Here is a 56,460-nt window from a genome sequence, read left to right on the forward strand (position 1 = left end):
CCTCATCGTCCTCGCCTTCAACTTCATCGGCGACGGCCTGAGGGACGTCTTCGAGGTCCGCCTCCGGCGGCGTTGACAGGAGTTTTCCGTACCATGGGGCACCCCACCAGCGGGCCGCTGCTGCGGCTGCGCGACCTCAGCACCGACATCGCGCTGCGGCGCGGCACCGTGCACGCGCTCGATCGCGTCAACCTCGAGGTCGGCCAGGGCGAGACGCTCGGCATCGTGGGCGAGTCGGGCAGCGGCAAGACCATGACCGTGCTGTCGATCATGGGGCTGCTGCCCACCGGCGGCTCGGTCGTCGGCGGCGAGATCCTCTTCGACGGCCGCGACCTGCGCACGATGCAGCCGGCCGAGCTGCGCCGGGTGCGCGGCGTGGAGATGGGCATGGTCTTCCAGGACCCGCTCACCTCGCTCAACCCCACCATGCACATCGGCGCGCAGGTGGCCGAGCCGCTGCGCGTGCACCAGAAGGTCGGCAAGGCCGAGGCGCGCGAGCGGGCGATCGAGATCCTGCGCCGGGTCGGCATGCCGCGCCCTGACAAGATCGTCGATGACTATCCGCACCAGCTCTCCGGCGGCATGCGCCAGCGCGTGGTCATCGCCATGGCGCTCATCCGCTCCCCGCGCCTGCTCATCGCCGACGAGCCCACCACGGCCCTGGACGTCACCACCCAGCGCCAGATCCTCGAGCTCATCGACGACCTGCGCGAGGAGTTCAAGATGGCGGTCATCCTGGTCACCCACGACCTCGGGGTGATCGCCGGCCGCGCCGACCGGGTCGCCGTCATGTACGCGGGCCGCGTCGTGGAGACCGCCACCACCGCCGAGCTGTTCCGCGCGCCCAAGCACCGCTACACCGAGGCGCTCATGCGGGCACTGCCGGAGTCTGCCGCCGACGGCGGCGGCCGCCTCTACAGCATCCCCGGCCTGCCGCCCGACCTGTCACGCCCGCTGACCGGCTGCCGGTTCGCGCCGCGCTGCCGCTTCGCCACCGACGAGTGCCGCACCGGCGACATCGAGCTGGTCCCGGCCGGCGACGGGCACGCCTTCGCCTGCCTGCATCCGGTCACCGAGCCGGTCGTGCTCGCCCCGCCCACCGGGCGCGAGCAGTCCGCCGCCTCCGCCGCCGAGCCGATCCTCAGCGTGCGCGACCTGGTCAAGGAGTACGAGGCGGGCGGCGCGGGGCTGCGCAGGGCCAAGGGCAGGGTCAGCGCCGTGGCCGGGGTGTCGTTCGACGTCGTGCCCGGCGAGACGCTCGGCATCGTGGGCGAGTCCGGCTGCGGCAAGTCCACCGTCGGCCGCCTCGTCGCCGGGCTCGAACCGGCCACCAGCGGCAGGATCGTGGTGGACGGCACCGACATCGCCACCCTCGACCGGCGCGCCCGCCACCGCATGCACCGCCAGGTGCAGCTGATGTTCCAGGACAGCTACGCGGCGATGAACCCGCGCATGCGCATCGACGCGATACTCACCGAGCCGCTGGAGATTCAGGGGGTGGGCGACGCCGCCTCGCGGCGGGCCCGGGTGAGCGAGCTGCTCGACCAGGTCGGGCTGCCGCGGCGGGCGCTGGAGCGCTACCCGCACGAGTTCTCCGGCGGCCAGCTCCAGCGCATCGGGCTGGCCAGGTCGCTGGCGCTCAACCCGCGGCTCATCGTGGCCGACGAGCCGGTCAGCGCGCTGGATGTGTCGGTGCAGGCGCAGGTGCTCAACCTCATGCGGGACCTGCAGGGCGAGCTGGGCCTGTCGTACGTGTTCATCAGCCACGACCTGTCGGTCGTCGACTACATGGCCGACAGGATCGGCGTGATGTACCTCGGCAAGATGGTGGAGATCGGCCCCGCGCACCAGGTCGTGCGCGCGCCGCGCCACCCGTACACGCAGGCGCTGCTCGACGCCGTGCCGTCGCCGGACCCCGATCACGTGCCGAGCCCCGACACCACCATCAAGGGCGAGCTGCCGAGCGCGCTCAACCCGCCGACCGGCTGCCGCTTCCGCACCCGCTGCCCGCTGGCGCAGGACATCTGCGCGACCGAGCCGCCGCTGCAAGGCGGGAAGCACCAGGTCGCCTGCCACTTCCCGCTGCGCGGGGAACCGGGCCAGGCCGAAGCGGCCGCTCCCCTGCGGGTGTAACGGGAGCAACCGGCTCAAAGCCGCGCTGTAGCGGATGTGACGGGAGCAACCGGTTCAAGCGCCGCGCTGTAGCGAGTGTGACGGGAGCGACCGTTTCAGGCAGCTCTTCAGCGGGTGTGACGGGAGCAACCGGCTCAGGCAGCTCTTCAGCGGGCTCAATACGAGTAACCGGTTCAGGCCGCGCTTTTGCCGGCGTAGCCGGATCAGGCGGAGCCGCCCCGGTTCCCCGCGGAGCCGGGGCGCGCTTCCGCGGGCCTAACCGCCCGAGGGGCCGGCCACGCCCTTGCGGGCGTGGTGGGGCCAGGGCCGGGAGGCGGAGCGCTCGACGTCGCCGTTGAAGCGCCGCAGATAGGCGGCGAAGGCGGCGACGTCGTCGTCCGGCCAGCCGGCCAGCACCTCGCGCAGCCCGTCGAGGTTCCTGGCCTGCTCGCCGTCCAGGAATCGCTCGCCCGCGGGGGTGAGGCGGAACTTGCGGGCGATGCCGCCGTCGGGGTCGGCGATGCGCTCCGCGAGCCCTTCGCGCAGCAGGGCCGCGGTGTGCCGGTTGAGCGTGGAGACGTCGAGGCCGAGCGCCGTGCTGAGCTGCCCGATGGACATCGGGCCTTCCCTCCGGATCCGGCTGAGCAGGACGTACGCGCTGCGGTCGAGGTGGCGGTGCCGGCCGAGCCGCATGGTCTCGTACTCGACGGCGGCCAGGGAGTCCGTGGGCTCGTCCATGCCAGTCCTTCTCCCAACCATGGGTGCGGGTCAGCATATCTTCCACAGAAATGTGCAGCACCCACAATGTGTGCATTTAACACGTTATGTGTATGGTGCACATCGCTTTCAAGATCGACGTGACGTGAACACCATCGGGGGGAACCGCGTGGAAGAAGAGCCCAGCCAACCCGCCGCCCGCGACGGCCGCCACGGCATCGTCACCGTGATGGCCGTCGCCGGCATCGTCGCCTCACTCACCCAGACCCTCGTCGTCCCGCTCATCGGCCGCCTGCCGGAGATGCTGAACGCGAGCGCGTCCGACACCTCCTGGGTGATCACCGTGACCCTGCTGGCCGGCGCCGTCACCACCCCGGTCATGGGACGGCTCGGCGACCTGTACGGCAAGCGCCGCATGATGCTCGTCTGCGCCGTGCCGCTGGTCCTCGGCTGTGTCACCTGCGCGCTGGCCGGCTCGCTCGCCCCCATGATCGCCGGACGCGGCCTGCAGGGCATGGGCATGGGCCTGATCCCGCTCGGCATCAGCGCCCTGCGCGAGGTCCTGCCGCCCGACCGGCTCGGCTCGGCCATCGCGCTCATGAGCTCCTCCCTGGGCATCGGCGGCGCGCTCGGCCTGCCGCTCGCCGCCGCCGTCGCCGAGTACGCGAGCTGGCGCGTGCTCTTCTGGGCCACGGCCGCGCTCGGGCTGCTGGTGGCCGCGCTCATCCGGCTGCTGGTGCCGTACATACCGGCCTCGGCGCACGGCCGCGTGGACGTCGCCGGCGCGCTCGGCCTCGGCGCCGGGCTGATCTGCCTGCTCCTCGGCATCTCCAAGGGCGCCGACTGGGGCTTCGGCAGCGCGCCCACACTCGGGCTGCTGGCCGCCGCCGCGCTGCTGCTGCCGCTGTGGGGCTGGTGGGAGCTGCGCACCCGCGACCCGCTGGTGGACCTGCGCGTCACCGCCCGCCCGCAGGTGCTGGTGACGAACGTCGCCTCGATCGTGGTCGGCTTCGCCATGTACGCCCAGTCGCTGATCGTCATCCAGATCCTGCAGCTTCCCGCCGCCACCGGCTACGGCCTGGGCCAGTCGATGCTGGCCGCCGGTCTGTGGATGGCGCCCTCCGGCCTCATGATGATGATCGTCTCACCGGTCGGCGCCCGCCTGTCGGCCGCGCGCGGCCCCAAGGTCACGCTCATCACCGGCAGCCTCGTCATGGCGCTCGGCTACGGCCTGTCGGTGGTCCTGCTCGGCTCCACCTGGGGGCTGCTCGTCATCAGCTGCGTGTGCAGCATCGGCGTCGGCTTCGCGTACGGCTCGATGCCCGCACTCATCATGGGCGCGGTGCCGCGCTCCGAGACCGGCGCGGCCAACAGCTTCAACACGCTGATGCGCTCCATCGGCACCACCGTCTCGGCCGCCGTGGTCGGGGTCGTGCTCTCGCACCTCACCATCGACTTCGGCGGGCATCCGCTGCCGTCGCAGGACGGCTTCCACACCGGCATGCTCATCGGCTGCGGCGCGGCCCTCGCCGCCGCGCTCATCACGATGGCGCTGCCGGGGCGCGGCGGCCCGCCCCGCCGCGTGATCGTCGCCACCGACCCCGCGCCCGCCACCGAGTCCTGACACCGGGCCGGGCGCGCCCCGGTCCCGCGCCACTCGGCCCGGCACGGCTCACTCCGGCCCGGCCGACTTCGGCCCGGCTCACTCGGGCAGCGTGAAGACGAAGCGGTGCTCGCCGGTCGCCACCCTGGCCGACAGCCGCACCCGGTGCACGGTCTCCGGCTCGCCGTCGTGACCGCGCACCTCCAGCTCGTCGGCCTCCGCCCGCCACCCGTCCGGCACCTGGAGCGTGACCGGGCCCCACGCGACGCTGCCCTCGCCGAGCACCGGACGGCGGCGCGAGACGAACAGCTCGGCCACCAGCGCGTCCGGCGTGGTGAAGCCGAAGGCGTCGGTCAGCTCCAGCCCGCCGGGCCGCCACCGGAACGTGCGGGTCAGCCGCTCCAGGCAGGGCACCTCGTACGCGGCGGTGAGGTCCAGCGCGAACGTCACCGCGTCACCGGAGGCGGCGTGCTCGATCACCTCGGCGCGCCGCTCCCGCCCCGGCACCTGTCCCTGCCCCTCGACCAGCGGCACCGAGTGCCACTCCGCCGACGCCTGCGGCACCAGGTAGCGGCCCTCGCGGAAGTAGTCGCGGGTGTACTCGGGCGCGCCCAGGTCGTCCAGCAGCGTCTCGCCGCGCACGTGCAGCACGAACGTGCCGACGTCGAGGTGGTTGTGCGGCTCGTCGTTGTGCCCGCCTTTGGCCGCGAACGCCGACCGGCCCGCCCTGGCCACCACGATCCCCGCGTCCGGCAGGTACGAGTGCGGCTCCGGCTCGGCGGGCGGCTCCTCCCGGGTCCACCACAACGTGCGCGACAGGTGCGCCCACCGGTAGCAGGCGTCGTCGTGGAACGACGGCTCGCCCCGCCGCACCGGCAGCGGCACGCCGAGCCGCTCCGACAGCCGCGACAGCAGCCCCGCCGGGTACGCGCCGCGCGCCTGCGCGTCGGCGAACGCCGGCCTGGTGCCGTCGCCGAGGTCCACCCGGGCCGGGTAGGCGGCCATCTCCCGTACGTGCGGATCGTCGAGCAGGTCCTCGCCGGTGTGCTCGCGCAGCGCTTCGGCGAAGTAGACGAAGTACCCGAAGCCGTACGCCCAGTAGTCCGGGCCCTCCAGGCAGGCGCCGTCGGCCCCCGTACCGGACAAGAACGCCTTCATCGCGCCCTTCAGCCGCGTCACCACGTGACCGGCGTCCAGCGCGAGCGCCGCCGCGCCCGCCGCGCCCGCGCACACCGCCGACCAGTTGTGCCGGGCCGACTCCCACCACATCGTCCGCTCGGCGAGCGGCGCGAAGACCCGCCGCTCCACCTCCTCGCGCACCCGGTCGCGCACCCGCGCGTCCACGTGCCCGCCCAGCAGGCGCACGCCCTCCGCCAGCGTCTGCGCCGTCTCGGCGGCGAACAGGTCCACGAACGCGTTGGGGTCGCCGCCCTCCGGCTCGTGCGCGGGCAGCACCCACGAGCGCTCGTCGCACACCGACCACAGCAGGTCGTCCAGCGCCGGGTCGGGACGATCGTCCAGGTGGGCGGCCAGCAGCAGCGCGGCGAGCCGGCGGCGCCGCTCGAAGTAGGCGCCCTCGTACGCCAGCCGGTCGCCGGTGTCGGCGAAGCGGCGCCACAGCGAGAAGGTCAGCTCGGGAGCCGGGGTCGCGCGCGCCCGTTCGGCCTCCTCGTGAATCTCGCGGACCAGACGGGTCAACGTGTCGGCAGGCATGCGGTCGATGCGCTCCTTCCAGCAGGGCGTCCCGCGATTCTCCCAGAACCCCGCACACCGCTCATCGCCGGGCACCCCGCCCGACCGGCGGAAAATCTCCTCGCGGCGAGCCCACCGCCCCGGCTAGATTCAGCAACGTGTCGCAACCCCTCGAGGTCGCGTGCGACGAGTCCGGCGCGGAGGGCGAGAAACTCGTCGGCGGCAACAGCAGCGTCTTCGCGCACGCCAGCGTGCTCATGGACCGCGACACGGCCGCCGCCTGCGTCGCCGAGCTGCGCGAACGGGCGCCCACCCCCGCCACCGAATACCGCGCCGGCCACGTCCTGCGTGACAAGCACCGCGCCGCCCTGCTCTGGCTGCTCGGCCCCGGCGGCCCGGTGCTCGGCCACGTGCGCGTCTTCCTCACCGACAAGACCTTCTACATCGTCGGCAAGGTCGCCGGCCTGCTGCAGGACGACCACACCCCGCGCATCGGCCTCGACCCGCGCGCCAGAGCCGCCGCCGTCACCCTCTACCGCGAGGGCCCCCGCGCCTTCGGCCCCGGCCTGTGGGCCGCCTTCCTCGACTCCTTCAACTATCTGCTGCGCGCCAAGAACGGCCACGGCATCACCATCTCGGTCGCCGACGCGTACCTGCTGGTCGAGGAGATGCGCGCGGCCGGCGGCCCCGCGGGCGAGGTCATGCGCGCGCTGTGGCGGGCCCGCGACCGGGTCGAGGAGTTCAGGGAACGCCTGCTCGCCGACCCCTACGTCTTCCCCGCGCTCGACCCGCTCATCCCCGCCATCGCCGCGGCCGTCACCTCCTGGGGCGATGGCCGCGGCCCCGTCGTCGTCGTGCACGACCGCCAGACCACGCTGACCGACGAGCGGATCGATCAGATGCGGCGGATCCTCGGCGGCCGCATGGCCGGGCTGCGCCTCATCAACTCCGAGCTGGACGAGCGCCTGCAGGTCGCCGACGTGCTGGCGGGCGTCGCCCGCAGGGCCGCGGCCCACGAGCTCGACGGCCGCCCCGACCGCGAGCTGACCGAGCTGCTGCGCCCTTACGTCGACCCCGCCTCCATCTGGGCCGGCGAGCACGGCCCGTTCGCCTGACCCGCGCGAACGCCCAGGTCAAAGGGCGGTCAACACTCCCACCCCCACACGATCGCCACCAAACGTGACGTTAGAGTGACGTAGTGTGAACGAGACTAAGCATGTGGAAATATCGTGGCCCAGCCTCGGCATCACCGTGGCCGCCGAACTCGACCAGCGCAACCCCTCGCTCGCCCAGGCCCTGTGGGACGCGCTGCCCTACCGCAGCCTCCAAGGACACGCCCTGGTCGCCGGGTACCACCTGTACCACGTCGCCCCGGTCCACGCCCTGCTGCACACCGCCGCCGAGTACAAGGTGGACCGCCGTACGGTGCCCGACGGCACCCTGTTCTGCTCGCGCCTGCAGCACCTCGGCATCAAGTACGGCGAGCTCACCGAGCCCATGACCGCCACCCCGATCGGCCAGGTCGTCGAAGAGGACCTCGACGCCCTCGTCCACGCCGGCCGCGAGGTGTGGAGGTCCGTCTACACCACCAAGGAACCCGTCATCGCCGAAGTCCGCCGCGCCGGCGAGAGCGGCGGCCACGTCCTGCCCCGCCTGCCCGTCGGCGACCCCGAGCTCAACCAGCTCGCCAAGGAAGTGCACGCCGAGACCGAACGCATCTGGCTCGACCCGCCCAGAGAGCTGCTCGACCTGCACGAAGGCCGCATCCCGTCCGGCGCGGGCAGCTACGAGACCGTCCTGACGACGCTGCTGTTCGTCAACGGCGAGACCCGCCCGCTCGGCTACAGCTGCTACGGCGGCCTCGTCCGCGCCGCGCTCGACGGCATGCCCATGCCGTGGCTGCGCCAGATGACCCGCCAGCTCGCCCACACGCCCGCCGAGTTCCTCGGCTACTGCGGCCTCGACCGCCTGTGGGACTTCACCCAGCGCCTGCTGGACGGCCTCGAACGCCTCGACAGCCACGAGGACTACATCGCGATCATGGCCCACATGGCCCTGTACTGCAACTGCCTCGGCGGCTGGAACCTGCACCTGTTCCCGTGGGAGGCCGGCGACCACCTGCGCAGACTGCAGGTGCCGGCATGAGCGCCGGATCGCGGGCGGTGGTGATCGGCGGCGGCGTCATCGGCCTGTCGGCCGCCTACCACCTCGCCGAGGCCGGCGTCGAGGTCACTCTGCTGGAGCGCGGCGCGCTCGGCTCCGGCGCCTCCCGCGCCACCGCCGACGTCGTACGCTCCTACTTCGCCGGCAACCCGGTCAGCTCCGCGCTCGCCGTCCGCAGCCTCGCCGCCTACCACGCCTTCCCGGAACGGCCCGGCATCGAGCTGCCGCTGCGCCAGGTCGGCTACCTGGTGCTGTTCACCCAGCCCGAGCAGGTCGCCGCCTTCGAAGCCGACCTGCCCGCCCAGCAGGCCGCCGGCGTGAACGTCGGCCTCATCAGCGCCGACGAGGCACGGCAGCGCAACCCGCTCATCGGGGACCTGCCGCTGCAGGCCGCCGCCTACTCGCCCGACGCCTTCATCTCCGACACCACGGCCATCGTCAACGCCTACGCCGTGGCCGCGGAGAAGGCGGGCGCCACGCTGCGCACCGGCTGCCCGGTCACCGCCATCGACATCGAGGCGGGCCGCGTCCAGACCGCAGAAGGCGAGATCTCCGCCGACGCCGTCGTCTGCGCCGCGGGCGCCTGGTCGGCCGCGCTCGTCCGCTGCGCCGGCGTGGACCTGCCGCTCACCGAGCCCATCGAGCAGGAGCTGCTCACCACCGACCCGCTCCCGCCCGGCACGCCCGACATCCCGGTCACCCTGCACGCCGCCAGCGGCCTGCTCGTCCGCGTGCGCGAGGGCCGGCTGCTCATCGGCATGGGCTATCCGGGATCCGACCGCGAGTCCTGGCGCCGCGACGTCGCCGCCCGGCTCGCCGAGACGTACCCGAGCCTGGCCGGGCTGGCCCTGCACACCGCCGTCACCGGGCTGCGCGACGCCAGCCCCGACAAGACCGCCTTCATCGGCCACCAGCCGGGCCCGCCGGCCTTCCTGTACGCCACCGGCTTCTCCGGCCACGGCCTGTGCAACGCGCCCGCCGCCGGAGAGCTGGTCCGCGACCTCTACCTCGGCCGAGACCCCGGTATGGACGTCACCGCGCTCGCGGTGAGCCCACGACGAACGGGATGACCATGACCGACGACCGTTTCATCCTCGACCCGGCCACCCGCGACATCCACGGCGACAACGAGCGCCTGCGCGCCGCGGGACCGCTCGTGCCCGTCACCGCCGAAGGCGTGCCGGTCTGGGCCGCCACCCGGTACGCCACCGTCATGACCGTCCTCACGCACCCGGACATGTCGCGCGAGCTGCGCCACTGGTCCGGCCGCGACGCGCTGAAGCCCGGCACCGCCATCGACCGCATCGTCACCGACACCTCGATGCTCAACGCCGAAGGCGAGCGCCACCGCCGGCTGCGCATGCCGCTCACCGCCGCGTTCTCGCAGCGCCGGCTGAACGCCCTGCGCCCGCGCATCGAGGAGCTCACCGGCCGGCTCATCGACCACCTCGCCGAGCAGCCACCCGACGAGCCGGTCGACCTGCGGGCCGAGTTCGCCTACCCGCTGCCGCGCGAGGTCATCTCCGAGCTGATCGGCATCCCGCCCGAGCACCAGGACGAGCTGCACCGGCTCACCGACGCCGTCGCCCAGGTCGGCGACCTGGAAGACTCGCCCGGCCTGCGCAAGGAGCTGCGCGAACTGCTCGACCAGATCATCGACGAGCGCCGCGGCACACCGGGAGAGGACCTCATCACCGACCTGTTCCGGCTGCACGAGAAGGACGGCGGGCGGCTGTCGGAGGACGAGCTGTTCGCCACCATCGAGCTGCTGTTCATCGCCGGGCACGTCACCACCGTCAACCTCATCACCAACGCCATCGGCGCCCTGCTCACCCGGCCCGGCCAGCTCGATCTGCTGCGGTCGGGGCAGTGCCCGTACAGCGCCGCCGTCGAGGAGACGCTGCGCTGGGACTCGCCCATCGCGTACTTCCCGATGCGCTACGCCGTCCAAGACGTCGAGATCGACGGCGTACGGCTGCGCGCGGGGGAGCCCGTACTGGCCTGCTTCGCCTCCACCGGACGCGACCCCGACCAGTTCGGACCCGACGCCGGCACCTTCGACATCACCCGGCCGCCGGCCCAGCACCTCGCCTTCGGGCACGGGCCGCACTTCTGCCTCGGCGCGCCGCTGGCCAGGCTCGAAGGCGAGATCGCGCTGCGCGCGCTGTTCTCCGCCTTCCCCGGCATGCGGCTCGCCAGGCCCGTCGAGGAGCTGCCGCCGCTGGACACGCTGCTCGGCAACAGCACCCGCGCCATGCCGGTCCTGCTCGGCCCGCGCGCGACCTGACCCGGCACCACCCGGCACCATCCATCAAGGGCCGCCTCGCGCGGCCCGCCCCCGGGTACGCACGCCGCCCCCGCGCGTTCTACGCTCCATGAACGATGATTGGAGCCAACGCCGTGCCACGACCCGACCTGCCACCGGCCACCGCACCCATGCGCCTGGCCACCACCATCCGCCCCTACGACTGGGGCTCGGTCACCGCCCTGCCGCGCCTGTTCGGCACGGAGCCGACCGGCGAACCGCAGGCCGAACTCTGGATGGGCGCGCACCCCGGCGCCCCCTCGACCGTCGGCGACGTCCCGCTGGGCGAGCTGATCGCCCATGACCCCGCCGCCACGCTCGGCGACCCGGTCGCCGCCCGCTTCGGCGGCGAGCTGCCCTACCTGCTCAAGGTCCTGGCCATTGAGCGCCCGCTCTCCCTCCAGGTCCACCCCACCACCGAGCAGGCGCAGGCCGGCTTCGCCGCCGAGAACGCGCGCGGGATCCCGCTCGACGACCGCACCCGCACGTACAAGGACGCCTCGCACAAGCCCGAGATGGTGTGCGCGCTCACCCCCTTCCACGGCCTGTGCGGCTTCCGCGACCCCGCCGCGACGGCCGCCCTGCTCGACCGGCTCGGTGTGGCCGGGCTGCGTCCCTGGATCGACGCGCTCACCGGCGGCGAGCCCGGCCAGGCGCTGCGCGAGGTGTTCGCGGCCATGCTGGACGACGCCGCCGGCCCGCTGCGCGCCGAGGTCGAGCGCGCCCTGCTGAAGGTCTCCCCCGACGCCGAAGACGAGCTGGCCCCCTACGCCGGCATCGCCAGGGACTACCCCGGCGACCCGGGCATCGCGGCCGCGCTCCTGCTCAACCACGTCGACCTCGCCCCCGGCCAGGCCCTCTACCTCGGCGCCGGCGTCCCCCACGCCTACCTCGGCGGCATCGGCGTGGAGATCATGGCCAACTCCGACAACGTGCTGCGCTGCGGCCTGACCTCCAAGCACGTGGACGTGCCCGAGCTGATGCGCGTCGTGGACTTCGCGCCGACGGCTCCGCACCTGGTCGAGCCGGCGCAGGACGCGCCCGGCGCGTACGCCTACCGGCCGCCGGCCCCCGAGTTCGCGCTCACCCGCCACGAGCTGACCGGCGAGTCCGGCCATGAGCTGCCCGGTGGGGTGCCGCAGATCGTGCTGTGCGTGGAGGGCGAGGCGCGGCTCGGCGACGAGCTGGTGCTGCGGCCGGGTGAGTCGGCGTTCGTGCCGGCCGCCGTCCCCTCGGTGACGCTGTCGGGCAAGGGGACGGCGTACCGCGCCGAGCCCGGCGCCTTTACAAAGTAGATCGCAAGCGGCGGAGCTTCAGCACGTTGTCCCTGCGGGTGCCCTGCTCACCGCCGTGGCCGGTGTGAGGGCGGTCGAACTCCTCCTCGGTGAGGATCTCCCACTCGCCCTCGGCCGGCTCCAGCGACTCGTACACCTCGCGTGTGGTCGGGAAGTGCACGTCAGGCAGCGGGTTCTCCGCGCAGCTCGGCCAGCCGGCGTGCCCGGCCACCAGCAGCACCCCGCCGGGGGCGACGGCCGCGGCGGCGGCGCGCAGGATCTTCTCGCGCGGCAGGTCCTGCGGCGAGTGCAGGTAGCAGGCGGTGACCAGGTCGTACGTCCCTTCGGGGAACGACTGGCCGAGGTCGTGCTGCTGCCAGTCGATCCTGCCCGCCACCCCGGCGCGTTCGGCGAGCTCGGCCGCCCGGCGCAGCGCGACCCCCGACACGTCGGCCGCGGTGACCCGCCAGCCGCGCCCGGCCAGCCACACCGCGTCGCCGCCCTCGCCGCTGCCCAGGTCGAGCGCCCGTCCGGGCGGCAGGTCGCGCACCTCGCGGACGAGCACCGCGTTCGGCTCGCCGCTCCAGAGGCGCTCCTTCTCCGAGTAGCGGGCGTCCCACAGCTCCTCGGGGGTGAGCGCCGCCTCCGCGACGCCCGGGGCGGCCCTGCGGGCGGCGACGAGGGCGCGGGTCTCCTCCTCGATGAGGTCGGCGTTGATCGCGGCCCCGGCCTTCACGCCCGCCGCCGCCGACCCGATGACCTGCTCGGTGGGGCTGGTGATGTTCCCCGCCGCCCACACGCCCGGCACCGAGGTCTTCCCCGTCGGATCGACCGGCACGTACGTGCCGACCACGTGGCCGCCCATCTCCATCTCGGCCGTCTCCAGCCCGAGCCGGGCGAGAGCCCCGACGTTCGCGGTCACCCTGGTGGCCACGGTGAGCGCCTGGCGACGGTATTCGCGGCCGCCGGCCATCCTGACGCCGCCGAGCCGCCCGTCCTCGATCATCAGCTCGGCCACCTCACCCTCGACCACGGTGACACCGCGCGCGTCGAGCCGCTCGCGCTGCTCGCCGGTCGGCTCGGGCATGGTGTGCGTGAAGAGCATCACGTCGGCGCTCCACTGCCGCCACAGCAGCGCCTGGTGCACGGCGAGCGGGCTCGTGCCGAGCACGCCGATGGCCTGGTCGCGCACCTCCCAGCCGTGGCAGTACGGGCAGTGCAGCACGTCCTTGCCCCACCGCTCGGCCAGGCCGGGCAGCGGCGGCAGCTCGTCGGTCGATCCGGTGGCGACCAGCAGCCTGGCCGCCTCCACGGCACCGCCGTCGTCCAGCGTGAGGCGGAAACGCCCGTCCGCGAGCCGCTCGGCGGCCGTGACGGTGCCGGTCGCGAACCGCCCGCCGTATCCGGCCACCTCCTCGCGACCGGCCGCCACCAGGTCGCGCGGCGGCGTGCCCTCGCGCCCGAGGTAGACGTGCACGCCCTCGGCGGGGGCGTTGCGCGGCCGCCCCGCATCGATCACCAGCACGCTGCGGCGGGCCCGGCTCAGCGCCAGCGCCCCGCTCAGTCCCGCGGCCCCGCCGCCGATCACCACCACGTCGTATGTCGTCGCGTTCATGTCGCGCCTTTCTTTTGTCCCGATGCGCGCAACTGTGCGGCCCCCACAGGCGAGTTGGCAAAATTCTTTGCCGAAATGGCAAGCTGGGTGCATGGAACTCGACGAGGTGCTCCAGTCAGTAGGCCCCCGGCTGAGGGCGCTGCGCCAGGAACGCGGCTTCACCCTGGCCCAGCTCGGCAAGAGCACCGGCATCTCGGTCAGCACGCTGTCGCGGCTGGAGTCCGGCGGCCGCAAGCCCACGCTCGAGCTGCTGCTGCTCCTCGCCAGGGCCTACCAGGTGCAGCTCGACGAGCTCATCGACGCGCCCGTGACCGGCGATCCGCGCGTCCACATGCGGCCGATCAAGCGCCACGGCATGACGTACATCCCGCTCAGCCGCCGCGCGGGCGGGCTGCAGGCGTACAAGCAGATCATCCCGCCCCGCTACCCGGGCTATGAGCCCGAGCAGCAGGTGCACGAGGGCTATGAATGGCTGTACGTGCTGTCGGGGCGGCTGCGGCTGCTGCTCGGGCGGCACGACACGACGCTGCTGCCCGGGGAGGCGGCCGAGTTCGACACGCGGACGCCGCACGCGTTCACCAACCCCGGCGACGAGCCGTCCGAGGTGCTGGCGCTGTTCGGGCCGCAGGGCGAGCGCATGCACGTACGGGCGCGTCCCGCCCGCCGCCAGGACTGACCGCCCGGCTCATCCCCTTCTCTCCCCCTTCAGCCTGCGCAGCAGGGGCGATGTCCACGCGGAGTCCCGGCGGCGGGGCGGGGAAGGATTTAAAGTCCGTGCAGGGGGTGCTCGATGAGGCTGGTGATCGACGGGGTGACGCGACTCGTACGGCGCTACCGGCTGGACGGCAACCCGCTGCGCCGGCGTACCGACCGGTGGGAGAGCGCGGGACTGGCGGTGGCGATGCTGCTGATCCTGCTCGCCCTGTGGCCGGCGACGGCGGCGGCCCGTCAGGCGTACGAGGGCGCGCAGGCCGCGGGCGCCGACCGCCGGCAGGTGCGGGCGACGCTGCTGGCCGACACGCCGGTGACCGCGCTGTCGTTCGGCGAGGTGGGCGGCGGCGGGATGGTGGCCGCCGGCTGGACCGCGCCGTCCGGCCGCCGCCACACCGGCAAGGTGTCCGTGCTCTCCCCTGCCAAGGCCGGCTCGCAGCTCACGATCTGGATCGACGGCGCCGGCCGACCGGCCCCGCCGCCGCCCAGCGAGGCCGAGCTGCGCATCACGGCGGCGGCGACGGCCCTGATGATCCTCGGCGTGGCCGCCTGCCTCGTGCTGTGCACGTTCGCGATCTTCCGCCACGCCCTCGACCGCGTACGGCTGCGCGAGTGGGCGGTCGCCTGGTCGCTGGCCGACGATCACTGGCGCCACCGCCCCTCCTGACCGTTATGATCACCGTTTCATGAGCGCACCGCCCACGCTGTCCACCACGCTGATCCCCGCCGCCCGGGTGCTGCTGCGCCCGGCGCGGGAGGCCGACCGGGCGGGCATCGTCGAGATCATGACCGATCCGGAGGTCCGCACCTACCTCGGCGGCCCCCGTCCCCGCGCGAAGGTGGAGTCGTTCCTCGACGCCCACGGCGTGGCCGCCGCCACCGGGCCGGGGAGCTACGTCGTCGCCGACCCGGAGACCGACCGCTTCCTCGGCACCCTCACCCTCGACCGCCGCGACCCGGAGCGCCCGGGACACGTGACCGAGGCGGGGTGGGAGCTGGAGCTGAGCTACGTGCTGCGCCGCTTCGTCTGGGGCGCCGGGCCGGCCTGCGAGGCTGCGACGGCGGCGCTGCGCGCCGCGGCGGCCGAGCTGCCGGACCGGCCGGTGCTGGTGGTGACGCAGACGGCGAACGAGCGGTCGCTGCGGCTGGCGTCCCGGCTCGGGTTCGAAACGGCCGGGACGTTCGAGGAGTTCGGCGCCCAGCAGACGCTCGCCGTCGCGGCGCTGGGCGAGTGGGCCTGAGTCAGTTCAGCGCCGAGTGCCAGCGGCTGTAGGTGAAGTAGATGATCAGGCCGATGACGAACCAGACGGCGAAGCGGAGCCAGGTGAGCGGGTCCAGGAACGTGATCAGCCAGATCGAGAAGAGCACCCCGATGGCCGGCACGACGGGCATGCCGGGCATGTGGAAGGTGCGCGGCAGATCGGGCTGCCGGTAGCGCAGCACGATCACCGCCGCGCACACCACCACGAACGCCAGCAGGATCCCGATGTTGGTCAGCTCGGCCGCCTCCCTGATGGGCAGGAACCCGGCGATCACCGCCGAGGCGGCGCCGACGATCCAGGTGACGCGGGTGGGCACCCGCCGCACCGGGTGCAGCTTGGCGAACCAGGCGGGCAGCAGCCCGTCGCGGCTCATCGCGAACCAGACGCGGGTGACGCCGAGCATGAACGTGAACATGACGGTGAGGATGCCGACGATCGCGCCGGCCGCGATGAGCGAGGCGAGCCCGGACAGCCCGACCGAGGCGAACGCCGAGGAGAAGCCGCTCTCCGGGTCGATCTCCCGGTAGTTCTGCATGCCGGTGAGCACCAGGGTGGCCAGCACGTACAGCACCATCGCGATGATCAGCGAGTAGATGATCGCCTTGGGCATGTGGCGCTGGGCGTCGCGCGACTCCTCGGCGGCGGTGCTCATGGCGTCGTAGCCGAAGACCGCGAAGAACACCGTGGCCGCGCCGGTGATGGCGCCGCTGATGCCGAACGGGAAGAACGGCGTGTAGTTGGCGGTGTTGATGTGGAAGAACCCGACGACGATGACGAGCAGCACGACCGCGACCTTGACCCCCACCACGAACGTCTCGAACCTGGCGGCGGCGCGGATGCCGAGGTTCAGCAGGAACGCGATGAGCAGGCACAGCAGTGCCGCGAACAGGTCGACGACGTGCCCCTCGCCTGTGCCCGGCGCGCCGAGCATCCAGGGCGGCAGGGTCATGCCGAGGTTCTGCACGAGGAAGCCGAAGTAGCCGGAGATGCCGATGCCGACGACCGCGACGATGGCGGTGTACTCCAGCAGCAGGTCCCACCCGATGAACCACCCGACGATCTCGCCGAGCACCGCGTAACCGTAGGTGTAGGCGGAGCCGGCCTTCGGGATGAGGCCGGCGAACTCGGCGTACGAGAGCGCGGCGGCGGCGCTGGCCACGCCCGCGATGAGGAACGACACCAGCACGGCGGGCCCGGCCGTCTCGTGGGCGACGGCCCCGGCCAGGGCGAAGATGCCGGCCCCGATGATGCCGCCGACGCCGATGGCGGTGAGCTGCCACAGGCCGAGCGTCCTGGCCAGCTCCCCCTCGTGCTCGGTGGCGATCTGCTCAACCGGCTTGCGCCGGAACACGCTAGCGGAATCGACCATGACACCCCCCAAGGCCGTCGTCGGCTCCGTGGAGGCGACCTTCCCTTCTGGCGGCTCCCTAACCTGCGGCGCGCCGCCTGAGCACGTTCTTCTGGATCTTTCCTGTCGAGGTCTTGGGCAGATCGCCGAAGTAGACGGCCTTCGGCGCCTTGTAGTGGGCGAGGCGGGCGCGTACGTACGCGATCAGCTCGGCCTCGATCAGTGCGGCCTCGATCAGCTCGGCCTCGCCGGCGCTCGCTCCCGGCGCGAGCGTGACGTAGGCCACGGGCACCTCGCCCCAGTGGTCGTCGGGGCGGGCGACGACGGCGGCCTCCTGCACGGCGGGGTGCGCGGTCAGGACGTTCTCCACCTCGACGGAGGCGATGTTCTCGCCGCCGGAGATGATGACGTCCTTGGCGCGGTCGACGAGCCGCACGTAGCCGTCGGGGTGCACCACGCCCAGGTCCCCGGTACGGAACCAGCCGTCGGGCGCGGCCTTCTCCGTGGCGGCGGGGTCGCGGTGGTAGCCGAGCATGACGTCGTTGCCGCGTACCGCGATCTCGCCCACCGTGGCGCCGTCGGCGGGCACGTCGCCGCCGTCCTCGGCCACGACGCGCAGGGGCTGGGCGATGACGTTGCCGACGCCCTGGCGGGCGGCGAGCGCGGCGTACTCGTCGGCGTCCAGGCCCTTCCACTCGGGCTGCGGCTGGCAGATCACGGCGGGCCCGTACGTCTCGGTGAGCCCGTACAGGTGGATGACGTCGATCCCGGCCCTGAGCGCGCGGCGCAGCAGAGCGGGGCTCGGCGGCGCGCCGCCCACGCAGGCCAGCGGGCGCGGGTCGAGCTCCTCGTCGGGTGCGTCGGGATGGGCGAGCAGCGAGGTGAGCACGGTCGGCGCACCGCACAGATGGGTGACGCGGTGGGCGCGCACCAGCCGCCACGCCTCGCCCGGATCGACCTTGGGCAGGCACACGTGCCGGGCCCCGGCCAGCGTGACCGCCCAGGGGAAGCACCAGCCGTGGCAGTGGAACATCGGCAGCGTCCACAGGTAGCTGCTCGCCGCCTCCAGCCTGGTGTGCAGGGCCATGGCGAGGGCCTGGAGGTAGGCGCCGCGGTGGTGGTAGACGACGCCTTTGGGGCGTCCCGTGGTGCCGCTGGTGTAGTTGATCGACAGCGGGGACCGCTCGTCGGCGACGGGCACGTGGAGCGGCTGTGAGCCCGCGACCAGGCTCTCGTACGCGGTGCCCGAGACCAGGCGGGGCGCCGCCGTGCTCTGCCCGGCGGCCGCCTTGGCCAGGCCGGCCAGCTCGTCGTCGTGCAGCAGCAGCGACACTTCGGCGTGGTCGAGGATGTAGGCGAGCTCGCCGGCGGACAGGCGGATGTTCAGCGGCACCATGACGGCGCCCGCGGCGGGGACGCCGAACGTGGACTCCAGCAGCAGGTGGCCGTTGAGCGCCAGCACCGCGACCCGGTCGCCCGGGCCGATGCCGGACTCGGCCAGCCCGCCGGCCAGCCGCTGCACGCGCTGCCACAGTTCGGCGTAGGTCAGCTCCAGGTCGCCGTCCACGACGGCCAGGCGGTGGCCGAAGACGGCGGCGGAGCGCTGGAGGAAGCTCGTGGGGGTCAGGGGCTCGTACGACAGAACGGACATCCGGCCCTCCTGCGCCGTGGTTTCGGGACGCACGATGATCGTCGCACGGTCTTCGCCGCGAGAGTAGGCCGGGGCAGGTGCGCCCGCGCCGGGTCGCTAACATCCGTGCCCGGACGACGACGATGAAAGGCGCACACGTGAGCGAGCACCCCCTGTGGCCGGCGGGCGGCGAGGCCACCATCACCGCGTTCCCCGTACGCGCGCGGCGGCCGGCGCCGGCCGTCGTGGTGTTCCCCGGCGGCGGCTACCACCACCTGGCCGACCATGAGGGCGCCCCGGTGGCCCGGTGGCTGAACGGGCTCGGCGTGGCCGCGTACGTGCTGCGCTACCGCCTCGCCCCGCACCGCCATCCGCTGCCGCTGCTCGACGCCGCCAGGGCGGTGCGGTGGGTGCGTCACCACGCGGGCGCGCACGGCGTGGACCCGGCGCGGGTGGGGGTGCTCGGCTTCTCGGCGGGCGGCCATCTGGCGGGGCTGCTGGCCACCGAACCGGGCCCGGCGCTGCCGGAGGGCCCGCGTGACGAGATCGACCGGGCCGACCCGCGGCCGGGCCTGGCCGTGCTCTGCTATCCGGTGGCGGAGCTGGACGGCCACCGCGGCTCGGCCGAGAACCTGCTCGGCCCCGGCGCGCCCGCGTCGCTGCGCGCCGAGCTGTCGCTGACCTCCCGGGTGTCGGCCGATACGCCGCCCATGTTCCTGTGGCACACGGCCGACGACGAGTCCGTGCCGGTGCCGGGCACGTACGCCCTGGCCGCCGAGCTGGCCCGTCACGGGGTCGCCCACGAGGTGCACGTCTATCCGAGCGGCAAGCACGGCATCGGCCTGGCCGAGGAGAACCCGGTGGCGGCCGACTGGACCGCCCGCTGCGCCGCGTTCCTGCGCGGCCAGGGGTGGTAGAACCGTCCCCGGGCTTCCCGTGAACGGGCTCGTCCAAGGGTGGCGAGCCCGTGACATCGATCTTCCCCGGTCGCCAGCATTCCTGTCTGCCCAGAGACTCCTACGCTGCGTATCAATATCACTACTTTGGGTGGCGTCCGCCCCTGCCGACCAGCCCGGAGGAAAGATGCCATCGGAGCCGACGGAGACGCGGCTGAGCCTCGACACGAGGGCCGCCCGAACCCTGGCCACCGCCACCAAGACCGTCCCGCAGATGCAGGCCATCAGCTCGCGCTGGCTGCTGCGCATGCTGCCCTGGGTGGACGTGCGCGGCGGTACGTACCGGGTGAACCGCCGGCTGTCGCATCGCATCGGGCGCGGCCGGGTGGCCGTGGCCCATGACGGGGCCGACGACGTGCGGATCGTGCCGGAGACGCTGACGGAGATCCCGGCACTGCGCGGCTTCGGCGACGCGGGCGTGCTGGCGGAGATCGCCTCGGCGTTCACCGTCCGCGAGGTGCAGCCGGGTGAGATCGTCGCCGAGGCGGGCCGCCCGGTGACGCAGACCTGCGTGATCGCCCACGGCCGGCTGGAACGCCTGGGCACCGGCCCGTACGGCGCCCGCCAGTTCCTCGGCATCATCGCCGGCGGCGACCAGTTCGGCGACGAGGCGCTGACCGAGGACGAGCCGCGCTGGCCGTGCACCTACCGCGCGGCGACGGCCTGCACGGTGCTGGTCGCCCCGCGCTGGGAGCTGCGCCGCATCGCCGACCGCTCCCCCGCGCTGCGCGACCACCTGGCCCGCTACCTGGAGATCCTACGCAGGCCCGCCAACCGCAGGGGTGAGGCGGCGGTGGAGATCGCGGCCGGCCACAGCGGCGAGCCTGCCATCTCGGGCACGTTCGTCGACTACGACCTGCACCCGCGCGAGTACGAGCTGAGCGTCGCCCAGACCATCCTGCGCGTGCACACCCGGGTGGCCGACCTGTACAACCATCCGATGAACCAGCTTGAGCAGCAGCTCCGCCTGACCATCCACGAGCTGCGCGAGCGCGAGGAGTGGGAGCTGCTCAACAACCGCGAGTTCGGGCTGCTCCACAACACCGACTACGACCAGCGCATCTACACCTGGTCGGGCCCGCCGACGCCGGACGACCTCGACGAGCTGATCAGCATGCGCCGCAAGACCAAGCTGCTGCTCGCCCATCCGAAGGCGATCGCGGCGTTCTTCCGCGAGTGCAACAAGCGGGGGCTGGTGGTGGGCAGCACCGACGTCAACGGTCACGAGGTGCCGGCCTGGCGGGGCATCCCCATCTTCCCCTGCGGCAAGATCCCCATCTCGAAGTCGCGTACGACGTCGATCCTGGCCCTGCGGACCGGCGAGGAGGACCAGGGCGTGGTGGGCCTCTACCAGACGGGCATCCCCGAGGAGTACGAGCCGGGGCTGAACGTGCGGTTCATGGGGATCGACGAGCGGGCCATCATCTCGTACCTGGTCAGCGCGTACTTCTCGGTGGCGATCCTGGTGCCGGACGCGGTCGGGATCTTGGAGGACGTCGACATCGCCGCGCCCCGCTCGTGACCCGCCGGGCCCCAAGAGATCCCCTGACCGACCGGACCCCGAGAGGACCCGCGGCCGGTCGGACCCCAGGAGAGCCCGCGACCGGTCCGGTCCCAAGAGGCCCCGTGACCGGCCCGACACCCGGAGATCCCCTGACCGGCCGAACCCAGCCCGAGGAAGAGGCGTGACATGCCGGAAATATCTCCCCACGACGCTGCGGTGGCGCGGCTGCTGGCCGGACCTGCCGGGCTGGGCGCGTCCTCGTCGAGCCCGCGGGCCGCGCTGCTGCCGCACCGGCGCGCGTACGAGGAGGGGGACGGTCACGAGCCCGCCGCTCCGCCGATCTCCGGCCCGCGCGGGTACGACCTGACGCCGCTGCCCTACCAGGAGCGCGAGTGGGGCACCGGGACGTACCCGCCGCTGTACTGCCCCGAGACCGTGCGCGTGGACGACGCGCTCGGCGCGGAGGTGGACCGGCGGCTGGTGGCGTGGGCCGGGCGCATCGGCCTGCACGAGGGGAGGATGGAGGAGTTCGCGGCCACCGGGTTCGGCCGGCTGGCCATGCTCGCGCACCCCGACACCGACGATCCCGACCGCCTGCTGGTCGCCGCCCAGATGAACGCCGCCTGGTGGGCCGCCGACGACTACTACGCCGACGAGACCGACCTCGGCGCCACCCCGACAGAGCTGCCGCCCCGGCTGGCGCTGGTGACGTCCGCGATGGACCCGCCGCCCGACGCGGGCCGCTACACCGAGCAGCTCGAGGCGGCGATCGCCGCCGATCCGGTGCTGGTGGCGCTGCGCTCGGCGCTCAGCCACGTCGCCCGCCACGCCACCGACTCCCAGATCATGCGGGTGCGCAACATCACGAGCCAGATGTACGTGAGCTGGGCCGCGTACGCCGCCTGGCGCTACCTGGAGGCTCCGCCGCCCGTCTGGCGCTACCTCGCCGCCCGCCAGCACGACAGCTTCTACACCTCGATGACCCTCATCGACCTGGTCGGCGGCTACCGGCTGCCCGCCGAGCTGTTCGGCGAGCCGCGCTTCCACACCGCGCTCATGCAGGCGGGCACCGCGAGCGTGCTCGTCAACGACCTGCACTCGGCGGCCAAGGAGGCGGCCGACGAGCTGCCCGACTCCAACGTCATCCTGCTCATGGCCGCCGAGGACGGCTGCTCGGCCCGCGAGGCCACCGAGCGTGCCGTTCACCTGCACAACCACTTCGTCCGCGGGTTCGAGCAGAGCCGGCAGGCGTTGTCCGCGATCCCCTCCCCCGAGCTCAAGCGGTTCCTGCGGGGCGCGCAGGCGTGGATGGCCGGGTGCCTCGAATGGCACGGCAGCTCCAGCCGCTACCAGTCCTGACCGCCCGTTCATGACCGGCTTGCCAGAGCCGCCGTGTCCCGTCCTTGTCCGCGCCGCCGTCCCGATCTCCAACACCGAGAAGGAGCCCGCTGATGACCATGACGCCGCCCGCCGCCCCCGTACTGACCAGCCGCTACCAGCAGTCGGTCGCCGACTATTGGAACACCGAGGAGAACCCGGTCAACCTGCGCCTCGGCGAGGTGGACGGCCTCTACCACCATCACTACGGGATCGGTGAGGTGGACTGGTCGGTGCTGGAGGGCCCGGCCGCGACCCGGGAGAGCCGGGTGGTCAAGGAGCTGCACCGGCTGGAGACCGCCCAGGCCGAGACGCTGATGGCGCACCTCGGGCCACCGCGCCCCGAGTATCGCGTGCTCGACGCCGGGTGCGGCAGGGGCGGCTCCAGCCTCCTCGCCCACCTGCGGTTCGGCTGCGAGGTGGACGGCGTATCGATCTCCGAATCGCAGGTGGCCTTCGCCAACCGGCAGGCCGAGGAGCGCGGCGTCGCCGACAGGGTGCGCTTCCACTTCCGCAACATGCTCGACACGGGCTTCCCGACCGGCGCCTTCCACGCCGCCTGGAACAACGAGAGCACCATGTACGTCGAACTGTCGCTGCTGTTCGCCGAGCACGCCAGGCTGCTGGCGCGCGGCGGCCGGTACGTCTGCATCACCGGCTGCTACAACGACGCCTACAGTCTGCCCTCCCGGGCCATCAGCCAGATCAACGCCCACTACATCTGCGACATCCATCCTCGCAGCACGTACTTCAAGGAGATGGCGGCCAACCGGCTCGTCCCGGTCAGCGTCATCGACCTCACCGCGGCCACCATCCCCTATTGGGAGCTGCGGGCCAGGACGCACCTGGCCACGGGGATCGAGAACGCGTTCCTGGAGGCGTACAAGAGCGGCAGCTTCCAGTACCTGCTGATCGCCGCGGACCGCGTGTGATCACTGCGGCTGATCACGACGGCCGGTCACGGCGACTGATCACGGTATCTGCTCTCGGGGCTGATCACGGTATCTGATCTCGGGGCCGATCACGGGGGCGTCGCACGTGCTGCGCGCCGCGCGCCACCGGCGCGCAGCACGTGCGTCCAGCACAGCAGCAGCGCCGCCACCACGCAGACGGCGGTGAACGACAGCGGCGACACGGGGCGTCCGCCGCCTCCAACCTCCTGAACCGGAACCGGGCCGACAAGCCGTCCCGAACGGCGAGCATCGCCACCACGGCCACGCCCACCAGCCCGGTGGCGGCGAGTACGGCCGGCGCTGCTTGCAGCACATGCTTGCGGCCTGCCACAGGGCCGCCGCCAGCACCACGACGGCCAGTCCCCCGAGCCCGATGGCGGCCTCGTACGCCTGCCACAGCAGCGCCAGCGGCTCACCTCCCACCGGACGCGACCTCGCCCCGGACCCGGCCTTACCGCCATCAGGCGCGGCCTCCCCGTCAGGCGCGGTCTTCCCTTCGGGCGCGCGGCCCCACCGCCGTACTCGGCCTCACCGCTGAGTGCGGCCTTGTCGCCGGGTGTGGCTCCACGCCGGGACGGCTTCACCTCCAAGTGCGGCCTGGCCACCGCTACAGAGCGGTCTTGAGGAACGTTTCGATCGTCTCGGCGAAGCGGGACGGATCGTCGCGCCAGGGGAAGTGCCCGGCAGCGGGCAGGACGGCCTGCTCGGCGCCCGGAAGCAGCGCGGCGAGCCGGGAGGCGGCAACAGGCGGCGTGTTGACGTCGACCTCGCCTGCCAGGACGAGCACGGGCATGCGCAGCGCAGCCATCGCCTTCCTGGTGGCGGGAGGGTCGTACGCGGAACTGAAAACGGCGGCGGCCTCGTCGTTGCGTGCGGCGGCCTGGGACGCCTGGTAGCGCCGGGTCTCGTGGTCCCAGCGGCCGTGGAAGAAGGGGTCGATGACGTCCCAGTCGGTGCCGGTGCCGGCGACGATGGCTTCGAACGCCGCGTACGCCTGCGGAAACCACGGCTCGGCGGCGCGCAGGCGGGCGACCTCGAGGCGTTCCTGGCCGGTGACCTCGATGCCGGCGACCAGAGGGCTGGGGGTGACGAGGACGAGGGCGGCGACGCGGGCGGGGTGGCGGGTGGCGTACATGAGGGCGAGGTTGGTGCCCGCCGAGTGGCCGAGCAGGGTCAGGCGGTCGAGCCCGAGGTGGGCGCGCAGGGCTTCGACGTCGTCCACGAGCCGGTCGCACCGGTACGTCTCGGGGTCGTCGGGCGTGGCCGAATCACCCGTGCCGCGCGGGTCGAGCTTGACGAGCCTCCGGTGCGCGGACAGGCCGCCGAGGTCTTCGAGGTAGCCGGAGTGCTGCATCGGCCCGCCCGGCAGGCAGATGAGCGGGCTGCCTGAGCCGGACTCGTGGTAGGCGAGGGTGGTGCCGTCGAAGGCGGAGAAAGCGGGCATGGCGGAGAGCCTGACAGCGCCACACCACCCAAGGCAATCCGATATCGCCCCTCCACGAGGCATCCGACTCCGCCTCGGCCAAGGCATGGACTCGTCCCCCGCTTCCCGCCCGCCGACCTCGGCTTCGGCCGGCTGGGATTGGAGGAGCGGCTGCCATTGCGTGCTGGACGAGCGCCGGGACGCAGCGCTGCCGGCGTTCGGTGCCGGCTTGGGTCCACGTCTGGAGGCCGCTCGACGCGCTGCTGGACGGTGAAAGGCCGCGCTACGTGCTGCGCCGCGACGGCTTGTCCGTACGGACGCGGCACGGTCTGGCTCCCCCGCCGCCCGATCATGAGCTGATCCGGGCGTGAACAAGCTTTTGCCGTGCGCTGGCACAGGCTAGGGCTCTATCGGCGGACGTACGGGAAGGTTCGAGGTCGGACCGGCTCAAAACCACCGCACCGGGAGATGATCGTGCCACCCAAAGGCAGTAAAGCGTCCAAGAAAGCGAGCAGCCAGCCGTGGCTGCACGTGGACGGCACCGAGATCCAGGAATTCGGCACAGTGCGGATGTGGCCGCTGGCCCTGTCCGAGGAGGCCCGCCACTACTCCTGCGGGCGGCTGAACCAGATCCTGGCCGACACGCAGATCCTGTACGCCCTGTACAAGAAGCATCACTGGCTGATGCGCGGCCCCACCTTCTACCAGCTGCACCTGCTGCTCGACAAGCACGCCAAGGAGCAGCTGGAGCTGATCGACGAGATCGCGGAGCGGGTGCAGACGCTGGGCGGCATCGCGGTCGGCGACCCGCGGCACGTCGCCGAGATCACCGTGGTCCCGCGTCCGCCGAACGGCGCCGAGGAGGTGCCGGCGATGCTCTCGCGCCTGGTCGAGGCGCACGAGACCATCCTGCTCGCGGCGCGGGACGCGGCTTCGCGCGCCGCCGAGCTGGGTGACGACGGCACCAACGACCTGCTGGTCTCCGAGGTGATCAGGACCGGCGAGATGCAGGTCTGGTTCCTGGTCGAGCACCTCGTGGACACGCCGCTGGTCGAGACGCCGAGCGAGGGGGAGACCCGGGTTCCGCGCAAGACGACGAGCCGTACGGGCAAGTGAGGCGGGCCCGGCTCATCGCGGTGAGCCGGGCAGGCTTCATCTGCGGAAGCGGCTCCTAGCCGCGGCCGTAGCGGTCCTCGGCGCGCCAGAAGTACCAGGAGCCGATGACGAGCGCGAGGACCGCCCAGGCCAGGCACGCGGCCCACACCATCGGCGGCGGCGTGTGGCTGCCGATGAGGATGTCGCGCATCCACTCGATGTACGAGGCCGCCGGGTTGAGGTACATCACGGTCGCCACCCATTCGGGCAGCCCGGCGCTGTTGACCACCTTGTCGTGGATGGCGAAGAACACGCCTGAGGCGTACAACCAGGTGCGCATGATGAACGGCAGGAGCTGGTTGAGGTCGCGCACCTGGGAGCCGAGCCGGGCGAGGATGAGTCCTGCCCCGATGTTGAACAGCGTCTGCAGCACCAGCACGACGGGGATCATCAGCCAGAACCAGTTGGGCGGCTCACCGGTGATCACCACGATGACCAGCAGCACGCTCATGGAGACGGCGAGCTGCTGCAGCTCCTGGATCGTGTACGCGAGGGGCAGCGAGGCGCGCGGGAAGTGCAGGGCGCGGATGAGCGACAGGTTCCCGGAGATCGACTTGGCGCCCGCGGTGGCCGTGCGCTGCGTGTAGGTGAAGACGAACATCCCGGTGAGCAGGAACGCCGGATAGTTCTCCACCCCGGCTCTGCCGCCCAGGATGAGACCGAACATCACGTAGTAGATGGCGGCGTTCAGCAGCGGGGTGATGACCTGCCAGAGCTGGCCGAGCGCTGAGCCCGAGTACTTCGAGACGTTACGTGATATGGCGTAGGTGAGGATGAAGTGCCGCCGCTGCCAGAGCTGGCGCAGGTAGACGGGGAACGGCGGCCGCGCGATGGCGGGGCGCAGGCCGTAGCGGCGGGCCAGCTCGGCCAGCGAGCCCGGCGCGGATTCTGCCGTCTCTTCCACGTGACTCATGAACACCTCGAAGCGTCGCGCTGGTCGTTCGCCTGTCGATCATCTCTCGCGTCGGGGCCGCCGGTCCCGTCTGAGTCCGGTGCGTCGCGGATTCGAGTGATTTCGACCGCCAGGTTAGACGTGACCGGCGGTCGGCTGTCTTCCCGGCCTCAGCCGCCCTGAGCTCAGGCGTCCAGCGCTCAGGGTGCCAGGGGTCAGGCGGTCAGGGATCAGGCAACCAAGGCTCAGGCGGCCAGAGCTCAGGCGGTCAGATAGGGGCGGAGTGCCTGGTCGATGGCCTCGGCCATCGCGGCGGGCAGCGGCCCGTCTCCGGTGAGCCCCCACAGGATGAGCGCGCCGTTGTAGGCCACGTGGACGGCCTTGGCGAGCGCGGCGGCGTCGGTGCCCGTGGCCAGCTCGCCGCCGGTGACGGCGGCGTCGAGCAGGGCGGCGATCTCGTCGCGTACGCGGCGGGCGTGCTCGGCGGCGTGTGCGCGGAACTCGGGGTCGGTGAGGTCGAGCTGCAAGAAGCCGAGGCTGCCCGCGAGGTCCTCCGGCGTGGCCACGCCTTCCGACAGGTGGATCAGCGCGGCGCGGAGCGCTTCCAGCGGCGAGCCGTGCTCCTGCCTGGCCTGTTCGAACGGACGCCCGGCCGTGTCGGCGGCGTGCGCGGCGAGCGCGAGCAGCAGTCCCCGCTTGGAGCCGAACCGCTGGACGAGCGTGGCGGGGGCGAGCCCGGCCTCGCTCGCGGCGGCGGCGAGCGTGAGGCCCTGGGGGCCGTGCCTGCCGAGCGCGCGGGCGGTGGCCTGGAGGATCGCCTCGTCGCTGGTCGTGCGGGGCCTGCCCATGGTGGTGCCTCCGGGGAAAACGCGTTACCGAATGTGCGTTCACTTACTATCGCACGTCCGGTACGGCCGGGTGCCGGGCCACCGCGTCAGGCCGATTCCCGGTCACCGCACCAGGCCGGCCCCGGTCACCGCGGCAGGGTCGCCCGGTCACTCCGGCAGGGTCACCCCGGTCACCGCGAACCGTTCGACCTCGGCGACGTGGCCGCCGGTCGAGGCGACGACGGTCAGCGTACGTCCGTGATCCGGCTTGAAGGACAGCGTGGCCGACCAGGGCGCCTTCTCGCCGCCCGCGGCCACGCAGCAGCGCTCGCCGAGCGGAGCGTCGGCGCCGGGGCGCAGGACGCGCAGCCTGATGCTCTCGTCCACGCCGGTGATGCGGCCGCCGACGGTCAGCGGCGACGTGACGGAGGCCCCGTACGCGGGCGTGGTGAGCGAGAGCGTGGTGTCGTCGGTGCCGACCACCTCCCAGGGTGCCTGGTCGCCGGAGCCGTACCGCATGAGGTGGACCACGGCCGCCACCATCGGCTCGGACCCCTCCCCCTTCAGCCCGACGTGGACGCGGGCGTGCTCGCCGTCCACGACCGTCTTGACGACCTGGTCGATCTCGGTGAAGCCGAGGAAGTCGCGGGAGAAGGCGATGGCGGTCTCGGCGGGGTCGAGGTGCCACGGCTGGTGCCCGTCCGCCTGGTAGGCGCGCTGCCAGGCGGCGACCTCGTCGGTACCGGAGAACGGCCACAGCGGCTGGTAGCGGCCGGCGATGAGCAGGCGGGTGGAGGCCGAGGCGCCGGACTTCTGCGGGGCCGGCGAGGGCTTGCCCGAGGTGGGCACGGGAACGGTGGCCGACGGCGCGGGTGTGCCCGAGGCGGGCACCGGCGCGGTGGCGGACGGCGTGGGCTCGCCGCCCGGGCCGACCCTGGCGGTGGCCTGCCCGCCGGAGGCGCCTGCGCAGCCCGCCGCGCCGAGGGTGATCGCGGCCAGCAGGGGCAGCACGCGCCGGGTGATCGCTTCCATGCGGTACCTCCTGCTCAAGGGCCGTCTGATGAGGTAGACGTACCCGGGGCGGTGGTGGTTCGCGTCCGCGGCCTGCGAAGGTCCCGCCAGGTGAGGTCCAAGGTCCATGGCTGAGGCGGGCCTGCGCGGGTAGCGTCCCGGCATGACCACCTTCGACCTGACCGGCCTGCGGGCCGTCGTCTTCGACACCGACGGCGTGGTCACCGACACCGCCCGGGTGCACGCGGCGGCGTGGAAGCACGTGTTCGACGGCTTCCTGCGCGGCCGCTCCGCGCCGTTCGACGTGCCCGGCGACTACCTGGCTTACGTGGACGGGCGGCCGCGGCTCGACGGCGTGCGCACGTTCCTGGCCTCGCGCGGCATCTCGCTGCCCGAGGGCGGGCCGGACGACGAGCCGGGCGCGCCGACCGTGCACGGGCTCGGCCGGGCCAAGGACGAGCTGTTCGTCAGCGAGATCGAACAGCATGGCGTGGCCGCGTTCCCCTCGACGGTCGAGCTGCTGCACGACCTGCGGCGGCGCGGCTGCCGCACCGCGGTGGTGTCGGCGAGCAGGCACTGCCGGGCGATGGTGGCGTCCGCGGGCGTGCTGCACCTGTTCGACGTGCTGGTGGACGGCACGGACGCGGCCAGGCTCGGCGCGCCGGGCAAGCCGGATCCGGCGCTGTTCCTGGAGGCCGCGCGGCGGCTCGGCCTGCCGCCCCTGGCGGTGGGCGTGGTCGAGGACGCGGTGCCGGGCGTCGAGGCGGCCCGCAGGGGCGGGTTCGGGCGGATCGTCGCGGTGGACAGGACGGGTACGCGGGCCGCCGCGCTGCTCGCCGCCGGGGCCGACGCGGTGGTGTCCGACCTGGCGGAGGCCGACGTCGCGGGGCGGGTGCCGGTGGGCCGGCGATGAGCGCCTGGACGCTGACGTACGAGGGGTTCGACCCCGAGAGCGAGGGGCTGCGCGAGGCGCTGTGCACGCTGGGCAACGGCCGCTTCGCCACGCGCGGCGCGACGCCCGACGGCGAGCCGCGCACGCCGGGCACGTATCTGGCGGGGTGTTACGACAGGATCGACTCGCTCGTGGCCGGGCACAGCGTCACCAACGAGGACATGGTCAACCTGCCCGACTGGCTGCCGCTGTGGTTCGCCACGCCCGGCGGCGACTGGTTCCGGCCGCAGACGGCCGATCTCCTGCTCTACCGGCACGAGCTGGACATGCGGCGCGGCGTGCTGCTGCGGGAGCTGCGCTGGCGCGACGATGACGGCCGCGTCACCCTCGTACGCCAGCGCCGCCTGGTGTCGATGGACGACCCGTACCTCGCGGCGCAGGAGAACACGTTCACCGCCGAGAACTGGTCGGGACCGCTGCGGGTGCGGGCCGCCCTGGAGGGACGGGTCGCCAACGAGGGCGTGGCCCGCTACCGCGACCTGCGCGGCGACCACCTGACCTGCCACGAGACCGGCTCTGAGGACCACCTCGCCTGGCTGACGGCCGTCACCCGCTCGTCGCGGATCACCGTGGCGCTGGCCGCCAGGATCGACGCCGAGACGGGCCCGCCGGCGCGGCCGGTGCTCGCGCGCGACCACATCGGCTCCGACCACGTCCTGGATCTGCCGGAGGGGCGGCCGGTCCGGCTGGTCAAGACCGTGGCGCTGACGTCGTCGCGCGACCACGCCTGCCACGACCCCCGCTCGTCGGCGCTGCGGCACGTGCGCAGGGCGCCGTTCTTCCCCGAGCTGCTGGCCCGCCACATGGCCGCGTGGCGGCGGCTGTGGAGCCGGGCCAAGGTCGACGTGGACGGCCCCGAACTGTCGCGGCTCGTCCACGTGAACATCTTCCACTTGCTGCAGACGCTCTCCCCGCACACCGCCGACCTCGACGCCGGGGTGCCCGCGCGCGGGCTGCACGGGGAGGCGTACCGGGGGCACGTGTTCTGGGACGAGCTGTTCGTGCAGCCCTGGCTCGGCCTGCGCCTCCCCGAGGTGTCCGAAGGGCTGCTGCGCTACCGGTGGCGGCGGCTGCCCGAGGCCAGGGACGCCGCCCGGCAGTCCGGGCTCGACGGCGCCATGTTCCCCTGGCAGAGCGGCAGCGACGGCCGCGAGGAGACCCAGACCCTGCACCTCAACCCCAGCTCGGGCCGCTGGCTGCCCGACCACTCGCGATTGCAGCGGCACGTCGGCCTGGCCGTCGCCTACAACGTGTGGCAGCACTACCTGGCCACCGGCTCGATGCCGCCCTGGTGCGCCGAGCTGCTGCTGGAGATCACCAGGTTCTTCGCCTCGCTCGCCACCGAGGTGGACGGCCGCTACGAGATCCGCGGCGTCATGGGGCCCGACGAGTACCACGAGTTCTGCCCGGGCGCCAAGCGGCCGGGACTGGACAACAACGCCTACACCAACGTGATGACCGCCTGGCTGATGCACCGCGCCCAGGAGACCACCGTCATCTGCCCCGACATCGTGCTGCGCCCCGGGGAGCTCGCCCGCTGGGAGGACGTCGGCGGCCGGCTGCGGGTCGACTTCCACGACGGCGTCATCAGCCAGTTCACCGGCTACGCCGGCCTCGACGAGCTGGACTGGAGCCGCTACCGGGGCGTGCGCCGGCTGGACCGGGCGCTGGAGGCCGAAGGCGACGACGTCAACCGCTACAAGGCGTCCAAACAGGCCGACACGCTGATGCTCTGCTACCTGCTGACCGCCGACGAGCTGACCGGGCTGCTCCAGCACCTCGGCTACCAGGTGGACGACGGCCTCATCCCCCGCACGATCGCGTACTACCTGAGGCGCACCAGCCACGGCTCCACGCTCAGCGCCGTCGTGCACGCCTGGGCGCTGGCCCGTCTCGACAGGGAACGGTCGTGGGAGTTCTTCATCGAGGCGCTGCAGAGCGACCTCAATGACGTCCAGGGCGGCACCACCGCGGAAGGCATCCACCTGGGCGCCATGGGCGGCACCCTCGACCTGCTGCAACGTTGCTACCTCGGGCTGGAGCCGCACCGCGACGGGCTGTACCTCGACCCGCTGCTGCCCGGCCGGCTCGGCCAGGTGTCCATGCCCGTCTGCTACCGGGGCCGGCGGCTGTTCATCGACGCCGACCACCACGAGGCACGCGTGAACGGGACCGCGTGCCGCACCTTCACGCTAGGAGACGCCATCATGTCCGGCACCGGCGACCTCGGACGACGCATCATCCACCACCGCGAACGCCTCGGCCTGACCCGCGAGCAGGTCGCCGAGCGCGCCGGCATGTCGCCGGGGTATCTCGAATACCTCGAAGAGCACGCCGACACGCCCGACGGCGGCGTGCTCTACCGGCTCGCCGACGCGCTGCAGACCACGGTGGACGAGCTGCTCGGCGGCGGGCAGGACCGGCCGCCCGGGCGCGGCCCCGCCACCGCGCACCCGACCCTGGAGACGCTGGACGAGGCCGAGTCGCTGCGGCTCATCGCGCCCGGCGGCATCGGGCGGGTCGCGTTCAACGGCTCGCACGGGCCGACCGTGCTGCCCGTCAACTACAAGCTGCACGACGGGGCCATCGTCTTCCGCACCGCCACGGGCGGGCCCATGGACCAGGACCTGCGTACGGGGCTCGAAGGCGTGGACATCGTCATCGCGTTCCAGATCGACCACATCGACGAGGCCGCCAGGGAGGGGTGGAGCGTGCTGATCCAGGGGCCGGCGCACCACATGCCGCCTGAGGACACGCCCGAGCTGGCCCGTACGGGCGTCACGCCGTGGGCGGGCGGCGACCGGCCGCTCTACATCCGCATCACGCCCCAGCACGTCACCGGCCGCCGCATCCACGGCATCTGACGCCGCGTCCCGCTCCCGAGGAAGATCAGGAGGTGGGGCGGCGGAGGGTGCCGATGACGGCGGTGGCGTCGAACTCTTCCGACGTGGCGACCCTGGCGAGCAGGCCCGCCGCCGACACCGCCGCGGCCGTGGCCGCCGCCTGGTCGCGGCTCGTCTCCACGAGCAGGCGCCCGCCGGGGGCCAGCCAGGAGGGGGCGCCGTCGATCACCCGGCGTACGACGTCCAGCCCGTCCGCGCCGCCGTCCAGGGCGGAGCGGGGCTCGTGCAGCCGGGCCTCAGGGGGCAGGAGGGCGAGGGATTCCGAGGGGACGTACGGCGGGCTGGCGATGAGGATGTCCACCCGGCCGCGCAGTGACGGGGGCAGGGGGTCGTACAGGTCGCCCTGGTAGACACACGCGCCGGGCAGGTTGCGGCGGGCGCAGCGCACGGCGGCGGGGTCGAGATCGGCCGCGTGCAGCTCCACCCGCCCGGCCGGCCCCTCCACCGTGCCCGCGAGGGCGGCGGTGATGGCGGCGCCCATCGCGCCGGTGCCGCAGCACATGTCGAGGATCACCGGCCTGCCCGGCACCTCGCGGGCCAGGGCGACGGCGCGTCCGATGAGGAACTCGGTACGGGGACGGGGGACGAACACGCCCGGCTCGACGTGGATGCGCAGCCCGCAGAACGACGCCCACCCGAGGACGTGTTCCAGGGGCTCGCCCGCGACCCGGCGTTCGAGCATGGCGGCGAGTGCCGCGCCGGTGGCGGCGGTGGAGACGAGCAGCGCGGCTTCGTCCTCGGCGAAGACGCATCCCGCGGCACGCAGCCTGGCGACGATGCGTTCGTTCGGGAGGGACGAGGAGGAGACTGGCATGGGAGCCTTTCGGGATGCCGTCGGGCGCTCCCGCGGTCACCTAGTCCCGGTGGGCCGCACGGTCGCTGGAAGGGAGCACCCGGCCTGACACGGCGGTGATGGGTCTCACCTCCCCGGGACGAACCCGGAGATCTAACGATCACGTCTGCGGACGTCACAGTACCAGAGCGCTTCTGGCCGCCCCGCGACCGGGCGCGGGGCGGCGAATCCGGGCCGGAGCAGAGCGCGGGACCGGGCAGGCGGTCAGGTCCGGGAGCGGGCAGGCGGTCAGGTCCGGGAGCGGGCAGGCGGTCAGGTCCGGGAGCGGGCAGGCGGTCAGGTGCGGGACCGGACAGGCGGTCAGGTGCGGCGGGCGAGGACGAGGTCGGTGGTGAAGGTCATGTCGAGGCCGTCGCCCACCAGCGCACCCATCTCCCCCAGTACCCGCTCCCGCACGTCCGGCGCGAGGATGCGGTACGCGGACAGGGTGCCGGCCAAGGTGACGAAGCGGGCGGTGTCGTAGCGCTCGGTCCAGGTGTAGCGGCGCCGGTCGAGGCCGGTGAAGCGGGGATCGGCGGCCAGCAGCCGATGGGCCTCCGCGGCGCGGTCGCCCTCGTCCTGGTGGAGGCTCTGGCTGGTGACGCCGTAGCGGTGGGCGAGCCGGACGAGGGCGGCGTGCAGCTCGGGGTCGGCGGGCACGTAGTGGCTCCAGAACAGCGCGAGCGCCCCGGAGGGGGCGAGCGCCGCGCAGGCGAGGTCCCAGCGCAGGTCGTGGTCCACCCAGTGCCAGGCCTGCGCGGAGTAGAGCAGGGCGAAGGGCCGATCCGGTACGTACTCCTCGAAGGTCCCGCTCACCACCCGCACGCCGGGGCACTTGGCGGTGAGCGCCGCCGCCATCCTCGGGTCGGGTTCGACGCAGGTCAGGTCGCTCACGCGGGCGGCGAAGCCGGCGGTGGCCTTGCCCGTCCCCGCGCCGACCTCCAGCACGGGTCCTGAGGGGGCGTAGTCCAGGACGTCGGTGACGAGCCGCTCGGGGTAGCCGGGCCTGGCGGCCTCGTACTGCTCGACGGCCTCGCCGAAGATCACGCTTCGCTTCCTGTCCACCGCCATGCGCTCCCCTTTCGTGGCCGGGCGATCGCCGATTCAATCACGCACGTACGAGACGATCATGACGGGGGCGCGGGAAAGGGATAAGGTCCGGTGACTGTGAGGAGTGAGCGCGACGAGCCGGTCGAGTACCGGCAACACCGGTTCCGTACGCCGCCGGGCGCGACCGAGGTGCTGCTGGTGCGGCACGGCGAGTCGGAGCCGGCCCGCCCCGACCGGCCGTTCCCCCTGGTCGACGGGCAGGGCGATCCCGCTCTGGCGCCGGAGGGCCGCGAGCAGGCCGAGCGGGTGGCGCTGCGGCTGGCCGCCGAGCCGATCGACGCGATCTACGTGAGCACGCTGCGCCGCACCTCCGAGACGGCCGCGCCGCTGGCCGCCCGCCTGGGCCTGACGCCGGTGGTGGAGCCGGAGCTGCGCGAGGTGCATCTGGGCGAGTGGGAGGGCGGGCTGCTGCGCCGCATGGTGGCCGAGGGCCATCCGCTGGCCCGCAGGATGTCGGCGGAGGAGCGCTGGGACGTGATCCCGGGCGCGGAGCCCGCGGCGGCCTTCTCGGCCCGGGTGCGCAAGGCGCTGGAGAAGCTGGCCGGCGCCCACCCCGACCAGCGCATCGTGGTGGTGACCCACGGCGGCGTGATCGCGGAGGCGCTGGCGGCGGCGAGCGGGTCGCGGCCGTTCGCGTTCCTGGGGGTGGACAACGCCTCGGTGTCGCACCTGGTGCTGACCGAGAAGCGGTGGATCCTGCGCAGGTTCAACGACACCGCGCACCTCGCCCCCACCTTCACCACCACCGCATCGCTGCCCACCTGAGAGGACCCGGGTGAAGAGACTGATCGCGCGGCTGTGGCGGAGCCTGCGCGGGTCGGTGCAGTGGCGGCTGCTCTACCTGACGCAGGACAAGTTCATGGTCGGGGTGACCGGGGTGGTGCGCGACCGCGAGGGCAGGGTGCTGCTGCTGCGGCACCGGTTCTGGGGGGAGAATCGCCCGTGGGGACTGCCCACGGGCGGCGCGAAGCGCGGGGAGACGTTCGAGGAGACGGTCGCGCGCGAGGTGCGCGAGGAGACCGGGCTCGAGGTGCGGGTGGGCGAGCTGGTGCAGCTCAGGAGCGGGTTCCGGCTCAGGATGGAGGTCGCGTACGCGGCCGTGTACGAAGGCGGCGGCACCCTGCGGCTGAACTCGATGGAGATCCTCGAGGCCCGCTGGTGCGACCCCGGCGACCTGCCGGAAGGACTGATCCCGTCGCACCGCGCCCTCATCGAGGCGACCCGCTGAGGTCAGCGATCGACGGCGTGGCCGAGCGACCAGTCGGCCCCGAAGGAGCCCTCGAGGCGGTGCCGCGAGCCGGGGTGGAGCAGCCGGGCCACGCTCACCAGCACATCGCCTGACCAGGTGCGGCGGCGTACGAGCAGGCACGGCTCGTAGCGGCCGATGCGCAGCAGCCGGCGTTCGGCGGCGTCGGCGAGCACGGCCTCGACGATGTGCTCGCCCCTGGTGAGCGGGGCGACCTCGTTGAGGTAGGCGTGGGGGGTCTGCCGGGTGAAGTCGCGCTCCAGGTAGCCGGGCACGGCGGCCGGGTTGACCAGGCGGTCTTCGAGCTGGATCGGGGTGTCCTCCTCGAAGTGCACGATGAGCGAGCGGTAGAGGACCGGCCCGGCGGCGTCGCGCAGCTCGGGGTCGGCGTCCTCCGACGACTCCTCGCGCACGAAGACCACCTCGGTGCGGTGGCGGTGGCCGTGGCGGCGGATGTCGTCGGCGATGTTCCTGACCTGGAGCAGTGCGGAGGCGGCCTTGGGCACGGCGACGAACGTGCCGACGCCCGCCCTGCGCTCGATGAGCCCTTCGTGCATGAGCTCGCGCAGGGCGCGGTTGATGGTCATGCGGGACAGGCCGAGCGCGCTGACGAGCTGGTGCTCGGAGGGAAGCTGCTGGCCGTGGGCCCAGCGGCCGGAGCGCACGCCGGCCGCGATGACCTTCTTGACCCGCTCGTACGCGGGCGCCGACGCGGGTCCGAGCTGCTGGAACTGGGCGGCGAGCTCGGACTCGACCACCGAGATGGGCACCATGTCGCGGCGGATCCTCGGGTCGGGGGACAGCGGGCGGAGAGATCTCCGTGACCGATGACCGAAGTTTATCTTCCCTCCCAGGGTAGCGATCTGTATATACAGGACTGTACATTTCCCCTCGAACCCCCGTATCCCCCCAGGGCGCGTGACGCGCGAGAGGCGGACCGCCATGAAAGACCACCAAACCCTGGGCGCGGCTCCAGCCGTGGAGCGCCGGACGATCGACGTGATCCCGGACGCCGAGCGGCACGGCACGCCGCGCAGCCAATTCACTCTCTGGTTCGGCGCGAACATGCAGATCACGGCGATCGTGGACGGCGCGCTCGCCGTCGTGTTCGGCGCCGACGCCCTCTGGGCGATCATCGCCCTGCTGATCGGCAACGTGCTCGGCGGCGCGGTGATGGCGCTGCACTCCGCGCAGGGGCCGCGGCTCGGCCTGCCCCAGATGATCTCCAGCAGGGCGCAGTTCGGCGTGCTCGGCGCGGTCCTGCCGCTCGTCCTCGTCGTGCTGATGTACCTGGGCTTCGCCGCCACCGGCAGCGTGCTGGCCGGGCAGGCGCTCGCCCGGGTCCTGCACCTGCCGACGACCGCGGGCATCCTGCTGTTCGGCGTGCTGACGGCGATCGTCGCGGTGACCGGCTACCGGCTCATCCACAGCGTCGGCAGGATCGCGACCGTGGTCGGCATCGCCGGCCTCGGCTACCTGCTGGTCAAGGTGTTCACCACGTACGACGTGGGCGCCGTCATCGGCGCCAAGCCGTTCGAGGTACCGACGTTCCTGCTGGCCGTGGGGCTGGGCGCGGCCTGGCAGCTGACGTTCGGCCCGTACGTCGCCGACTACTCGCGCTACCTGCCGCGCAGCACCAGCGAGCGGGCCACGTTCTGGGGCACGTTCCTCGGCAGCGTGATCGGCTCGCAGTGGGCGATGTCGCTGGGCGCGCTGATCGCGGCCGTCTCGGGCGCGGTGTTCGTCGGCGACCAGGTCGGGTTCGTCGGCGAGCTGGCCGGGCCCGCCGCCATCGCGCTGCTCATCTACATCGTGATCGTGGTGGGCAAGCTGACCGTCAACACGCTCAACGCCTACGGCGGCTTCATGTGCCTGCTGACGACGGTGACCGCGTTCAACGGCCGCTCGCGCGTCTCCCCCGTGGTCCGCGCCCTGTACATCGTGGGCTTCACCGCGGTCTCGATCGCGGTGGCGCTGCTGGCCAGCGCGGACTTCCTGGACAACTTCAAGAACTTCGTGCTCGCGCTGCTGATGGTGTTCACGCCGTGGAGCGCGATCAACCTCACCGACTACTACCTGATCTCCAAGGAGCGGGTGGACATCCCCGCCCTGTACGACCCGGCGGGACGCTACGGCCGCTGGAACATGACCGCGCTGGTCAGCTACGCCTTCGGCGTGGTGATCCAGATCCCGTTCCTCGCGCAGAAGCTGTACACGGGCCCGATCACCGAGCTGCTCGGCGGCGCCGACATCTCGTGGATCGTCGGCCTGGTGGCCACCGCCGCGCTGTACTACCCGTGGGCCAGGCGTACCTCGAAGCCGCCCGTGGAAATGATCTATCCGTCCTCCGAGCCCGTACAGGCTCGCTGACACAGCCGACAGACAGAGAGGAAGCATCATGGAAGGCGCACGCCCGGTCAGGGCCGCCCGCGGCACCGAGCTGACGGCCCTGGGCTGGCAGCAGGAGGCCGCGCTGCGGATGCTGCAGAACAACCTCGACCCCGAGGTGGCCGAGCACCCCGACGACCTGGTCGTGTACGGCGGGACCGGCCGCGCCGCCCGTGACTGGCGTTCCTTCGACGCGATCGTGCGGACGCTGCGCACGCTGAAGTCCGACGAGACGATGCTGGTGCAGTCGGGCCGCCCGGTCGGCGTGATGACGACGCACGAGTGGGCGCCGCGCGTGCTGATCGCGAACTCGAACCTGGTCGGTGACTGGGCGACGTGGGAGGAGTTCCGCCGTCTCGAGGCGGCGGGCCTGACCATGTACGGCCAGATGACCGCGGGTTCGTGGATCTACATCGGCACGCAGGGCATCCTGCAGGGCACCTACGAGACGTTCGCCGCGGTGGCGGCCAAGCGGTTCGGCGGGTCGCTCGCCGGCACGATCACGCTGACCGCCGGGCTCGGCGGCATGGGCGGCGCGCAGCCGCTGGCCGTCACCATGAACGGCGGCGTCGCGATCTGCGTGGAGTGCGACCCGTCGCGCATCCAGCGCCGCCTCGACCACGGCTACCTGGACGTCCAGGCCGACGACCTGGCGCACGCGCTGCGCCTGGCGACCGAGGCCAGGGACGCGCGCAGGCCGCTGTCGATCGGGCTGCTCGGCAACGCCGCCGACGTGGTGCCGCGCATGCTGGCCGAGGGCGCGCCGATCGACGTGGTGACCGACCAGACGAGCGCGCACGACCCGCTGGCGTACCTGCCGCTCGGGGTGGCGTTCGAGGACATGGCGGCCGAGCGGGACAAGGACCCGGCCGGCTTCACCGAGCGGGCGCGCGCGTCGATGGCGCGGCACGTCGAGGCGATGGTCGGCTTCCAGGACGCCGGCGCCGAGGTGTTCGACTACGGCAACTCGATCAGGGGCGAGGCGAAGCTGGCCGGTTACGACCGGGCCTTCGACTTCCCCGGGTTCGTGCCCGCCTACATCAGGCCGCTGTTCTGCGAGGGCAAGGGCCCGTTCCGGTGGGCGGCGCTGTCGGGCGACCCGGCCGACATCGCGGCGACCGACCGGGCGATCCTGGAGCTGTTCCCGGAGAACGAGCCGCTGGCCCGCTGGATCCGCATGGCCGGTGAGAAGGTGCACTTCCAGGGCCTGCCGGCGCGGATCTGCTGGCTCGGCTACGGCGAGCGGGACCGGGCGGGCGAGCGCTTCAACGACATGGTGGCCTCGGGCGAGCTGCGCGCGCCGATCGTGATCGGCCGCGACCACCTCGACTGCGGGTCGGTGGCCTCGCCGTACCGGGAGACCGAGGGCATGCGCGACGGGTCCGACGCGATCGCGGACTGGCCGCTGCTCAACGCCATGGTGAACGTGGCCTCCGGCGCGTCGTGGGTGTCGATCCACCACGGCGGCGGCGTCGGCATCGGCCGGTCCATCCACGCCGGGCAGGTGACGGTGGCCGACGGCACCGCGCTGGCCGGGGAGAAGATCCGGCGGGTGCTCACCAATGACCCGGGGATGGGCGTGATCCGGCACGTGGACGCCGGGTACGAGGAGGCCGAGGAGGTCGCCCGCCGCACCGGCGTGCGGGTGCCGATGAAGGAGTCCTGATGCCGTCGTCGTTCCAGGAGATGTGGGCGGAGCTGCTGCCGGTGGGCCGGCACGCCGGCTCCGGCGGCTACCGGCGCTTCGCCTGGACCGGCGCGGACGCCGAGTGCCGCGCCTGGTTCCGCGAGCAGGCGCAGGCGCGCGGCCTCGCGGTCGAGACCGACCGCAACGGCAACCAGTGGGCCTGGCTGGGCGATCCGGCGGCGGGCGACGCCGTGGTGACCGGGTCGCATCTGGACTCGGTGCCGGACGGCGGCGCGTTCGACGGGCCGCTCGGCGTGGTGTCGGCGTTCGCCGCGCTGGACGAGCTGGCGGCGCGCGGCGCCCGCCCGTCGCGTCCTGTCGCGGTGGTGAACTTCGGCGACGAGGAGGGCGCCCGGTTCGGGGTGGCCTGTGCGGGTTCGCGGCTGACGGCCGGTCAGCTCACGCCGGAGCGGGCGGCCGCGCTGCGCGACGCCGACGGGGTGACGCTGGCGCAGGCGATGGAGCGTGCCGGCTACGACCCGGAGGCGATCGGCCCCGACGACGAGCGGCTGGCCCGCGTCGGCGTGTTCGTGGAGCTGCACGTCGAGCAGGGCCGCTACCTCGCCGATACCGGCTCGCCGGTGGGCGTGGCGTCGGCGATCTGGCCGCACGGGCGGTGGCGCTTCGACTTCCGCGGCGAGGCCAACCACGCGGGCACCACCCGCATGCAGGACCGTCGCGACCCGATGCTCGCCTACGCCGCGACCGCGCTGGCCGCCCGCGAGCGGGCCGCGGCGGCGGGCGCGCGGGCCACGTTCGGCAAGCTGCTGGTCGAGCCGAACGGCGTGAACGCGGTGCCGAGCCTGGTGCGGGCCTGGCTGGACGCGCGGGCCGCCGACGAGGACGCGCTCGCCGGGCTGCTCTCCGGCATCGAGGAGGCGGCGCGCGAGCACGCCGCCCGCGAGGGTGTGGAGGTCGGGCTGGAGCGCGAGTCGTTCACGCCGGTCGTGGACTTCGCGCCCGCGCTCCGTGACGAGCTGGTGCGGCTGCTGGCCGCGCGCCGCGCGTACGAGGTGCCGGTGCTGCCCACGGGCGCCGGGCACGACGCGGGCATCCTGGCGGCGAAGGTGCCGACGGCGATGCTGTTCGTCCGCAACCCGACCGGGGTGTCCCACTCCCCCGCCGAGCACGCTCGCGAGGACGACTGCGTGGCCGGGGTGGAGGCGCTGGCCGACGTGCTGGAGGGGCTGGCATGCCGGTGACGTTCTTCGCCGAGCACGCCTGGGTCGGGGGCGCGGTCGCCTCAGGGGTGGTGATCGAAGTGTCCGGCGGGCGCGTCTGCGGCGTCCGTACGGGCCTCGCCGCTCCCCCGCCCGGGGCCGAGGTGCTGCGCGGGCTGACGCTGCCCGGCCTGGCGAACGCGCACTCGCACGCCTTCCACCGCGCGCTGCGCGGCATCGCGCAGCGCGGCTCCGGCACGTTCTGGACCTGGCGGGAGACCATGTACGAGGTCGCCGGGCGGCTCGACCCCGACGCGTACCTGGAGCTGGCCAGGGCCGTCTACGCGGAGATGGCGCTGGCCGGGATCACCTGCGTCGGCGAGTTCCACTACCTGCACCACGCCCCCGGCGGCACCCCGTACGGCGACCCCAACGCCATGGGCGAGGCGCTGATCGAGGCGGCGGCGCAGGCCGGGATCAGGATCACGCTGCTGGACACCTGCTACCTGTCGTCGGGGTTCGGCGCGCCGCCCGAGCGGCACCAGCTCCGCTTCAGCGACGGCGACGCGGACGCGTGGGCGGCCCGCGCGAGCGAGCTGAAGGAGCGGGCGCACGCCCGCATCGGCGCGGCGGTCCACTCGGTACGCGCGGTGCCCGCCGAGCAGATCGCGACCGTGGCGCGGTGGGCGGCCGAGCGCGACGCGCCGCTGCACGTGCACCTGTCGGAGCAGCCCGCCGAGAACGAGGCGTGCCTGGCCGCGCACGGCCGCACCCCGGCCGGGCTGCTGGCCGACCGTGGCGCGCTCGGCCCGCGTACCTCCGCCGTGCACGCCACCCACCTGACCGGCGGCGACATCGCCACGCTGGGCGGCTCGGGCACCACGGTCTGCATGTGCCCCACCACCGAGCGGGATCTGGCCGACGGCATCGGCCCGGCCGCCGACCTGGCCGCCGCCGGGTCGCCGATCAGCCTGGGCAGCGACAGCCACGCCGTGATCGACCTGTTCGAGGAGGCGCGGGCGGTGGAGCTGGACGAGCGGCTGCGCACGCTGCGCCGCGGCACGTGGAGCGCCGCCGCGCTGCTGCGCGCCGCCACCCTCGACGGGCACGCGAGCCTGGGCTGGCCGGAGGCGGGCCGGATCGAGGCGGGCGCGCCCGCCGACTTCGTCACGGTCGCGCTCGACTCCGTCCGCACGGCGGGGCCGCCGCCGGAGCTGGGCGCCGAGACGGCGGTGTTCGCCGCGTCCGCCGCCGACGTCCGGCACGTCGTGGTCGGCGGCCGTCCCGTCGTCCGCGACGGTGCGCACCTGCTGGTGCCGGACGTGCCCGGCGCGCTGTCCCGCGCGATCGCCCGCGTCACCCGCCCGTAGCATTCCGCGACATCCCCAACGAAAGGAGCCGTGCAGTGTCCGTCGCGTCCGTCGCGTCCGTCGCGTCCGTCGCCATCACCGGGATCGGCAGCCTGCTCACCAACGATCCCGAGCTGGGCACGATCACCGGCGCCGCCGTCGTCTTCGACGAGGGCCGCGTCGTCTGGGCGGGGCCTGAGTCCCGCGTGCCCGACGCTGACGAGCGGGTGGACGCGGGCGGGCGGGCCGCGATCCCCGGGTTCGTGGACTCGCACGCGCACCTGGTGTTCGCCGGTGACCGCACCGCCGAGTTCGACGCGCGCATGTCGGGGCAGCCGTACTCGGCGGGCGGCATCCGTACGACGGTGGCGGCGACCCGCGCGGCGAGCGACGCCGAGCTGGACGCGAACGTCGCCAGGTACGTCGCCGAGGCGCTGCGCCAGGGCACCACGACGATCGAGGTCAAGTCGGGTTACGGGCTCACGGTGGAGGACGAGGCCCGCTCGCTGCGGATCGCGGCCGGTCACACCGATGAGGTGACGTACCTGGGCGCCCACGTGGTGCCGGCCGAGTACGCCGGCGACCCCGACGCGTACGTGGAGCTGGTCGCCGGGCCGATGCTGAAGGCGTGCGCCCCGCACGCGCGCTGGGTGGACGTGTTCTGCGAGCGGGGCGCGTTCGACGGCGACCAGTCGCGCGCGGTGCTGGAGGCGGGGCTGCGGGCCGGTCTGACGCCGCGCGTGCACGCCAACCAGCTCGGTCCCGGACCCGGCGTACGGCTGGCGGTCGAGCTGGGGGCGGCGTCGGCCGACCACTGCACGCATCTCGACGACGCCGACGTGGACGCGCTGGCGAGCGGCTCGACGGTGGCGACGCTGCTGCCGGGCGCGGAGTTCTCCACCCGCTCGCCGTACCCGGACGCGCGCCGCCTGCTCGACGCCGGTGTCACGGTGGCGCTGTCGACCGACTGCAACCCGGGGTCGAGCTTCACCAGCTCGATGCCGTTCTGCGTGGCGCTGGCCGTGCGCGAGATGCGCATGACGCCGGACGAGGCGGTGGTCGCGGCGACGCTAGGCGGCGCCAGGGCGCTGCGCCGCGACGACATCGGGCGGCTGTCGCCCGGCGCCCGCGCCGACCTGGTGCTGCTGGACGCGCCGAGCCACGTCCACCTGGCCTACCGGCCGGGCGTGCCGCTCGTCTGGGCGGTCTGGCGCGACGGCGTCCGCCAGGTTTGACGCGCCAGGTGCGCGGCGGGCGAGCCGTGATCCGGCCGGGCCGGCAGTAGTGTCGCCGCCGAGCCCGACGTCGATCTGGGCGATGAGGTCGTCCGCGCCGGTCCTCAGCGCCGCGCCGCCCCCAGCGTCACCGGCAGCGCCGCGAGCCGCTGCGTCCCCGGATCCGGCAGGTACGCCGCCTCGCCCGCGAGTTCCATGCCGGGGAAGCGCCGCAGCAGCGCGCCGAGCGCGACCGCGACCTCCACGCGGGCCAGCCCGGCGCCCACGCAGAAGTGCGGCCCGTGGCCGAAGCCGAGGTGCGGCACCGGCTCCCTGGTGATGTCGAAGCTGTCCGGGTCGTCGAACGCGCGCGGGTCCCGGTTGGCCGCCACGACCGAGACCGTCACCGGCTCGCCCTTGGGGATGCGCACGCCGCCGATCTCGACGTCCTCCGCCGCGAACCTGGGCACGGTCATGATCTGCGGGGTGCACCAGCGGGCCAGTTCCTCCACCGCGCGCGGCATCAGCGCGGGGTCGGCGCGCAGCGCGGCGAGCTGATCGGGGTGCTGGAACAGCGTGACCAGGGCGTTGGCGATGAGGTTCGCGGGGGTCTGGCCCGCGAGGACCAGCAGCCACACCATCGTCACCAGCTCGTCGTCCGAGAGGCGGTCGCCGTCCTCGCCGGCGATGCGGGCCAGGTCGGAGACCACGTTCGCGGACGGCGCCCTGCGGGCCTCGGCGATCGCGGCCTTCGCGCCCTCGATGATCGCCGGGATGGCCTTCGCGAACGCCTCACCGTGACCGGTCGCGACGGCGGCGCCATACTCGCGCCAGGCGGGGCGGTCGGCGGCGGGGATGCCGACCAGCTCGCAGATCACCTCCATGGGCAGCGGCCTGGCGAAGCCGGCGAGCAGGTCGGCCTTGCCTTCCTGGAGCTCGCCGAGCAGGCGTCCGACGATGGCCTCGACGCGCGGCGCGAACTCCAGGGCCCGACGCGGCGTGAACGCGGGCGCGACCAGCCGCCGCAGCCGCGTGTGCTCGGGACCGTTCATCTCGGACATCGTGCGCATATAGCGGGCGCAGTGCTCGGGCACGCCGGGACGCAGGAAGCTGCCCGAGTTGATCTCCAGGCGCGGATCGGCCAGCGCCGCCCTCGCCTCCTCGTAACGGGTGACGGCCCATAGGTGGCCGAGCCCCGGTGCCAGCAGCCGCGCCACGGGGGACTTCTCCCTGGCCGGGGCGTACGCGGCGGCCAGGTCGCGCAGCACGGCCACATCGGACAGGTCGATCTCCGGCACGTCGGTCATCCGTCGCCTCCATTTCGGATGATGTCATCATCTGGATGGTGACGGTATCTTGGCTTGAGACCTCCGGCAACTCGCTTGCAGCGCCCGGTAACGTGCTTGGGCGCATGACACCGTCTTCGAGCCCACGGCTTGAAGGCACGGACGACGCCTGCTGAGAAGGCACGAAACGGAGGAGGGCGGTTGGTCCGGCTCACCAGGGCGCAGGCGCAGGAGCGCAACCGGGCGAAGGTGCTGGCGGCGGCCAAGGAGGAGTTCGCCGAACGCGGCTACCGCGACGCCAAGATCGACGCCATCGCCGACCGGGCCGAGCTGACCCGGGGCGCGGTCTACTCCAACTTCCCCGGCAAGCGGGCCCTCTACTTCGCGGTGCTCGCCGACCTGGCCGAGCGCGCACCCGTACGGCCGCCGGAAGAACCCGCGCTGACCGTGCGCGAGGCGCTCGGGGAGGTGGCGCGGGCATGGGTGACCCGGCTGCCGCTGGTCAGCGACGGCGAACGCGAGCCGAGCCGCCTCGGCATGCACCTGATCCCGGAGATCCTCGCCGACGAGGCCACGCGCAAGCCGTACGCGCAGCTCATGCGGCTCAACGCGATCCTGCTCGGGCTGGCCATGGAGCGGCTGCGGCCGCCCCGCGAACCTGACGGGCGGCTGGTCCGGCTCGCCGAGGCCGCGCTCACCGTCCTGCAGGGGTCCTCGCAGCTCTCGGCCGCCGCGCCCGGGTTCGTCGAGCCGTTCAACGTGATCCGCGTGTGCGAGCAGCTCGCCGACCTCGACCTGGGCGACCGCTGGTTCGTGGCGCCCATGGTGCCGGAGGTACGGTCGCCGGGCACGCCGTGGTCGCCGCCGGCAGGGACGCTCGACGCGGTCACCGGGGAGCCCGCCCATCCCGAGCGCGACGGCGTGGTGGCGGTGCTCGGGCTGCACCGGCTGTCGGCCGCCGAGGAGGCCGTACGCGCCGCGCCGCCCGACGCCGAGGTGACCGCCGTCATCGTCACCGGCACGCCCCAGGAGCTGATGCCCCTGGCGCGGCTGGTCGTCGCCGAGGTGAGCACGTGCCTGCGGCAGGCGTTCCCCCGCGCCGCCTGGCCCCGGCTCCGCGTGGTCCACGACGACACGGGCGCGCTGGCGGCCGCGGCGGGGGTGGCATCGCCCGGCGACCGTACCGAGGTGGCGCTGCGGGTGCGGGCGGGCCGCGTGGAGCTCCGCGCCGAAGGCTTCGGCGCCTGCCACACCGCCGCCACCCACCCCCTCACCTGACCCCGCACCGGCGTCCTGCCGGCCGAGCCGCGCTGCGACCGTTCGTACCAGGCAGAGGGGGCCGAGCGCGGTGTCCTGTCCGCCAGGTGGTGTTGCGCGGCGGTGAGCGTCCGGCGGCGGGTGCGGTCGTCGGGCGGCGCGAGCGCAAGAAGCAGGCCACCCGGGCGGCGCTCAGCGAGGCCGCGCTCCGCCTCTCCCTGCGCCACGGCGTCGAGAACGTCACCGTCGAGCAGATCGCCGGCGCGGCCGACATCGCGCTGCGCACCTTCTTCAACTACTTCTCCAGCAAGGAGGAGGCGGTGGTGGCGACCCTGTCGGCCGCCGCCGAGCAGCTCATCGCCCGGTTCCGTGCCCGCCCGCCGGAGGAGCCGGTGCTGACGGCCTTCCGCGAGGCGGTGCTCGCGGTCATGAACGACAGCGACGCCGCCGGCCGGGACCACATCCGCGCGCTCCGGCTGGTCAGGAGCACACCGTCGCTGGTGCCGTACGAGCTGGCCGTCCTCGCCGCCCAGGAGCAGGCGCTGGCCGAAGCCATCGCCGAACGCATCACCCCCACGCAGGCGGCCTCCGCCCGCACCGAGGCGATCACCCCACGCGCCCAGGCCGAGGCGGCGCCTGCCCGCACCGTCCCGCGCGAGGTGACCGCCCAGGACGGCGGGAGGTTCGATGAGGCGGGTGTTTATCCGATCGTGTGCGCGGGGGCCGTGCTGAGCGCGCTGCGGGTCGTGATCGACCGCTGGTCGCGCTGGGCCGACGAGCCGGGCAGGGTGCCCGACATCGCGGTGCTGCGCCGCCAGTTCGACGCCGCCATCGCCGAGCTGGCCGCCGGACTGGATCGCCCCGGCCGTACGCCCCACTGAACCTCGGCCACCCGACCGGGCTCCCCGACCGAGCCTCAACACCCCAGCGGGTCGCTGCGCGAGGCGACGGGGTGCCCCCCTCGCGTCAAGCGCCCGCGCTGGGTGCGCCCCGCGGGCTCTTCGTACGAGCGGAAATCGCGTTGCGGGCCTCAGCGGCGTACTGACATGATCAACAATCCTTTACGGTCATGACAGCGCAGGTGGTGACGGCATGCGGTGGGCGGGCCCGGCGCTCGCGATCGGGTCGGCGTGCGGGTTCGCGTTCTCAGGTCCGATGGCGAAGTACCTCGTCGCGGCCGGGATGACGCCGATCGAGGCGGTGTGGACCCGGCTGCCGGTCGGGATCGCGCTGCTGCTGGTGTCGCTGTCGCCGGTGCTCGTGGTGGCCTGGGTCCGGCTGGTACGCCGCCGGCGGCTGCCCCGGTCCGCGTACGCGGGCACGATCGTCGCGATCGCCGGCCTGGCGATCGTCGTGGAGGCATGGCAGGAGATCCGCCTGGACGGGCTGGGCCTGGCGACGGGACTGCTGGCGGCGGCCTGCTCGGCCGGATACTTCCTGATGAACGAGAGCTTCGGCGACGAGGTGAACCCGCTCGCGCTCATCGCCTGGGGCCTGGCGGGAGCGAGCGTGCTGATGATTCCGGCGGCGTCGCCGTGGGCGCTGCCGTGGGAGGCGTGGTGTCGTGAGCCTCGGGCCGGGTGGCGGCCTCACTCGGGGGCTCGGGGTGGCAGAGCGGCTGACAGAAGCCAGCCGCCGTCGCCGTCCGGGCCGGCGTCCAGGGTGCCGCCCAGGGCGCGGACGCGCTTGCGCATGCCGGCCAGGCCGTGTCCGGAGGAGGGCAGGCGTTCCGGGGCGGCGGGTGGAGGGCCGTTGTGCAGCCGTACCGACGCTCCGCCGCCCGAGGCGGTGACCGTGACCGCTACGCGGGTGCCGGGGCCGGCGTGTTTGAGCACGTTCGTCAGCCCCTCCTGGACGACGCCCGCGGCGCACGCGCGCAGCACCGGCGAGACCGTCGCCATGCCGGGGTCGAGGTCGAGGTCCACCACGAGGCCGGCGGCGGACATGCGGCCGGCCGCCGCGCGTATCAGGTCGGGCGCCTCGAGGTGCGGGTCGCCGCCGTGCAGCAGGTTGCTCAGGTCGCGCAGCACCTGGTCGCCGGTCTCGCGGATGTCGGCGAGCGCGTGGCCGAGCGGCCCGTCGGGTACGGCGGCCCGGGCATCACCGGCCCGCAGCACCATCGCGCCGACGTGCCCCGCGACCAGCGTCTGCACGTCCCGGGCGATGTGCTCGCGCTCGGCCAGCAGGTCCGCGCGGGCGCGCGCGAGCGTCAGGCGTACGGCTTCCTCGGCCCGCAGCCGCTCGGCGGCGGTGACGGCGCGGCGCATGCCGAGATAGCGGCCTGCGACGACCGGCATCGCCACCAGCGTCACCAGCACGATCACGCGCAGCGTGGTGATCCGGCTGAAGGACTCGAACACGGCCACCGCGACGCACGCACAGCCCGCCGCGTACACCAGCGCCGTCCACGCCCACGACGACACCCGCTTGGCGAACACGCCGATCGCCACCAGCAGGAGCAGCATGCCGGTGTCGGTGGCCCCGTGCAGGTGGGCGTCCGCGGCGAGCAGCAGCGCCGCTTCGACGGCCACCACCAGGCCGGGCAGCCTCCTGGCGAGGCCGAGCGCCAGCCCGGCGACGACCGTGGCCACCTGGACGATCGCGAGGGGCTGGCCGCCGGTGTGCCAGATGTCCCACGTGCTCAGCACCGCCAGCAGCGCGCCTGCGCCGGCCAGGAGCACGTCGATCGTGCCGTCGTCGTCAGCATGGCGCGGATGAGCGCCGATGGCGGCGTCCCCGGCACTACGCAGGTCGTCGCCGATGTCAGCGTGCGCGGCGCGGCGCAACCCAGCGCCGATGGCGGCGGGCACCGCAGGCAGGAGGAGCGCGAGCGCCATCGTGCCCGGGGTGACGCCGGGGCCGGCCACGTTCAGGGCGGTCGCCAGTACGGCGGCGAGCATCGGGCCGCGCGCCTCCCTCAAGCCGTGCCGATAGCCGGTGACGCAGAGGGCCACGCACATCAGGACCTGCGCGCTGTCGGCGCCCGGCGCTAACCGGCCGGCGATCACCAGGAGCGCGGCGAGGTGAACGGTGACCGGGCCGGGACGCCGGCGTACGACGCCCATGGGCAGACCGGCCAGCAGCGCCACGGCAAACTCGGACGGCGTCGGCATGCCCTCGCCGGCGTGACCGTTGATGAGCAGTTCCAGGGCGACGGCCGAAGCGGCGAACAGCCCATCCAACGACGCACCGCGCGAACGCATGCGCTCACGTTACCGATTGATCACCACGTGCGTGGCCCGCCTGCGACGGCCCAGGTCACCCCGCCGACGCCGCCCGGCCCGCCTCCGGCGAGCCGGCTTCAGAGCGTGGTGGGGAGTACCGGGAGGCCGCGTACGCCGGGGTCGGCGGCGAAGAGGGCGCCCGCCTCGGGCTGTTCGGCCCGGTCGATGTCGAGGGCCGAGGTCGTGATGTAGAGCCGGTCGAGCCGCTCGCCGCCGAACGCGACGGCCGTGACCTTGGGTACGGGGAGGGTGATGACGGCGTCGAGCCGCCCGCCGGGGGTGTAGCGGTGGACGGCCCCGCCTCCCCACAGCGCCACCCAGACGCCGCCCTCGGCGTCCACGGTGAGCCCGTCGGGCGCCCCCTGTCCGGGGTCGAGGACGGCGAACGGCCGCCGCCCGCTCAGCCCGCCGGCCGGGTCGTAGTCGAGGACGTCCACGCGGCCGGTGGTGGTGTCGGCGTAGTAGGCGAGCCGGCCGTCGGGGCTGAAGCCGAACCCGTTGGAGATCGTCACCTCGGGCAGCACCACGCGCAGCCGCCCGTCGGGCTCGGCCACGTAGAAGGAGCCGCCTCCTGGGGTCTCGTCGTAGGCCATGCTGCCGATGTAGAACCGGCCGTCGGGGTCGCAGCCGCCTTCGTTCATGCGGACGCCGGGGTCGGTCCACGCCTCGCCGAGCGAGCGCAGCGGCGCGTCGAGGTCGTCGGAGTCGGCCAGCAGCAGCTCGCGCTCGGCCGCGACGACGTAGCCGCCGGAGACGCGGGGGCGGACGACGGCGGCCACCTTGCCGACGTGGCGGCGGCGCACCTCGCCGGCCTCGGTGAGCGCGAGCACGTCGCCCTTCAGCATGTCCACCCAGCGCAGCCCGCCCCACCGGGCGGACCACACGGGCCCCTCGCCGTGCTGGGCGACGGGGTCGGTGACGGTGTACGCGGTGATGCCCATGCCGCTCTCCTCCATGATCGCTGCGATAGGCCAGCCTAGTGGTCAGATGCGCCGGGTGGCCACGATCAGCAGCAGGGCGAGCACCGCCAGCACCGCGCCCGCCGCGTACGTCACCGCCACCCCTTGCGCCAGGGTCAGGCCGCCGATGAGCGTGCCCGCGCCGATGCCGACGTAGATGGCCGACGCGTTGAGCGAGACGACCAGCGACGCCTCCTGAGGTGCGACGCCGATGAGCCGGTGCTGCTGGGGCGGGGTCTGGCACCAGGTGCCCGCGCCCCATCCGACGGCCAGCAGCCCGACCAGGGCGACCGGCACGTCCTGCCCGCCGGCCAGCCATCCCAGCCCGGCGAGGCTGGCCGCCATCACGACATATCCCCCCATGAGCACGCGGCTCGCTCCCCACCGGTCGATGGTGTACCCGGCGGCCATGTTGCCGAAGATGGCGCCCACCCCGTACAGGAACAGCATCGACGCGGTGGACTCCACGCCGACGGCGCGCATCGCCGGGGCGCTGTAGGCGTAGACGGTGTAGGTGGCGGCCATGCCGAGCACGGTCAGCGCCAGCACGGCGGGGACGGCGGGACGCCGCAGCACGCTGAGCCGTTCGCGCAGCGGCACCGGCGGCTGGCCGGGCAGCGCGGGCAGGATCGCGAAGACCGCGACCGCCACCGCCGCGCACGCCCCGGCCACCAGGCCGAGCGCGGCCCGCCAGCCGAGCACCTGACCGGCCAGCCCGCCGAGCGGCACGCCCGCGGCCGTCGCCACGGTCAGCCCGCCGATGACGGTGGCGAGCGCCCGTCCTCGCACCTCAGGCCGCGACAGCGCCGCCGCCACGGCTCCGGCGTTCGGGGTGAACGCCGCCGCGCCCGCCGCCGCCAGCACGCGCGTCACCAGCAGCACCGCGAAGGTCGGCGCGAGCGCCGAGCCCAGGTTCGCGAGCGCGAGCACGAGCAGCGCGCCGACCAGCAGCGCCCGCCGCGACAGGCGGGCGGTCACGGTGGCGAGGATCGGCGAGAGCATCGCGTACGCCACCGCGAACGCGGTGACCGACTGCCCCGCCGCCGTCTCGCTCACCTCCAGCGACGCGGCGAGCTGCGGCAGGAATCCGGCCACGACGAACGCGTCCGTCCCCACGGCGAACGTGCCGACGGCCAGCACGGCCACGGGCACGAACGCCCGCCGCCGTTGAACCGGGACATCCAACATCCCCTTTTTCCTCCCGAGAAAGCGACACCTGGATCGTGGTCGTGGAAAGCGCGCCTCAGCCCTCACGTGGCCTCGGCTCCGGTCTCAGCCGGTGAGACGGGCGTAGTGGCGGCGGGTGCGCCCCGGCGCGGACGGCGCGGCCTCGCGCATGAGGTCGGCGAGGGTCTGCGCGGCCAGCTCCCTGCGCCAGGCCAGTTCGGCGCGGCGCATCGCGATCACCACGCCGCAGGGCTTGGCGAACGTGCCGGCGGGCTCCTCGGCGCCCGCTCCGCGCCGGCGGATCTCGTTGCACCTGAACGCCTCGTCGCGGCCCTCGATCGCGGCCACGACGTCGAGGAGCGTGATGCGCTCCGGCGCTCTGGCCAGCCGGAAGCCGCCCTTCACTCCGGGCACGGAGGCGAGGATGCCGGCGCGTACGAGGTCCTGCAGCCGCTTCTTCAGGTAGACGGGCGGCAGCTCGAACAGCTCGGCCAGCTTCCCGGTCGGGATCGGCGCCTCATCCTCCAGCCAGGCCAGCGCCAGGCAGCAGTGCAGACCCCACTCGACCCCTTCTCCCATCCGCATGAAAGGGGATGTTACACGTCCCGGTTTTGCTGTGGGTGTCGGAGGCTCCCCGCCGTACGGGGCTCAGCGGCCTCGTCTGAGGCGGCGGGTCTTGGGGCGGGGGCGCGCCGATCGCGAAGCGCCTGCCGCCCAGCCGCCGGTCTCTCGGCCGCCGGCCGCCGGAGCGCCCGCCGCCGTGCCGCCCGTCCAGTGGGCCGGGCGGGTGAGGGCGGCGGGCAGGCGCGTGGCGGGGCCGCCCATGGCGGCGTTCACCTGGGCCTGGGTGAGGAAGACGGCACCGGTGAGGTCGGCGCCGGTCAGGTTCGCGCCGCGCAGGTCGGCCCCGATGAGGTCGGCCTGCCGCAGGTCGGCGCCGCGCAGGTCGGCGCCGATCAGGTACGCCCCGCGCAGGTCTGCCCCTCGCAGCCGGGCGCCGCGCAGCCGGGCCCCGATGAGGTCGGCGCCGCGGTGCCGCTTGCCGCCGAGCCCGTGACGCACCAGCTCGCTCGCCCGCAGCAGCACCTCGTTGACCCGCGCGCGGTGGGCGCCGACGTCGAGGTGTTCGAGCACGACGGCGCTCTCGCGGGTGAGGCGTTCCGTCTCCTCCAGCAGGGCGCGGGCGTCGGGGTGCACGGGCGCGGCGGCGGGCAGGGTGAGGATCTCCGCGAGATACCACAGCAGCTCGTGCAGCCCGCGCATCACCGGGAACACGGCGTACATCTGCCGGGCCGTCTCCGGGGCCTCGCGCCAGCTCCGCCCCTCGTACGTGACCTGCGAGACCTTCTGCCCGGCCCCGAAGCACTCGAACACCGTGCACCCGTTGAACCCGCTCTCGCGCAGCCGCGAGTGGATCGAGCAGCGGAAGTCGTCGCGCAGGTTGGCGCAGGGCCGGCCGGCGTCCTTGTCGACGGCGAAGTCCGCCGACGCCGAGAACGGCAGCGCCACGCAGCACAGCCCGAAGCAGCTCGCACAGTCGGACAGCAGGCCGAGCTCGCGCGGGTGGGTTCCTGGCACCGGGCGGTTCTCCTCTTCACGTACGGGGCGGCAGGCCAAGGGTACTCGCGTACGGGGGTGCGGCCTTCCGGCTCAGCCGCCGTAACGCCGCTGCCTGGCGGCGAAGCTGCGCAGCGCGCGCAGGAAGTCGATCTCGCGGAAGGCCGGCCAGTAGGCCTCGCAGAAGTACAGCTCGGAGTAGGCCGACTGCCACAGCAGAAAGTTCGACATGCGCTGCTCGCCGCTGGTGCGGATCACCAGGTCGGGGTCGGGCTGCCCGGCCGTGTAGAGGTGCGGGGCGATGTCGTCCACGGTCAGCGTCGAGGCCAGCTCGACCATCGACTGGCCGGCCTCGGCCCGCTCGTACAGCAGCTCGCGCAGGGCCTCGATGACCTCCTGGCGGCCGCCGTAGCCGATGGCGAGCGTGAGGTGGAAGCCGGTCTGGCAGGTGCGGGTGTTCTCGACCGCGTCTTTGAGCACCCGGGCGGTGGTGTCGGGCAGCATGTCGAGCAAGCCCGCGACGTGCACCTGCCAGCGCGAGTCGGCGACGTTGAAGCGGTCTTCGACCATCTGCTCGATCACCTTCAGCAGGAAGGCGACCTCCTCATCGCCGCGCCGCTGCAGGTTCTCGGTGGAGCAGAGGAAGATCGTCAGATGCTTGATGCCGATCGTCTCGCACCAGGAGAGCACGTCCTGGATGTGATCGGCGCCGTATTTATGACCCATGCTCGGGTTGGCCATGCCCTTCTGCCTGGCCCATCGCCGGTTGCCGTCGATGATCAGGCCGACGTGGCGGGGCAGGGGGCCGGACATCACCTGGCGGCGCAGCCGCCGGGCGTAGAGGGAGTGAAGGAGGTCAGTCGTGTGCACCCTCCAAGAATGGCGCGGGTGAGGGGCCGGAATCTGATCTTTCCTGATATCCACCTCCGGCAGGCGCCGAAAGGGACGCTTCCGTGACGTTCAGGCATCCGCCCGGCAGCCCGTACGGAACAACTTCCAGAACGCCAGCGCCGCCTCCTCCGCGCCGCCGGGGCAGCCGCCCGCGACCCAGTGGGCGATGACGCCGGCCAGCGCGCCTGCCAGGTAGGCGGCGTGCACGTCGGCCGGCACGTCATCCCACCCAGGGGGGCGGTGCCCGCCGGCGAACCGGCCCGCCAGCTCGGCGGTGAGGCGCTCGCGCATGCGGGCCGAGAAGCGGGCGCTGCCCTGGGGGCCGAGCATGCGGGCGTAGAGGGTGGCGTTGGCGGCGACGTACGCGAACAGCTCGGCCAGCGGCTCTGGGGCGCGGTCGCGGGGCGCGTCGAGCGGGCACAGCGCGGCGGCCCTGGCGACGGCGGCGACGGTGTCCTCCATGGCGTCGGTGACGAGCGCGTCGAGGTCGGGATAGTGCAGGTAGATCGTGGCGCGGTTCACCTCGGCGCGCTTGGCCAGCGCCGACATGGTGATGGTGGCGGGCTCCTGCTGGGCGGCCAGGTGGCGTACGGCCTCTTTGAGCCTGGCCCGGGTGCGCCGGGCTCTCGGATCGTCCGGGTTCACGCACCTCACTATACGACAGGCATCGCTTAAGCGACATGTGTTGACTAATCAACATTTGTCGCATAGCTTGCTGGTATGCGTATCGAGATCTGGGCAGACGTGGTCTGCGGGTGGGCCCACATCGGCAAGCGACGGCTGGAGAAGGCGCTCGCGTCCTGGGACGGCGAGCCGGTCGAGGTGATGTGGCGGCCGTTCCAGATCGATCCGTCCGCGCCCGCCCGCGCGGTGCCGATGGAGCAGGTGCTGCGCGACCCCGTCGCCGACGAGGCGCTGCGGGCCTGCGCGCCCGGCCTCTCCCCCGCCGAGAACCGCGCCCGGGTCGCCGAGATCGCCGCGTCAGAAGGGCTGGGCGCGCAGTGGGGCTCCGGTTACCGGGTCGCCACGCTGGAGGCGCACCGGCTGATCGCGCTGGCGTACGAGAAGGGCGGGGCCGCGCTGCAGGACCGCGTGGCCGAGCGGCTGCTGCGCGCCCATTTCGTCGAGGTACGCGACATCAGCGACGTCGCCGTGCTGACCGAGATCGCCGCGGACGCGGGCCTGGCCGACGAGGCCGGCTACACCGGCACCGCCGCCCTTTCCGCGCTGTCCGGCGACTCCGCCCGCCCGCAGGCACCGGCCGGTGATCCCGCCGGCCGCCGGGCACCGTCCGAAGGCGGCGCCGGCCCGCAGGCGCTGCTCCCCGGCACCGCCGCCTGGCGGGCGCTGCCTGGGGCCGAGCTGACCCGGGAGCTGCTGCTCATCGGCAAGGCGAAGGGCGTGCGGACGTCGCCGACCATCGTCGCGAACGGGCTGGCGCTGGAGGGCGCGCAGTCGCCGGAGACGATCGCCGCGTTCCTCCGGGACGCCGCCGGGCACACCCCGCGCCGCCTGCCCGCCGAGGTCGAGCGGCTGCGGCACGTCGAGTCGCTGCTCGACCAGCGCGACCCGCTCGGGGCGCTGACGCTGCTGCGTCCCCTCATGGACGAGCATGGCGGTGACCGGGGCGTCCGGATGCTGGCGGCGCGGGCGTACTTCGCGTCGGCGCAGCTCAACCGGGCGCGCACGACACTGGAGTCGCTGGTCGAGGAGTCGCCCGACGACTCCTACGCCCGCCACCTCCTGGGCCGCACCCTGCAGCGCCAGGGCAGGCACGAGGAGGCCGCCTCCCACCTCACCCTGGCCGCCGCCATGACCCCGGACTACGCGGCCTGACCGCGGCCGCCATCTCTCATCCGGGTGCCGCGCCGTCGCCATGGGCGTACCGGGCCGCGCGGTCCGTCGTGCCTGCGGCTCCCGCTGAGGCCATGGCCGCGCTGAGCCGGTGCCCGCCTGCGGCCCGCTAGGGCGCAGGCGGCCTTCGAGGCGACGTGCAGGCCGGTCCAGGCAATTCCGGCGTCAGCGGCTCATGCGCCTCACCTTGCCGACCGGCCCGCACCCTGTGGCTCCCCCCGCGCGGGGATCCCGCTCCCCCGCCGGGTGGTCAGGGCTCCGGTGACAGCAGGACCTCGGCGCCGACGGGCGCGTACCCGGCGGCGATGAAGGCACGGACGCTCGCCGCGTTGCCCGGCGCGACCTGCGCCCACACCGGGGCGGGCGCCAGGTGCCTTGCGGCAGCGGCGAGCAGGCGGCCCAGCCCGCGGCCCCGATGAGCGGGCTCGACCTCGATCGCGACCTCCCACCGTCCGCCCACGCCCCGCCCGACCGTCAGCAGACCGGCCACGCCGCCTCCTGGCCCGTCGTCCTGGGCGGGTGCGACCCAAACGCGGACGTCGTCGCGGTAGCGGCGGGCCCGTGCCACCCTCGGGTGGCCGCTGTCGCGCAGCTCCTCCAGGGCGAGCGGCGCGGACCCGGGCAGCGGGCAGGCCACGGCGAGCAGGTCGAGGTTGCCGGCGGCCCGGCCGGTCAGCGCCGCCAGCTCCTGCAGGAACGGCGGCCCGAGCGGGGCGTCCAGGTCGCCGGGAGGCAGGCGTTCCCTGATCCAGGCGGGGTCGACGTCGGCGAAGACCACGGCGTGCGCGGTGAAGGAGAGCACGCCGAGGTCGCGCGGCGACGGCTGGGGCACGAGGGTGACGCCGCCGTCCGCAGGGGGAAAGCGGCCGTCCTGGGCATCGCGGAGCACCTCCG

At 73.4% G+C, this 56,460-nt stretch carries 50 protein-coding genes (2 of these 50 cut by a window edge); 28 read left to right on the forward strand and 22 right to left on the reverse strand.

Translation table 11 applies throughout. The annotated features are described in order from the left end of the window. Together AB0K67_RS03985 and AB0K67_RS03990 are read left to right on the forward strand one after the other, a co-directional pair. On the forward strand, window positions 1-76 hold the end of the coding sequence (locus tag AB0K67_RS03985; RefSeq protein ID WP_364052436.1) for an ABC transporter permease. Its footprint begins 809 nt before the window's first position; only the last 76 of its 885 coding nucleotides appear in the window; its start codon lies off the left edge, out of view; its stop codon occupies window positions 74-76. A gap of 17 nt (window positions 77-93) precedes the next feature. After that, a complete protein-coding gene (locus AB0K67_RS03990; RefSeq protein ID WP_364052439.1) occupies window positions 94-2,133 on the forward strand; it encodes an ABC transporter ATP-binding protein in 2,040 nt (679 codons plus the stop codon). 255 nt (window positions 2,134-2,388) lie between these two features. Here AB0K67_RS03990 and AB0K67_RS03995 read toward each other — a convergent pair whose 3' ends face one another. Then, window positions 2,389-2,850 carry a MarR family transcriptional regulator gene (locus AB0K67_RS03995; protein ID WP_364052442.1) on the reverse strand — a complete coding sequence of 154 codons (462 nt, stop codon included), beginning with the start codon at window positions 2,848-2,850 and terminating at the stop codon, window positions 2,389-2,391. A gap of 124 nt (window positions 2,851-2,974) precedes the next feature. Between AB0K67_RS03995 and AB0K67_RS04000 the strand changes: the two genes are divergently transcribed. Next, window positions 2,975-4,453, forward strand: a complete 1,479-nt coding sequence (locus AB0K67_RS04000; protein ID WP_364052445.1) for an MFS transporter — start codon at window positions 2,975-2,977, stop codon at window positions 4,451-4,453. A 78-nt stretch (window positions 4,454-4,531) separates the two neighbouring features. Here AB0K67_RS04000 and AB0K67_RS04005 read toward each other — a convergent pair whose 3' ends face one another. Next, the gene (locus AB0K67_RS04005; RefSeq protein WP_364052448.1) at window positions 4,532-6,145 is read right to left on the reverse strand and encodes a heparinase II/III family protein; all 1,614 of its coding nucleotides are present in this window, start codon (window positions 6,143-6,145) and stop codon (window positions 4,532-4,534) included. A gap of 137 nt (window positions 6,146-6,282) precedes the next feature. Here AB0K67_RS04005 and AB0K67_RS04010 point away from each other — a divergent pair, with 137 nt between their 5' ends. The 5 genes from AB0K67_RS04010 to manA all read left to right on the forward strand — a co-directional run bounded on the left by AB0K67_RS04010 (window position 6,283) and on the right by manA (window position 11,887). Then, window positions 6,283-7,239: a hypothetical protein gene (locus AB0K67_RS04010; RefSeq protein ID WP_364052451.1), complete on the forward strand. Its 957-nt coding sequence runs from the start codon at window positions 6,283-6,285 to the stop codon at window positions 7,237-7,239. Between the two features lie 85 nt (window positions 7,240-7,324). After that, window positions 7,325-8,269 carry a hypothetical protein gene (locus AB0K67_RS04015; RefSeq protein WP_364052454.1) on the forward strand — a complete coding sequence of 315 codons (945 nt, stop codon included), beginning with the start codon at window positions 7,325-7,327 and terminating at the stop codon, window positions 8,267-8,269. Next, complete coding sequence (locus AB0K67_RS04020; protein ID WP_364052456.1) at window positions 8,266-9,357, forward strand: FAD-dependent oxidoreductase; 1,092 nt, start codon at window positions 8,266-8,268, stop codon at window positions 9,355-9,357. The genes AB0K67_RS04015 and AB0K67_RS04020 overlap by 4 nt, the downstream gene beginning before the upstream one ends. Window positions 9,358-9,359: 2 nt before the next feature. Further along, a complete protein-coding gene (locus tag AB0K67_RS04025) occupies window positions 9,360-10,574 on the forward strand; it encodes a cytochrome P450 (RefSeq protein ID WP_364052459.1) in 1,215 nt (404 codons plus the stop codon). 113 nt (window positions 10,575-10,687) lie between these two features. After that, window positions 10,688-11,887, forward strand: a complete 1,200-nt coding sequence (gene manA / locus AB0K67_RS04030; protein WP_364052462.1) for a mannose-6-phosphate isomerase, class I — start codon at window positions 10,688-10,690, stop codon at window positions 11,885-11,887. Here the strand turns inward: manA and AB0K67_RS04035 are convergent. Further along, the gene (locus tag AB0K67_RS04035) at window positions 11,877-13,481 is read right to left on the reverse strand and encodes an FAD-dependent oxidoreductase (RefSeq protein WP_364052465.1); all 1,605 of its coding nucleotides are present in this window, start codon (window positions 13,479-13,481) and stop codon (window positions 11,877-11,879) included. The two genes, manA and AB0K67_RS04035, sit on opposite strands and share 11 nt — an antisense overlap. Window positions 13,482-13,572: 91 nt before the next feature. On the opposite strand from AB0K67_RS04035, the gene AB0K67_RS04040 reads away from it, so the two are divergent. From AB0K67_RS04040 to AB0K67_RS04050, 3 genes are all read left to right on the forward strand, one after another. Next, entirely contained in the window at window positions 13,573-14,157 is a 585-nt protein-coding gene (locus AB0K67_RS04040) for an XRE family transcriptional regulator (protein WP_364052468.1), read from the forward strand. Window positions 14,158-14,271: 114 nt separating this feature from the next. Continuing rightward, on the forward strand, window positions 14,272-14,859 hold the full coding sequence (locus AB0K67_RS04045) for a hypothetical protein (protein ID WP_364052471.1): 588 nt from the start codon (window positions 14,272-14,274) through the stop codon (window positions 14,857-14,859). A gap of 19 nt (window positions 14,860-14,878) precedes the next feature. Further along, entirely contained in the window at window positions 14,879-15,433 is a 555-nt protein-coding gene (locus AB0K67_RS04050; RefSeq protein WP_364052474.1) for a GNAT family N-acetyltransferase, read from the forward strand. Between the two features lies 1 nt (window position 15,434). Here AB0K67_RS04050 and AB0K67_RS04055 read toward each other — a convergent pair whose 3' ends face one another. After that, complete coding sequence (locus AB0K67_RS04055) at window positions 15,435-16,823, reverse strand: amino acid permease (RefSeq protein ID WP_364052477.1); 1,389 nt, start codon at window positions 16,821-16,823, stop codon at window positions 15,435-15,437. Between the two features lie 58 nt (window positions 16,824-16,881). Next, window positions 16,882-18,453, reverse strand: a complete 1,572-nt coding sequence (locus tag AB0K67_RS04060) for an AMP-binding protein (protein ID WP_364052480.1) — start codon at window positions 18,451-18,453, stop codon at window positions 16,882-16,884. A gap of 137 nt (window positions 18,454-18,590) precedes the next feature. Between AB0K67_RS04060 and AB0K67_RS04065 the strand changes: the two genes are divergently transcribed. From AB0K67_RS04065 to AB0K67_RS04080, 4 genes are all read left to right on the forward strand, one after another. Further along, window positions 18,591-19,349, forward strand: a complete 759-nt coding sequence (locus tag AB0K67_RS04065) for an alpha/beta hydrolase (protein WP_364052483.1) — start codon at window positions 18,591-18,593, stop codon at window positions 19,347-19,349. Between the two features lie 166 nt (window positions 19,350-19,515). After that, on the forward strand, window positions 19,516-20,910 hold the full coding sequence (locus AB0K67_RS04070) for a family 2B encapsulin nanocompartment shell protein (protein ID WP_364052486.1): 1,395 nt from the start codon (window positions 19,516-19,518) through the stop codon (window positions 20,908-20,910). A gap of 168 nt (window positions 20,911-21,078) precedes the next feature. Beyond that, window positions 21,079-22,251, forward strand: coding sequence for a family 2 encapsulin nanocompartment cargo protein terpene cyclase (locus tag AB0K67_RS04075; RefSeq protein WP_364052489.1), 1,173 nt, complete (start codon window positions 21,079-21,081; stop codon window positions 22,249-22,251). A 92-nt stretch (window positions 22,252-22,343) separates the two neighbouring features. Further along, entirely contained in the window at window positions 22,344-23,201 is an 858-nt protein-coding gene (locus tag AB0K67_RS04080) for a geranyl diphosphate 2-C-methyltransferase (RefSeq protein ID WP_364052492.1), read from the forward strand. Between the two features lie 628 nt (window positions 23,202-23,829). Here the strand turns inward: AB0K67_RS04080 and AB0K67_RS04085 are convergent. Continuing rightward, window positions 23,830-24,666 carry an alpha/beta hydrolase gene (locus AB0K67_RS04085; RefSeq protein WP_364052495.1) on the reverse strand — a complete coding sequence of 279 codons (837 nt, stop codon included), beginning with the start codon at window positions 24,664-24,666 and terminating at the stop codon, window positions 23,830-23,832. 447 nt (window positions 24,667-25,113) lie between these two features. Here AB0K67_RS04085 and AB0K67_RS04090 point away from each other — a divergent pair, with 447 nt between their 5' ends. Beyond that, window positions 25,114-25,761 (forward strand): DNA starvation/stationary phase protection protein, encoded by a 648-nt coding sequence (locus tag AB0K67_RS04090; protein ID WP_364052498.1) that lies wholly within the window; start codon window positions 25,114-25,116, stop codon window positions 25,759-25,761. A 55-nt stretch (window positions 25,762-25,816) separates the two neighbouring features. Here the strand turns inward: AB0K67_RS04090 and AB0K67_RS04095 are convergent, their stop codons facing one another. The 3 genes from AB0K67_RS04095 to AB0K67_RS04105 form a co-directional block, all read right to left on the reverse strand. Next, window positions 25,817-26,713 (reverse strand): ABC transporter permease, encoded by an 897-nt coding sequence (locus AB0K67_RS04095; protein ID WP_364052501.1) that lies wholly within the window; start codon window positions 26,711-26,713, stop codon window positions 25,817-25,819. Between the two features lie 239 nt (window positions 26,714-26,952). Further along, a complete protein-coding gene (locus AB0K67_RS04100) occupies window positions 26,953-27,540 on the reverse strand; it encodes a TetR family transcriptional regulator (protein ID WP_364052504.1) in 588 nt (195 codons plus the stop codon). A gap of 147 nt (window positions 27,541-27,687) precedes the next feature. Further along, on the reverse strand, window positions 27,688-28,551 hold the full coding sequence (locus tag AB0K67_RS04105; protein WP_364052507.1) for a hypothetical protein: 864 nt from the start codon (window positions 28,549-28,551) through the stop codon (window positions 27,688-27,690). Between the two features lie 142 nt (window positions 28,552-28,693). Between AB0K67_RS04105 and AB0K67_RS04110 the strand changes: the two genes are divergently transcribed. Beyond that, window positions 28,694-29,443: an HAD-IA family hydrolase gene (locus AB0K67_RS04110; RefSeq protein ID WP_364052510.1), complete on the forward strand. Its 750-nt coding sequence runs from the start codon at window positions 28,694-28,696 to the stop codon at window positions 29,441-29,443. Further along, window positions 29,440-32,346 carry a pyridoxamine 5'-phosphate oxidase family protein gene (locus AB0K67_RS04115; protein WP_364052513.1) on the forward strand — a complete coding sequence of 969 codons (2,907 nt, stop codon included), beginning with the start codon at window positions 29,440-29,442 and terminating at the stop codon, window positions 32,344-32,346. The genes AB0K67_RS04110 and AB0K67_RS04115 overlap by 4 nt, the downstream gene beginning before the upstream one ends. A gap of 25 nt (window positions 32,347-32,371) precedes the next feature. Here the strand turns inward: AB0K67_RS04115 and AB0K67_RS04120 are convergent, their stop codons facing one another. Both AB0K67_RS04120 and AB0K67_RS04125 read right to left on the reverse strand, forming a co-directional pair. Continuing rightward, the gene (locus tag AB0K67_RS04120; RefSeq protein ID WP_364052516.1) at window positions 32,372-33,199 is read right to left on the reverse strand and encodes a putative protein N(5)-glutamine methyltransferase; all 828 of its coding nucleotides are present in this window, start codon (window positions 33,197-33,199) and stop codon (window positions 32,372-32,374) included. A gap of 339 nt (window positions 33,200-33,538) precedes the next feature. Continuing rightward, window positions 33,539-34,288, reverse strand: a complete 750-nt coding sequence (locus tag AB0K67_RS04125; RefSeq protein ID WP_364052519.1) for a class I SAM-dependent methyltransferase — start codon at window positions 34,286-34,288, stop codon at window positions 33,539-33,541. A gap of 90 nt (window positions 34,289-34,378) precedes the next feature. Here AB0K67_RS04125 and AB0K67_RS04130 point away from each other — a divergent pair, with 90 nt between their 5' ends. Beyond that, on the forward strand, window positions 34,379-35,092 hold the full coding sequence (locus AB0K67_RS04130) for a histidine phosphatase family protein (RefSeq protein WP_364052522.1): 714 nt from the start codon (window positions 34,379-34,381) through the stop codon (window positions 35,090-35,092). Between the two features lie 10 nt (window positions 35,093-35,102). Further along, window positions 35,103-35,555: an NUDIX domain-containing protein gene (locus AB0K67_RS04135; RefSeq protein ID WP_364052525.1), complete on the forward strand. Its 453-nt coding sequence runs from the start codon at window positions 35,103-35,105 to the stop codon at window positions 35,553-35,555. Between the two features lie 2 nt (window positions 35,556-35,557). Here AB0K67_RS04135 and hutC read toward each other — a convergent pair whose 3' ends face one another. Continuing rightward, window positions 35,558-36,346 (reverse strand): histidine utilization repressor, encoded by a 789-nt coding sequence (gene hutC / locus AB0K67_RS04140; protein ID WP_364052528.1) that lies wholly within the window; start codon window positions 36,344-36,346, stop codon window positions 35,558-35,560. A 169-nt stretch (window positions 36,347-36,515) separates the two neighbouring features. Between hutC and AB0K67_RS04145 the strand changes: the two genes are divergently transcribed. From AB0K67_RS04145 to hutI, 5 genes are read left to right on the forward strand one after another with little or no spacing between them, the layout of a single operon-like run. After that, window positions 36,516-37,943: a cytosine permease gene (locus AB0K67_RS04145; RefSeq protein WP_364052531.1), complete on the forward strand. Its 1,428-nt coding sequence runs from the start codon at window positions 36,516-36,518 to the stop codon at window positions 37,941-37,943. Window positions 37,944-37,971: 28 nt separating this feature from the next. Continuing rightward, a complete protein-coding gene (gene hutU, locus AB0K67_RS04150; protein WP_364052534.1) occupies window positions 37,972-39,627 on the forward strand; it encodes a urocanate hydratase in 1,656 nt (551 codons plus the stop codon). Next, window positions 39,627-40,850, forward strand: coding sequence for an allantoate amidohydrolase (locus tag AB0K67_RS04155; protein WP_364052537.1), 1,224 nt, complete (start codon window positions 39,627-39,629; stop codon window positions 40,848-40,850). The genes hutU and AB0K67_RS04155 overlap by 1 nt, the downstream gene beginning before the upstream one ends. Then, window positions 40,841-42,178, forward strand: coding sequence for a formimidoylglutamate deiminase (locus tag AB0K67_RS04160; RefSeq protein WP_364052540.1), 1,338 nt, complete (start codon window positions 40,841-40,843; stop codon window positions 42,176-42,178). The genes AB0K67_RS04155 and AB0K67_RS04160 overlap by 10 nt, the downstream gene beginning before the upstream one ends. Window positions 42,179-42,213: 35 nt before the next feature. Then, window positions 42,214-43,392: an imidazolonepropionase gene (gene hutI / locus AB0K67_RS04165; RefSeq protein WP_364052543.1), complete on the forward strand. Its 1,179-nt coding sequence runs from the start codon at window positions 42,214-42,216 to the stop codon at window positions 43,390-43,392. A gap of 104 nt (window positions 43,393-43,496) precedes the next feature. Here the strand turns inward: hutI and AB0K67_RS04170 are convergent, their stop codons facing one another. Beyond that, window positions 43,497-44,678 (reverse strand): cytochrome P450, encoded by a 1,182-nt coding sequence (locus tag AB0K67_RS04170; protein ID WP_364052546.1) that lies wholly within the window; start codon window positions 44,676-44,678, stop codon window positions 43,497-43,499. 180 nt (window positions 44,679-44,858) lie between these two features. Between AB0K67_RS04170 and AB0K67_RS04175 the strand changes: the two genes are divergently transcribed. After that, window positions 44,859-45,935, forward strand: a complete 1,077-nt coding sequence (locus AB0K67_RS04175; protein ID WP_364052549.1) for a TetR/AcrR family transcriptional regulator — start codon at window positions 44,859-44,861, stop codon at window positions 45,933-45,935. A gap of 86 nt (window positions 45,936-46,021) precedes the next feature. Beyond that, entirely contained in the window at window positions 46,022-46,795 is a 774-nt protein-coding gene (locus AB0K67_RS04180; RefSeq protein ID WP_364052552.1) for a TetR/AcrR family transcriptional regulator, read from the forward strand. A gap of 186 nt (window positions 46,796-46,981) precedes the next feature. Here AB0K67_RS04180 and AB0K67_RS04185 read toward each other — a convergent pair whose 3' ends face one another. From AB0K67_RS04185 to AB0K67_RS04220, 8 genes are all read right to left on the reverse strand, one after another. Continuing rightward, window positions 46,982-47,398 (reverse strand): hypothetical protein, encoded by a 417-nt coding sequence (locus AB0K67_RS04185; protein ID WP_364052555.1) that lies wholly within the window; start codon window positions 47,396-47,398, stop codon window positions 46,982-46,984. A gap of 105 nt (window positions 47,399-47,503) precedes the next feature. After that, on the reverse strand, window positions 47,504-49,117 hold the full coding sequence (locus AB0K67_RS04190) for a two-component sensor histidine kinase (RefSeq protein ID WP_364052558.1): 1,614 nt from the start codon (window positions 49,115-49,117) through the stop codon (window positions 47,504-47,506). A gap of 98 nt (window positions 49,118-49,215) precedes the next feature. Then, window positions 49,216-50,079: an SMP-30/gluconolactonase/LRE family protein gene (locus AB0K67_RS04195; RefSeq protein WP_364052561.1), complete on the reverse strand. Its 864-nt coding sequence runs from the start codon at window positions 50,077-50,079 to the stop codon at window positions 49,216-49,218. 42 nt (window positions 50,080-50,121) lie between these two features. Beyond that, entirely contained in the window at window positions 50,122-51,285 is a 1,164-nt protein-coding gene (locus AB0K67_RS04200) for an MFS transporter (RefSeq protein WP_364052564.1), read from the reverse strand. Window positions 51,286-51,369: 84 nt separating this feature from the next. Further along, entirely contained in the window at window positions 51,370-51,849 is a 480-nt protein-coding gene (locus AB0K67_RS04205; protein ID WP_364052567.1) for an Rrf2 family transcriptional regulator, read from the reverse strand. Window positions 51,850-51,912: 63 nt separating this feature from the next. Further along, window positions 51,913-52,842 carry a pentapeptide repeat-containing protein gene (locus AB0K67_RS04210; protein ID WP_364052570.1) on the reverse strand — a complete coding sequence of 310 codons (930 nt, stop codon included), beginning with the start codon at window positions 52,840-52,842 and terminating at the stop codon, window positions 51,913-51,915. A gap of 72 nt (window positions 52,843-52,914) precedes the next feature. Then, entirely contained in the window at window positions 52,915-53,634 is a 720-nt protein-coding gene (gene uppS, locus AB0K67_RS04215) for a polyprenyl diphosphate synthase (RefSeq protein ID WP_364057431.1), read from the reverse strand. Between the two features lie 147 nt (window positions 53,635-53,781). Next, a complete protein-coding gene (locus tag AB0K67_RS04220; RefSeq protein ID WP_364052573.1) occupies window positions 53,782-54,357 on the reverse strand; it encodes a TetR/AcrR family transcriptional regulator in 576 nt (191 codons plus the stop codon). Window positions 54,358-54,432: 75 nt separating this feature from the next. Here AB0K67_RS04220 and AB0K67_RS04225 point away from each other — a divergent pair, with 75 nt between their 5' ends. Then, a complete protein-coding gene (locus AB0K67_RS04225; protein ID WP_364052576.1) occupies window positions 54,433-55,548 on the forward strand; it encodes a DsbA family protein in 1,116 nt (371 codons plus the stop codon). Window positions 55,549-55,816: 268 nt separating this feature from the next. Here the strand turns inward: AB0K67_RS04225 and AB0K67_RS04230 are convergent, their stop codons facing one another. Beyond that, window positions 55,817-56,460: the 3' portion of a GNAT family N-acetyltransferase gene (locus tag AB0K67_RS04230; protein ID WP_364052579.1), read on the reverse strand. It continues 13 nt past the right edge of the window; only the last 644 of its 657 coding nucleotides appear in the window; its start codon lies beyond the right edge, outside the window; the stop codon is at window positions 55,817-55,819.

Origin of the sequence: Nonomuraea sp. NPDC052634, from assembly GCF_040678535.1 — a bacterium.
Taxonomy (GTDB): Bacteria; Actinomycetota; Actinomycetes; order Streptosporangiales; family Streptosporangiaceae; genus Nonomuraea; species Nonomuraea fastidiosa.

Bases quoted from the DNA above. Each gene is read 5' to 3' on its own strand.
- AB0K67_RS03990 (WP_364052439.1), top strand. From the start codon at position 94: ATGGGGCACCCCACCAGCGGGCCGCTGCTGCGGCTGCGCGACCTCAGC.
- AB0K67_RS03995 (WP_364052442.1), bottom strand. From the start codon at position 2,850: ATGGACGAGCCCACGGACTCCCTGGCCGCCGTCGAGTACGAGACCATG.
- AB0K67_RS04005 (WP_364052448.1), bottom strand. From the start codon at position 6,145: ATGCCTGCCGACACGTTGACCCGTCTGGTCCGCGAGATTCACGAGGAG.
- AB0K67_RS04020 (WP_364052456.1), top strand. From the start codon at position 8,266: ATGAGCGCCGGATCGCGGGCGGTGGTGATCGGCGGCGGCGTCATCGGC.
- AB0K67_RS04025 (WP_364052459.1), top strand. From the start codon at position 9,360: ATGACCGACGACCGTTTCATCCTCGACCCGGCCACCCGCGACATCCAC.
- AB0K67_RS04035 (WP_364052465.1), bottom strand. From the start codon at position 13,481: ATGAACGCGACGACATACGACGTGGTGGTGATCGGCGGCGGGGCCGCG.
- AB0K67_RS04040 (WP_364052468.1), top strand. From the start codon at position 13,573: ATGGAACTCGACGAGGTGCTCCAGTCAGTAGGCCCCCGGCTGAGGGCG.
- AB0K67_RS04045 (WP_364052471.1), top strand. From the start codon at position 14,272: ATGAGGCTGGTGATCGACGGGGTGACGCGACTCGTACGGCGCTACCGG.
- AB0K67_RS04050 (WP_364052474.1), top strand. From the start codon at position 14,879: ATGAGCGCACCGCCCACGCTGTCCACCACGCTGATCCCCGCCGCCCGG.
- AB0K67_RS04055 (WP_364052477.1), bottom strand. From the start codon at position 16,823: ATGGTCGATTCCGCTAGCGTGTTCCGGCGCAAGCCGGTTGAGCAGATC.
- AB0K67_RS04060 (WP_364052480.1), bottom strand. From the start codon at position 18,453: ATGTCCGTTCTGTCGTACGAGCCCCTGACCCCCACGAGCTTCCTCCAG.
- AB0K67_RS04070 (WP_364052486.1), top strand. From the start codon at position 19,516: ATGCCATCGGAGCCGACGGAGACGCGGCTGAGCCTCGACACGAGGGCC.
- AB0K67_RS04075 (WP_364052489.1), top strand. From the start codon at position 21,079: ATGCCGGAAATATCTCCCCACGACGCTGCGGTGGCGCGGCTGCTGGCC.
- AB0K67_RS04080 (WP_364052492.1), top strand. From the start codon at position 22,344: ATGACCATGACGCCGCCCGCCGCCCCCGTACTGACCAGCCGCTACCAG.
- AB0K67_RS04085 (WP_364052495.1), bottom strand. From the start codon at position 24,666: ATGCCCGCTTTCTCCGCCTTCGACGGCACCACCCTCGCCTACCACGAG.
- AB0K67_RS04090 (WP_364052498.1), top strand. From the start codon at position 25,114: ATGATCGTGCCACCCAAAGGCAGTAAAGCGTCCAAGAAAGCGAGCAGC.
- AB0K67_RS04095 (WP_364052501.1), bottom strand. From the start codon at position 26,713: ATGAGTCACGTGGAAGAGACGGCAGAATCCGCGCCGGGCTCGCTGGCC.
- AB0K67_RS04100 (WP_364052504.1), bottom strand. From the start codon at position 27,540: ATGGGCAGGCCCCGCACGACCAGCGACGAGGCGATCCTCCAGGCCACC.
- AB0K67_RS04105 (WP_364052507.1), bottom strand. From the start codon at position 28,551: ATGGAAGCGATCACCCGGCGCGTGCTGCCCCTGCTGGCCGCGATCACC.
- AB0K67_RS04110 (WP_364052510.1), top strand. From the start codon at position 28,694: ATGACCACCTTCGACCTGACCGGCCTGCGGGCCGTCGTCTTCGACACC.
- AB0K67_RS04115 (WP_364052513.1), top strand. From the start codon at position 29,440: ATGAGCGCCTGGACGCTGACGTACGAGGGGTTCGACCCCGAGAGCGAG.
- AB0K67_RS04120 (WP_364052516.1), bottom strand. From the start codon at position 33,199: ATGCCAGTCTCCTCCTCGTCCCTCCCGAACGAACGCATCGTCGCCAGG.
- AB0K67_RS04125 (WP_364052519.1), bottom strand. From the start codon at position 34,288: ATGGCGGTGGACAGGAAGCGAAGCGTGATCTTCGGCGAGGCCGTCGAG.
- hutC (WP_364052528.1), bottom strand. From the start codon at position 36,346: ATGGTGCCCATCTCGGTGGTCGAGTCCGAGCTCGCCGCCCAGTTCCAG.
- AB0K67_RS04145 (WP_364052531.1), top strand. From the start codon at position 36,516: ATGAAAGACCACCAAACCCTGGGCGCGGCTCCAGCCGTGGAGCGCCGG.
- hutU (WP_364052534.1), top strand. From the start codon at position 37,972: ATGGAAGGCGCACGCCCGGTCAGGGCCGCCCGCGGCACCGAGCTGACG.
- AB0K67_RS04155 (WP_364052537.1), top strand. From the start codon at position 39,627: ATGCCGTCGTCGTTCCAGGAGATGTGGGCGGAGCTGCTGCCGGTGGGC.
- AB0K67_RS04160 (WP_364052540.1), top strand. From the start codon at position 40,841: ATGCCGGTGACGTTCTTCGCCGAGCACGCCTGGGTCGGGGGCGCGGTC.
- AB0K67_RS04170 (WP_364052546.1), bottom strand. From the start codon at position 44,678: ATGACCGACGTGCCGGAGATCGACCTGTCCGATGTGGCCGTGCTGCGC.
- AB0K67_RS04185 (WP_364052555.1), bottom strand. From the start codon at position 47,398: ATGAGCGCGAGCGGGTTCACCTCGTCGCCGAAGCTCTCGTTCATCAGG.
- AB0K67_RS04190 (WP_364052558.1), bottom strand. From the start codon at position 49,117: ATGCGTTCGCGCGGTGCGTCGTTGGATGGGCTGTTCGCCGCTTCGGCC.
- AB0K67_RS04195 (WP_364052561.1), bottom strand. From the start codon at position 50,079: ATGGGCATCACCGCGTACACCGTCACCGACCCCGTCGCCCAGCACGGC.
- AB0K67_RS04200 (WP_364052564.1), bottom strand. From the start codon at position 51,285: ATGTTGGATGTCCCGGTTCAACGGCGGCGGGCGTTCGTGCCCGTGGCC.
- AB0K67_RS04205 (WP_364052567.1), bottom strand. From the start codon at position 51,849: ATGCGGATGGGAGAAGGGGTCGAGTGGGGTCTGCACTGCTGCCTGGCG.
- uppS (WP_364057431.1), bottom strand. From the start codon at position 53,634: ATGTCCGGCCCCCTGCCCCGCCACGTCGGCCTGATCATCGACGGCAAC.
- AB0K67_RS04225 (WP_364052576.1), top strand. From the start codon at position 54,433: ATGCGTATCGAGATCTGGGCAGACGTGGTCTGCGGGTGGGCCCACATC.